The organism is Pandoraea soli, from assembly GCF_902459595.1.
In the GTDB taxonomy this organism is placed as follows: domain Bacteria; phylum Pseudomonadota; class Gammaproteobacteria; order Burkholderiales; family Burkholderiaceae; genus Pandoraea; species Pandoraea cepalis.
In genome coordinates, this window is record NZ_CABPSG010000006.1 from 172,457 (window position 1) to 230,127 (window position 57,671).

At 61.3% G+C, this 57,671-nt stretch carries 39 protein-coding genes and 3 pseudogenes (2 of these 42 running past the window's edge); 13 read left to right on the top strand and 29 right to left on the bottom strand.

Annotation, left to right across the window (positions count from 1 at the left end; all coding sequences use genetic code 11):
- The 9 genes from pelG to PSO31014_RS12870 form a co-directional block, all read right to left on the bottom strand.
- On the bottom strand, positions 1-749 hold the 5' portion of the coding sequence (gene pelG / locus PSO31014_RS12830; protein WP_150551973.1) for an exopolysaccharide Pel transporter PelG. It extends 631 nt beyond the left edge of the window; only the first 749 of its 1,380 coding nucleotides appear in the window; it begins with the start codon at positions 747-749; the stop codon falls past the left edge of the window.
- Entirely contained in the window at positions 749-2,296 is a 1,548-nt protein-coding gene (gene pelF / locus PSO31014_RS12835; protein ID WP_150551974.1) for a GT4 family glycosyltransferase PelF, read from the bottom strand. The genes pelG and pelF overlap by 1 nt, the downstream gene beginning before the upstream one ends.
- The gene (locus tag PSO31014_RS12840) at positions 2,296-3,297 is read right to left on the bottom strand and encodes a tetratricopeptide repeat protein (protein WP_150551975.1); all 1,002 of its coding nucleotides are present in this window, start codon (positions 3,295-3,297) and stop codon (positions 2,296-2,298) included. The genes pelF and PSO31014_RS12840 overlap by 1 nt, the downstream gene beginning before the upstream one ends.
- Complete coding sequence (locus tag PSO31014_RS12845; RefSeq protein WP_150551976.1) at positions 3,290-4,702, bottom strand: PelD GGDEF domain-containing protein; 1,413 nt, start codon at positions 4,700-4,702, stop codon at positions 3,290-3,292. Before PSO31014_RS12845 ends, PSO31014_RS12840 begins: the two co-directional genes overlap by 8 nt.
- Before the next feature lie 11 nt (positions 4,703-4,713).
- A complete protein-coding gene (locus tag PSO31014_RS12850; protein ID WP_150551977.1) occupies positions 4,714-5,259 on the bottom strand; it encodes a penicillin-binding protein activator LpoB in 546 nt (181 codons plus the stop codon).
- A 30-nt stretch (positions 5,260-5,289) separates the two neighbouring features.
- A complete protein-coding gene (locus PSO31014_RS12855; RefSeq protein WP_150551978.1) occupies positions 5,290-9,453 on the bottom strand; it encodes a tetratricopeptide repeat protein in 4,164 nt (1,387 codons plus the stop codon).
- On the bottom strand, positions 9,446-12,262 hold the full coding sequence (locus tag PSO31014_RS12860; protein WP_150551979.1) for a bifunctional glycoside hydrolase/polysaccharide deacetylase family protein: 2,817 nt from the start codon (positions 12,260-12,262) through the stop codon (positions 9,446-9,448). The genes PSO31014_RS12855 and PSO31014_RS12860 overlap by 8 nt, the downstream gene beginning before the upstream one ends.
- Positions 12,263-12,862: 600 nt before the next feature.
- A complete protein-coding gene (locus PSO31014_RS12865; protein WP_150551980.1) occupies positions 12,863-13,111 on the bottom strand; it encodes a hypothetical protein in 249 nt (82 codons plus the stop codon).
- A 259-nt stretch (positions 13,112-13,370) separates the two neighbouring features.
- Positions 13,371-14,645, bottom strand: a complete 1,275-nt coding sequence (locus PSO31014_RS12870; protein WP_150551981.1) for an MFS transporter — start codon at positions 14,643-14,645, stop codon at positions 13,371-13,373.
- Between the two features lie 115 nt (positions 14,646-14,760).
- Here PSO31014_RS12870 and PSO31014_RS12875 point away from each other — a divergent pair, with 115 nt between their 5' ends.
- From PSO31014_RS12875 to PSO31014_RS12890, 4 genes are all read left to right on the top strand, one after another.
- Complete coding sequence (locus tag PSO31014_RS12875) at positions 14,761-15,708, top strand: LysR family transcriptional regulator (RefSeq protein WP_150551982.1); 948 nt, start codon at positions 14,761-14,763, stop codon at positions 15,706-15,708.
- 164 nt (positions 15,709-15,872) lie between these two features.
- A complete protein-coding gene (locus PSO31014_RS12880) occupies positions 15,873-16,289 on the top strand; it encodes a DUF2946 domain-containing protein (RefSeq protein ID WP_150551983.1) in 417 nt (138 codons plus the stop codon).
- Between the two features lie 82 nt (positions 16,290-16,371).
- Positions 16,372-18,672, top strand: coding sequence for a TonB-dependent receptor (locus PSO31014_RS12885; protein WP_150551984.1), 2,301 nt, complete (start codon positions 16,372-16,374; stop codon positions 18,670-18,672).
- 26 nt (positions 18,673-18,698) lie between these two features.
- On the top strand, positions 18,699-20,255 hold the full coding sequence (locus tag PSO31014_RS12890) for a PepSY-associated TM helix domain-containing protein (protein WP_246176618.1): 1,557 nt from the start codon (positions 18,699-18,701) through the stop codon (positions 20,253-20,255).
- Positions 20,256-20,451: 196 nt separating this feature from the next.
- Here the strand turns inward: PSO31014_RS12890 and PSO31014_RS12895 are convergent, their stop codons facing one another.
- Entirely contained in the window at positions 20,452-20,901 is a 450-nt protein-coding gene (locus PSO31014_RS12895) for a DoxX family protein (RefSeq protein ID WP_174976494.1), read from the bottom strand.
- Positions 20,902-20,945: 44 nt separating this feature from the next.
- Positions 20,946-21,767, bottom strand: coding sequence for an alpha/beta fold hydrolase (locus tag PSO31014_RS12900; RefSeq protein ID WP_150551985.1), 822 nt, complete (start codon positions 21,765-21,767; stop codon positions 20,946-20,948).
- 91 nt (positions 21,768-21,858) lie between these two features.
- Here PSO31014_RS12900 and PSO31014_RS22835 point away from each other — a divergent pair, with 91 nt between their 5' ends.
- Together PSO31014_RS22835 and PSO31014_RS12905 are read left to right on the top strand one after the other, a co-directional pair.
- Positions 21,859-21,981, top strand: a complete 123-nt coding sequence (locus tag PSO31014_RS22835) for a hypothetical protein (RefSeq protein WP_281349093.1) — start codon at positions 21,859-21,861, stop codon at positions 21,979-21,981.
- Between the two features lie 238 nt (positions 21,982-22,219).
- Positions 22,220-22,771, top strand: coding sequence for an antibiotic biosynthesis monooxygenase (locus PSO31014_RS12905; protein WP_150551986.1), 552 nt, complete (start codon positions 22,220-22,222; stop codon positions 22,769-22,771).
- 30 nt (positions 22,772-22,801) lie between these two features.
- Here the strand turns inward: PSO31014_RS12905 and PSO31014_RS22670 are convergent, their stop codons facing one another.
- The 4 genes and pseudogenes from PSO31014_RS22670 to PSO31014_RS12925 form a co-directional block, all read right to left on the bottom strand.
- Entirely contained in the window at positions 22,802-23,227 is a 426-nt protein-coding gene (locus tag PSO31014_RS22670; protein ID WP_246176631.1) for an integrase core domain-containing protein, read from the bottom strand.
- Positions 23,228-23,611: 384 nt separating this feature from the next.
- A pseudogene (locus tag PSO31014_RS12915) lies at positions 23,612-23,925 on the bottom strand (DUF1153 domain-containing protein).
- Positions 23,926-24,025: 100 nt separating this feature from the next.
- Positions 24,026-25,285 carry an MFS transporter gene (locus PSO31014_RS12920; RefSeq protein ID WP_150551987.1) on the bottom strand — a complete coding sequence of 420 codons (1,260 nt, stop codon included), beginning with the start codon at positions 25,283-25,285 and terminating at the stop codon, positions 24,026-24,028.
- A gap of 6 nt (positions 25,286-25,291) precedes the next feature.
- Positions 25,292-26,389, bottom strand: a complete 1,098-nt coding sequence (locus PSO31014_RS12925; RefSeq protein ID WP_150551988.1) for a porin — start codon at positions 26,387-26,389, stop codon at positions 25,292-25,294.
- A 269-nt stretch (positions 26,390-26,658) separates the two neighbouring features.
- Here PSO31014_RS12925 and PSO31014_RS12930 point away from each other — a divergent pair, with 269 nt between their 5' ends.
- Both PSO31014_RS12930 and PSO31014_RS12935 read left to right on the top strand, forming a co-directional pair.
- Positions 26,659-28,113: a carboxylesterase/lipase family protein gene (locus PSO31014_RS12930; protein WP_174976495.1), complete on the top strand. Its 1,455-nt coding sequence runs from the start codon at positions 26,659-26,661 to the stop codon at positions 28,111-28,113.
- A 157-nt stretch (positions 28,114-28,270) separates the two neighbouring features.
- Positions 28,271-29,206 (top strand): LysR family transcriptional regulator, encoded by a 936-nt coding sequence (locus PSO31014_RS12935; RefSeq protein ID WP_174976496.1) that lies wholly within the window; start codon positions 28,271-28,273, stop codon positions 29,204-29,206.
- A 121-nt stretch (positions 29,207-29,327) separates the two neighbouring features.
- Here the strand turns inward: PSO31014_RS12935 and PSO31014_RS12940 are convergent, their stop codons facing one another.
- The 10 genes and pseudogenes from PSO31014_RS12940 to PSO31014_RS12985 form a co-directional block, all read right to left on the bottom strand.
- The gene (locus PSO31014_RS12940) at positions 29,328-30,038 is read right to left on the bottom strand and encodes a transporter substrate-binding domain-containing protein (RefSeq protein ID WP_150551991.1); all 711 of its coding nucleotides are present in this window, start codon (positions 30,036-30,038) and stop codon (positions 29,328-29,330) included.
- 102 nt (positions 30,039-30,140) lie between these two features.
- Positions 30,141-30,777: pseudogene (locus PSO31014_RS22680) on the bottom strand (fumarylacetoacetate hydrolase family protein).
- Positions 30,778-31,047: 270 nt separating this feature from the next.
- The gene (locus PSO31014_RS12950; protein ID WP_150551992.1) at positions 31,048-32,364 is read right to left on the bottom strand and encodes an MFS transporter; all 1,317 of its coding nucleotides are present in this window, start codon (positions 32,362-32,364) and stop codon (positions 31,048-31,050) included.
- Between the two features lie 66 nt (positions 32,365-32,430).
- On the bottom strand, positions 32,431-33,912 hold the full coding sequence (locus PSO31014_RS12955) for an aldehyde dehydrogenase family protein (RefSeq protein WP_150551993.1): 1,482 nt from the start codon (positions 33,910-33,912) through the stop codon (positions 32,431-32,433).
- Positions 33,913-33,994: 82 nt separating this feature from the next.
- Positions 33,995-34,798: an aspartate dehydrogenase gene (locus tag PSO31014_RS12960; RefSeq protein ID WP_150551994.1), complete on the bottom strand. Its 804-nt coding sequence runs from the start codon at positions 34,796-34,798 to the stop codon at positions 33,995-33,997.
- 132 nt (positions 34,799-34,930) lie between these two features.
- The gene (locus tag PSO31014_RS12965) at positions 34,931-35,845 is read right to left on the bottom strand and encodes a LysR family transcriptional regulator (RefSeq protein WP_150551995.1); all 915 of its coding nucleotides are present in this window, start codon (positions 35,843-35,845) and stop codon (positions 34,931-34,933) included.
- Complete coding sequence (locus PSO31014_RS12970; RefSeq protein WP_174976497.1) at positions 35,838-37,061, bottom strand: trans-sulfuration enzyme family protein; 1,224 nt, start codon at positions 37,059-37,061, stop codon at positions 35,838-35,840. The genes PSO31014_RS12965 and PSO31014_RS12970 overlap by 8 nt, the downstream gene beginning before the upstream one ends.
- Positions 37,062-37,085: 24 nt before the next feature.
- Positions 37,086-38,498, bottom strand: coding sequence for an aldehyde dehydrogenase family protein (locus PSO31014_RS12975; RefSeq protein WP_150551996.1), 1,413 nt, complete (start codon positions 38,496-38,498; stop codon positions 37,086-37,088).
- Between the two features lie 92 nt (positions 38,499-38,590).
- Positions 38,591-39,469: a PhzF family phenazine biosynthesis protein gene (locus tag PSO31014_RS12980; RefSeq protein ID WP_150551997.1), complete on the bottom strand. Its 879-nt coding sequence runs from the start codon at positions 39,467-39,469 to the stop codon at positions 38,591-38,593.
- A gap of 110 nt (positions 39,470-39,579) precedes the next feature.
- Positions 39,580-40,779 (bottom strand): pyridoxal phosphate-dependent aminotransferase, encoded by a 1,200-nt coding sequence (locus PSO31014_RS12985; protein WP_150551998.1) that lies wholly within the window; start codon positions 40,777-40,779, stop codon positions 39,580-39,582.
- A 248-nt stretch (positions 40,780-41,027) separates the two neighbouring features.
- On the opposite strand from PSO31014_RS12985, the gene PSO31014_RS12990 reads away from it, so the two are divergent.
- On the top strand, positions 41,028-42,461 hold the full coding sequence (locus tag PSO31014_RS12990; RefSeq protein WP_150551999.1) for an aminotransferase-like domain-containing protein: 1,434 nt from the start codon (positions 41,028-41,030) through the stop codon (positions 42,459-42,461).
- Between the two features lie 49 nt (positions 42,462-42,510).
- The gene (locus PSO31014_RS12995) at positions 42,511-43,320 is read left to right on the top strand and encodes an MBL fold metallo-hydrolase (RefSeq protein ID WP_150552000.1); all 810 of its coding nucleotides are present in this window, start codon (positions 42,511-42,513) and stop codon (positions 43,318-43,320) included.
- 129 nt (positions 43,321-43,449) lie between these two features.
- Here the strand turns inward: PSO31014_RS12995 and PSO31014_RS13000 are convergent.
- Positions 43,450-44,107, bottom strand: a pseudogene (locus PSO31014_RS13000) (IS256 family transposase); the annotation flags it as partial.
- A gap of 346 nt (positions 44,108-44,453) precedes the next feature.
- Here PSO31014_RS13000 and PSO31014_RS13005 point away from each other — a divergent pair.
- Positions 44,454-45,479 carry a serine hydrolase gene (locus PSO31014_RS13005; protein WP_150552001.1) on the top strand — a complete coding sequence of 342 codons (1,026 nt, stop codon included), beginning with the start codon at positions 44,454-44,456 and terminating at the stop codon, positions 45,477-45,479.
- A gap of 61 nt (positions 45,480-45,540) precedes the next feature.
- Here PSO31014_RS13005 and PSO31014_RS13010 read toward each other — a convergent pair whose 3' ends face one another.
- Positions 45,541-51,663, bottom strand: a complete 6,123-nt coding sequence (locus tag PSO31014_RS13010) for an autotransporter outer membrane beta-barrel domain-containing protein (RefSeq protein ID WP_150552002.1) — start codon at positions 51,661-51,663, stop codon at positions 45,541-45,543.
- A gap of 319 nt (positions 51,664-51,982) precedes the next feature.
- On the opposite strand from PSO31014_RS13010, the gene PSO31014_RS13015 reads away from it, so the two are divergent.
- Together PSO31014_RS13015 and PSO31014_RS13020 are read left to right on the top strand one after the other, a co-directional pair.
- Complete coding sequence (locus PSO31014_RS13015; protein ID WP_150552003.1) at positions 51,983-52,705, top strand: response regulator transcription factor; 723 nt, start codon at positions 51,983-51,985, stop codon at positions 52,703-52,705.
- Positions 52,706-52,803: 98 nt separating this feature from the next.
- Positions 52,804-54,666 carry a sensor histidine kinase gene (locus PSO31014_RS13020; RefSeq protein WP_174976498.1) on the top strand — a complete coding sequence of 621 codons (1,863 nt, stop codon included), beginning with the start codon at positions 52,804-52,806 and terminating at the stop codon, positions 54,664-54,666.
- A gap of 152 nt (positions 54,667-54,818) precedes the next feature.
- Here PSO31014_RS13020 and PSO31014_RS13025 read toward each other — a convergent pair whose 3' ends face one another.
- Positions 54,819-55,580: a lysozyme inhibitor LprI family protein gene (locus PSO31014_RS13025; RefSeq protein ID WP_150552005.1), complete on the bottom strand. Its 762-nt coding sequence runs from the start codon at positions 55,578-55,580 to the stop codon at positions 54,819-54,821.
- Positions 55,581-55,825: 245 nt separating this feature from the next.
- Positions 55,826-57,671 carry the end of a DUF3320 domain-containing protein gene (locus PSO31014_RS13030; RefSeq protein ID WP_150552006.1) on the bottom strand. Its footprint extends 4,745 nt past the window's final position, so only the last 1,846 of its 6,591 coding nucleotides appear in the window; its start codon lies beyond the right edge, outside the window; the stop codon is at positions 55,826-55,828.

Consider the following 57,671-nt stretch of genomic DNA (forward strand, 5'->3'; position numbering starts at 1 on the left):
ATCAGCTTGTCGAGCCAGATGCCCAGATTGAACAGCAAACCCACGAACATCAGCGACGGATACGAGAAGCGACGCGCGAAGACCTGCCAGAGCAGATATTCGTCCGTGCGGTAATTGCGGTGAATCAGGCAGACCATGCCGAGCAGCAGGATCAGGTGACCGATGACGAAGCCGCCGAGCAGCCCTTCGAGCCCGTAGCGGTTGAGCAGCACCGCACTCACCACCGTCACCGTGTAACCAACGAAGAAGATCGCCAGCACCGCACGGTATTGCTTCACACTCGTGAGAAACAGCACGCCGATCCAGATATTGCTCACGATCACGAAGCCCGTGAGCATCAACAGCCGATAGCCGGTCGACTGACCGCGGAACACGGTCAGCGCGAGGATAAGACCGATGATGCCCGTACCGACCGTCGTCACCAGCGCGACCGCGTTGTAGTTCGGCAGCACCAGATCGGGACGCCGCTCGAACAGCCGGTCGCTCAGAAAGCGTGTGAACGAGAGTTGCAGTACGCCCGTGACGATGAGGCTGAACGCGATCAGGTAGGTGACCGACACCTGGAACTGCACGATGAGGCCCGGCGGTTGCACGACCGCGAGGCTCATCAGGCCGATGAGCAGAATACCGAGAATCGAGAGAATCAGCGGGCCCGCGCTGATGACCCCGGCATAGCCATAGGCCGCCAGCGTGCTGGTCAGCGTGTCGCGCCGGAGAATCTTGCGAAGTTCAAAGCCAATACCGGCCATCAGTGGTCTCCCGCAACCACCCCGGCGGCGGGACGCGCCAGCAGTGTCTCGTACAAACTGCGATAGGCGTCCTGCATCTGGGTGATCGTGTAATAGCGTTCGACACGCGCGATCGCCGCGCGCTGGGCCGCATGCCAGGTGGTGGGCTCGAGCACGTCGAGCAGTGCCTGGGCGAATTGTTCCGGGTTGGCGATCTGCACGACCTTGCCGGCAGGCCCGAGGGCGCGATCCTCATCGCCCAGGCCTTCGACCAGTTGGCGGCACGAGCCGACGTCGGTCGTCACCACGGGCACTCCGGCCGCGTATGCCTCCAGCACCACCAGCGGCAACGCTTCCGAAATCGACGACAGCGCCATGACGCCGATCTGCGGAAGGATGTCGGACACCTTCTGAAAGCCCATGAACCGCAGGCTGTCCTCCATGCCCAGGCTCGCCGCGATGTCACGACACTCCTGAGCGTAGGCCGGATCTTCTTCTTCGGGGCCGACCACCCACCCCTGCAGCCCCGGCATGTGTCGGCTGGCGATGAAGATCGCCCGAATGAACGTCTTGATGTCCTTGATGGGCACCACCCGGCCGATCAGCGCCACCACCGGCGGGATGTCGGCCGGACGCTGCTCGCGCAGCGGGGCAAACTGCGCCACCGAGATGCCATTGGGCGTGTTGCGGGTCTTGTGCTCGGGCGCGCCATCGGCGATCTGGCGCAGACGATTGCCCTCGAAGAGCGCGGTAATCTCGTCGGCTGCCTCGTAGCACACGCGCCCCATCGCTTCGAAGAAGCGCACCCACAGGTTCTGGAAATAGCCGACCTGCGAGATGTCGCGCTCGAACAGCCCTCGATTGTCGCGAATCCACTGACTCTGCAGCAGATCGATCTTGCGCTCCTTGGTGTAGATGCCATGCTCCGAAACCAGCAGCGGACGCTGGTGCTTGAAACGCAGCAACGCCCCCAGGAAGCCTGCGTATCCCGTGGAAACGGTGTGGTACACCTTGGCCGGGATCAACTGGTCGCAAATGCGCGCGAGTTGCCACAGCGGCTTGTGCATGATCCGGATCGTCCAGAAATAGTCCGTGAACGACGGATCCAGGCAGTACTTCTTGTAGCGATCGGTGATCATGTCCCACGAGCGCCGGCTGTGCAGGAAATTGGCCTCGCTGATCGCGCCGTCTTCGGCGAGCATTGGAATCACGTCGTGAATCAGCTTGCCGATGCCTTGCAGGTCGTCGCGCCGGCGCAGCATGTCATGCATCTTCTCCATCTTCTCGAACGCCTGCGCGTCGCCCTCGGCGGCACGCATCGGCGCGGGCGCCTCGAATTCGTACAGATAATGCGCCTCGAAATGCACGATGTTGTCGTGCAGCGGATAGACCATGTCGCCATAGTCTTCGCGACGGCTGCCGATGAACACGACGGCAAACGTCAGGTCCGGGAATGCGCGGATCATTTGATCCACCCACGACGACACGCCGCCCCGCACATACGGGAAGGTGCCTTCGAGCAGCAAAGCGATGTCGGCGGAGTCAGCGCGACGTTCGTTGGTACGCATTAGCGGGTCCAGAAACGCATGACGGGCTGCAGCATCGGGGTGGCCGTGCCATTCCCGAGGCCGGCGAGCATCTGCCCGACCCGTGCGTATTGATGTTTGAGGAACGCGACTTCGGCAAGCCAGGGCACGAGTCGGTCTGCAGGAAATTGATGGAACTCGGCACGCTGCAGACACTGTTCAGCTTGCTCCGGATCGTGACGCATCAGCGCGCAACGGCCCAGCAGGTACCACATGACCGCATCGCTCTCGCGATGGGCGATCGCCTCGCGGGCAAATCGCTCCACACGCTCCATCGTGAATCGGTACACCTCGCCGCGCACGAGGTTCTGATAAATCAGTTCCCAGTACAACTCGGCGAGCCGATGGCTCGCGTCGGCACGATCATCGTCGTTCTCCGCACGATCGCGCTGGGTGCGCGCGTCGAAAATACGCTGCATGATCTGCTTTTCCACGCCGTCGATAATTCCGTAGGCGAGCAACCGGATCTCTTCCACCGGATCGGCCAGCAGATCCCGCATGATCTCGCCGGTGGCCCGCGACGGCAGGGCCTGCACCGACACCAGTGCGGCCACGCGGTCTTCGCTGGTGCCTTGTGTGTTGCGCAAACGCGCACGCAGGCGCGCACCGGCGCCGTGCGTGACGCGCGAGACCAGGTAGGTCACGAACTCGGGGCGGTCGACCGCTCCGGAGCGGGCGAGTTCTTTCGGTGCGGGGAACAGCACGCTGATCGCCATCACGCCGAGGAACAGCAGCAAACCGCCGACCGGCATGAACAAGCTGATCGCCAGACTGTGCCAGAACGCCCCGGTACGCCCGTGGTAGTGCTCCGGCAGTACCGAACGAACGAATGTCGCGGTGAGCACTGCCGTGAGCAACTGCCATCCAAAGAAGACCACGAGCGGGTCGATCCGCCAGGCCGGTTCGAAAAGCGTGTGCACCGCCTGGGCCTGCGCGAGCAGGGCCAGGATACCGAGCGCGATCGCCAGCAGTTTTTTAAGCATGATCGCGGCAGCGCTCCAGCAATTTGCTCAGCCCCTCGCCCGGGGCGCGCTCGTCCACGCTGGCCGAGTGCACTGCCACGTGACCCGTTTGGAAATCCAGCCCGTATTGCTGACGCAGCGCGCTCTCAATCCGGATGAGGTACCCGTCGATGCCATTCTCATCGGTAATCGGCATCAGGGCGATGGCGATCTGCTGACGAGGGCCTGACTGAATCCACAAGGCGTCGAGCGCCCGGCGCGAACGCACCGTCTGCTCGAACAGCGAATCGCCGCTCGCGCCGCGCGGGAAAACAAGCGCCACGAGCGAAGACTGGATGCCGCTCTGGCGCTTCATGCGAGCCAGGCGCCCCAACTCCAGCGCGAAGTCGTAGGGCACGCTTGGCACCTCGTCGCGCACGCTCGCCACCACGCCCTGCTGTGCCACGCCGTCGGCGTAATAGGCCAGCAGCACCAGCAGCAATTGCAGGTTGTCGTGATTGAGCGCGAGGAACGACATACGGCGCACGATCAGCATGCCGTTGATGTTGCCATCCGTGTCGGTGAGCGGTGCGCACACGATATACGCACTCCCCTCGCCGACCGTCACGTCGTCGCGCACATGCGAGAGCGTGCCTTCGCGCAGGCACGTCTGCACGAGCGGATCGCTCTCCACCGGCGTGAATGCCTCGCCCACGCACGCCACCGCCGTGGGCACCAGCCGCCCGAGGTGCACGGGGAAGACCGACGCCACTTCGATCTGGCACGTCAGCGCGGCAAATTCGAGCATCGGCTGCGCGTTGGGCAACGTTTGCGCCGCTGCGCCCTCCTCGCCGGACGTCGTCAGTTCGCGCAATCGCGTGATGGCATCGCGCATGGTGCTCGGCTTGGTGAGCAAATCGCGCTCGAGCCGTTCGTGCGAGACACGCAACAGGTAGTGATTGTTCGTGATGGCGACGAGGCGATCGTTCAGATACGTGTTGATGCCCCGAGCTCGCGTCGCGCGGTTGCCCCAGATGTCGCAGAAGTGCCCGCCAACGACGATCATCGTGAAGCCACCGACGAAGAACATCGCCGGGAACGGCTCGCCATGCAGGCCATACAAGCCGTACCAGACGGTGGCAAGCACGAGACCCGCCACCACGCCGAGCAGCGCGCCATAGCGCAGCGCCATGACCAGGGCGACGAGCCACATCCATGGAAAGCCCAGCCCGATGAGCAGCGGATCGCCGGGGCGCAGCAACCAGGCAATCGCCACAGCGAGCGCCATGCCGGTGATCACCTCGAAGACCGCTACCGGGCGTGCCACGGCCGGCGCGATCAGGCGGCCATAGGTGCTCACGTTGCCGAACGGCTCCGAGCGTCGCACCTGTTCCGGGCCGACGGGCTTCGCGTCGATGGCAGCGTCCTGTTGAGTCGCGGTTTTCACGATGCCGCCCGTTACCGTTGCGCCAGCGGTGCCAGCAGGTTTCGAATCAACGTCTGACCGACGCCGGCCAGGCTCGAACGGCTCCAGCCGCTGCGGCTGCCGGTCGCGCTCCAGACGATGCTGCCATTCGAGACGTCGATGACATCGAACGTCACGCCGGCCACCGGTTCACCATCGACACCGACCTTGTAGCGCCATTCGGTCACAGCGCCCGAGAGCGCATACTTCGCCCCGGTCTTGCGTGCCCATTCCAGCGCGCGCATACGCGCTTGCGGGTTGCTGCCGCCGACGAGCGAATCGCCGCCATCCGGATCGCCGACATAGCGATGCAGATCGGTAAAGCCGTTCTGGACCAGAATGCTTTGGGCAATGCTCTCGGCGCGCTGGCCGGCATCCGGCGTTTCCGTCGTATTGGCGATCGGCAGAATCGCCCAGGCGGCCGTCTTGGGCAGATTCGGGGCGTCGCCGACATTCATCGTCGAACAGCCCGCCACCAGCGCGGTCAGGACGGCAGCGCCGGCCAGGCGGCGCCACAGCTTACTCACGATTGTCTTCATGGTCTTGCTCTCCCTTGCGGATGCGAAATTTCAGTAGAACAGCCGGTACGCGATGCCGACCTGCGTTGTGGCAACACCGGTGCCGTTGGTGATGTCGTGCGAGTAATACACGCGAGCGTGATCGTTGCCGAGCACCGACCCCGCCATGCCCAAGTTGACCTGCGGCCCCCAACCTTGCTGACTGTCGTGGATGTAGCCCACGTCGAGATACGGCCGCCAGGCACGCCGGTAAGCATTTTGGTAGTCCTGCCCAAAGCCTGCCATGACACCGTATTGGGTCGTCGTGATCGGCATGAACTCCGAAGCCACCGGCGCGGTGCCGGCCGGCAACAGCACGGCGAGCGACGGAATGGTGGCCGTGCCTGGCGTGTAAATGCCGCGCTCGGCCACGAGCCTGACGTTCAGGTCCGGGTAGTCGATGCGCAGCTTGTACCCGACCTCGCCGCCGAAGCGCCAGCCACGTCCGAGATACGTGCGGTCCTGCGCATGAAAACGGTCGTACTCGGCGTTCGCCTGACCGTACCAGCGACCATCGCCGGCCCACAGCATCTGCACACTGCCGAAGTCGCGCGTTCCAGCGACCTGAGTGTTCGGCGCAATGTTGGTGAACTGGTTATAGCCCGCCTGGAACGTCGTCGTCAGTGGCGTATTGCGGTTGAATGCGGCCGACGCAAGTCCGGTGAAGAAGCTGTTCAACTCGCTGCGATGCCCGACTGTGAGCGCCAGATCCCGCTCCACGGTGCGATCGCGTACCGTGAAGTTGAAGATCCGGTCATGCGCCGGCACCCAGGCAAGCTGCGACGTGTCGATGGTTCGCTGATTGCGCTGGATCGCCTCGACCGTCACACCGATGCGACTGGTGAGGTTGAGACTGCCGATCAGCGAACTCTCCAGATAGCTCAGCGGCGCCTGGCGCGAATAGAAGAGATCGAAGCCCGCATTCGATCGATCGCGCAGGATCGTGTCGGTGAATGTCGTGTGCACGGCGTCGTTGTTCGGTGCGCCGTCAGCCGCACGCCACGCGAGCGTCTCGGCCTGGGTCGAGCGTCCGAGCCGTTCGTTCGCATCGACCTCGCTTTCGATCGGCATGCGACCTTGCCGGCGGTCGAGCAGTTGCGCCATCTTGTCGCGGTCGTTGTTCTCGAGCGCGAGGGCAATCTCCGCATCGGCGGGGCGCAGCAGACGATTCGCATATTCGCGCGCCAGCCAGGCACGGGCCAGATCGAAGTGTTCGCCGGACAGCGCCCACGCCAGTCCGACGTCGCGCGTGGTCGCGCTGAGCACCGCCTGACGCGAAATCGACGCGGGTTCGCGCGTCGCCGGCGAGTCGGTCGCGTCGCCCGCAGGTTTGAGCGGCGCCAGCTCGGCCGATTCGCCCAGCAGCGAGTCGCCGACCTTGGCGCTGTCGGCCGAACGGCGGTCATCGCGCAGCAGATTTGCCAACAGCTGGCGCGACGTGTCGCCATTCGAGAACACTTGCGCGAGCGTGACACGCGCGGCTTGCGCTTCGAGCACGCCGTCGTTATCCGACGTTTGCGCCGCAAGGCGTTGCACCACCGCGCCCGGCCGCCGGCGCGGGGCGATGCGCAGTTGTCCGGTCTGGGCACGCGTTTGCAGATCGCGCCAGGCACCGCGACGAATGCGCCACGCGGTATGGGCATCGCCGGCCGCCTCTTCGGCGTCGGCGAGCGAGAGCATCCACAGCGGGTCGTCGTCCGAGAGCGACGCCTGTTGGCGCAAGTACGTCAACGCCTCACGCGCATTGCCCAGGCGTAGCAGACCGGCACCGTACGCCCCCCAGTATTCAGCGTTTCCAGCCACGAGCGGACGATAGTCATGCAGCGCCATGCCGAGCGCGTCGTCGCTGCCATAGTCGACCAGCGCCCACAGGTAGGCAACCCGCACTTCGTCACCCGCGTTGTCCAGGCGGGATGCCGCGCGCAGATCGGCCAGCGCCGCGTCCCAACGCTGAATCTGCTGATAGTAGGTCGCACGGGTGGAGAGCAGTTCGCTCGACTTGGCGAAGCGATCGCGCTGCTCGGCGTCGAGACCGTCGAGCAGGGCCTGCACCCGATCATAGGCGCGGGCCGTCGTGTAGAAGTAGATCGCCGACTGGAGCGCAAGATCCGAATCGTTCTGCCGGAATTCCGCTTCGGCCGTACGGCCGGCATCGAGCGGATACCCCTGATAGAAGTAGGTCATCGCATTGAGGTCGAGCGCCTCGGCCTTGCCCGTGCGCAACAGGCGCGGATACGCGTAGTTGGCGTCTTCGTCGCTTTGCGCCAGGCGTGCCACTTCGGCGTACGTGCGCCAGTAGCGCGCGTCGTCCGGCAGCGTTCCGGCGCTGTCGCGCACCTTGCGCAGCTCGGCCAGCGCCGGCTTCACCTGGCCCTTTTGATACATCAGGCTGGCAATGCGCAGCGCATAGTTCGGCGACGGACCGAACTCCTTTTGCAGGGTCTCGAACGTCGCCAGCGCCTCGGCGTCCTGCCCAGCGCGCTGGGCGACGTCGCCCTCGCGCTCCAGCAGCGCGCGGCGCTGATTGCCCGCCGCATGACGCTTGAGATACGCGAGCGCCTCGTCGGGGTGGCCGAGACGTTCGTAGGTATTGACGATATCGTCCTTGAGCTTGAGATCGCTCGGCTGGCGCTCGGCTTCGAAGATCTGTGCCGCGAGATAGGCCTGATCGTCATTGAGCTGCGGCGCGAGCTGGTAGACGTTCTGCCATGCTTCGGCGTTGCCCGTGGCGTCGGCGTACTTGCGCCAGTATGTGAGCGCGACCGAGGGATGCCCGTTCCATTGCGCGACCTGTGCGAGACGGCGAGTCCAGACGAGCGGATCGAGCTTGCGTTGCAGGGCCTGCTGTGCGAGCTTCTCGGCGTCGTCGAGCTGACGCGCTTCGACAAACGCCTTGAAGGCCACGTCGTAATCGTTCGCCGTCACGCTGTTGGCATTGGCACCGCTCTCGGCCGACTTCGCGGCGGCCGTACCGGCTTCCCAATCGAATTTCCCAGGGGCGTCCGGCTTGGACGTCTTGTCCGCGTTCGCCGCCTTCGTCGCTTTCGTGGATGCGTCCGATGCGGCATCCGCCGCACTCGCGCCGCGGGCCAAGCCCACATCGGCGACGCGAACGATGCGATACGCGTCCATGCGCTCGCGTACGCGCACGCCTTCCGGGCCATCGAGATAGCGCAGATGCGCACGACCGGCGCCGTCGAGCCCGCGGCCGTCGGCGGTCACCCCCGGCAACCAGCCGGCGAGTTGCACATGCGCCCCACGCGACGGCGGCACCAGACTCGACAGTTGCGTGAGTGCCCGTGCGTATTTCGTCATCAGGTCCGGGCGGCCCGCCTGACGAGCGACATCGAGCAGATATCGCAGGGTTGCCGGATCGTTGGCCAGTTCACCCACGCGCTTCTCGCCTTCCGCGCACGCGCGCGAAATCTGGTTCGCCGACACGAGCACGCGGATGCCCGCGAGGAACAGGCGCCGGCGATCGTCGCGCGTGGTTGCCGCGTCTTGCGCGGCGAAATAGGCATTGGCGGCATCGTCATACGCGGCGTGAGCGAAGGCGGCGTCCGCCAGCTTCTCCTGCCATAGCGCGGCGTTCTTGGCATCTGCGGCCGCCAGCAGCCGGTAGTCGCGCAGCATCAAATTCTGGGCGCCCGCCAGCCGGGCCTTTTCCGCCAGCATGCGCAGCGTCGGCACGTCCCACTGGTACTGCGACGTCGCATCCAGCAGTTCCACATATTGCGCCATGCGCTCGGCGCGACGCGGATCGTCTGCCGGCACGTCATATGCGCGCTGCTCGGTGGCCGCCAGCGCAAGCAGAATGCCGCGACGGCGGTCTGGCTCGTCGGACATGCCGCGCAGCGTCTTCGCGACACCCATCGCGTCGTCCCAACGGCCCAGCCCCAGATATTGTTGGCCGAGTAGATCGAGATAACGGGGCGCGCCGGGTTCAATGCGCAGCCACGCTTCGAGATAGGCCACCGACAGTTCGCTCGGCGGTTGCGCGGCGAGCGCGCGCGTCTGGTCGTCGTCGCTCGGGTGAGCCGCGGCAAGCGCGAGCACGATGCCTGCGCCGATCGCGACCGTCAGCCACGGCGCGCTCAGCCGTTCGCGCTTGTCGAACGGTTTTCCGGTCACTGCGTCGGCAATCCTGTCGGGATCGGGGCGAGCGGCGTCAGTCACAGTCGACCCCCACGGTATGCATGACGACCGGCTTCTCGGCAACGCCGGAGACCTCGGCGCGCAGGCGACCCGTGCCATCGGCACGCCCCTTGGCCACACCGTCGACGCTGATGCGGCAACCGGCGGCATTGGCCACGCTCACGAACGGCTTGTAGTAGCCGCCAAAGCGGAACGACAGGTTGCGCCCGGTGCGCTGGAAGTCGCGGATGAACCCGGCGGCTTCGTCGATGTGCGGCGTGCGCTCGGCGCCCTTCGGGGCGATCGAGAACTCGGCGGTGTCGCCCCCCATGTGGATGTACAGCCCGCCCGGCCCCGGCAGATAACCCGCAACGTCATCGGACGTCCCCATGACGGGCACACCCGCGCCCGGCCAGCGCATTTCGCGCAGATCGGCGCCGCTGCGCACACGCCAACGCGTGGAGCCCCCGTCGGCGGCTACCTCGCGGGCAACGGCCACGCGACGCCAGTCCAGCACGCGGCGGATGTACTCGGTGGTGAAGATCGGGAACACGGGCTGTTTGAGCACTGCGTTATAGACTTCCTTGAGCGCATTGAGCGATGCGACCTTCGTGCCCGAGTACATGTGGTAGTAGAGGTTCACTGCCTTGAAGCGAATGGGCTTGTCGGTCATGCCGAACGTTTCGAGCACGCGCGTGTAGCCGTAGTAGGGCCCGAGCCAGTCGTTCGTGTAGACGTTTTCGTCCATCACGGCGGCATACACCTGGAACTCGGTCGGCAGGCTGCCCTTCTCTACGCCGTATGGTGCGATGTTGGTCCAGCTGTTGTTCGTCTTCGTGATGATCGTGTCGCCGCCGTTGATCGAGAGCACGCCCGCGGCCCATGCCTTGCGAATCGCAATCGCGGGGGCCTGCGCATCGCCCGGCCATTGCAGCACCACGACCTTCTTGCCCGGGGGCGCAAGACGCCCGTTGATATAGTCGATCGACCCCTGGATCTCACGATCGAGGTTGAACTTGTAGTTGGGGATGTCGAGCGAGAAGGCGTCGTCTCCGCCCCACTCCTTGTTCGCCTTGCCAGTGATACGCTCGCCGGTGGTCTGGTTGATCTGCTCCAGGTTGAACGGGTGCGAGAAGGTGTGCGTGCCGATCTCGACGTTCGGCAGTGCGAACATCTTGCGAGCAATCTCTTCGAGACGCGGCGAAATCTTCGGATACAGCCCCTTCGCGCCGACCTCGCCCTCGATCACCGACAGCGTCGTGGGCAGAGGATACTTCGTGTAGATCTGTTCATACAGCGCCATCGAGCCGTAGTCGACACCCGGGAATTCCGCGCGCGAGGCAAAGCCATCGCCGTCGACGTGCACGAACATCAGGCGGCGGCCGTTCTCGGTGGTCACGTCGGGCACCGGTATCTGCGGCAGCGCCAGCGCCTGGCGCAGGAAGTCGATCGGCTGGATCGCCCAGCGCTCCTGTCCGATGCCGGCAAGCGACGTCACCCCATAGGGGCTGAGCGTATAGCCGCCCCACGGCAACATGCCGGCCATGTCGTAAGTGTAGGTCCCCGCCTGCAGACGCAGCAGCGGCTGGCCGGTCGGCCCCACGCGCACGCCGAGGGCGTCGCGCACGTCGGCCGTCGGCATGATCTCGAAGCCCATCATCGGCGCCTTGCTCACGACGCTCGGCACCACCGAGCCGGGCACGGTGCCCGCCACACGCTCGAGGCCCAGCACCTGAGCCGTCTGTTGATCGATCGGGAAACCGAACTGTCCGATCACCGCCACGCGCATGCCGTCATGAATTCGGGCCAGCAGCCAGCGTCGCCACGCGCCGGCATTGTTCACATTGCGATCGATGGATACGACAATGCCCGCATAGCGGTCGCTGCGCACGTTGGCCGGCATCGGGCCCTTGTTCACGTTGACGTATTGCACGTCGTAACCGAGGTAGTTCAGCGGCATCGAGATATCGCGCGCGCCGGTCGTCAGGTCGATCGGTTCGCCGTCGCCCGGCGCCTGCACCATCAACACCTTACGCGGCATCACTTCGATGCGGCCAACGCCGACCGTCTGCACATCCGGATCGGTGACGAACGCACGCACGCCTATCTGATTGAGCGTGCGCGCCGTGTCGCGACGGCAGGCCACATCCGCGCTCGCGCAGTAGTCCATGGCAAACGTCGGCAGATGCGATTGCTCGCGCAACGCTTTGAGCTGGTCGAGCGCGGACTGTCGCGCGTCGGCCGGTGTGTCGACGAAAATCATCGCCCGGGCGTCGTATCGATGCAACAACCCGTCGGCAAGTACACCGGCAAGCGCCGGCGCCAGAGACGGCGCAAGGCCCAAATGGTTTCGCAGTACGAGACGCGCGTCGGCATAACGGGCGCGCACAGCGTTCACACGCGCGGCCATGCGCGCGTCGCTCTCGGCATCGGCCGCGAGCGGGGCACCGTCGTCGATCAGGAAATTACGATAGCCCTGCGCCCAGAGCGGGGCAACGCGCGCGTCGACGAACGCCTCTGGCGATTGCGCGGTGTCGCGAGCATCCAGACGGGCGAACCAGGTGGTATGCGGGGTGAGCGATGCGTCGGGCAGCGAAGTTTGTGTCGGGTCGATGACGACCCAGTCGAAGGACTGCAGCGCGTCGACCGGGAGGTCGCGACCGTAATAGAGCGCGATGTCGGGCACGGCGGACGACAACGGCGCCATGGCCGCCGGGGCGGGCATTGTCGGCGCTACCGATGGCGCTGCGGCCAGGGCCATGCCGGCCGGGATCATCGTCGTGAGCATGACGAACGACCGCAGCGAACCGGTGACCATGCCGCGCGTGCGGCGCAACCAACGGCCGAACACCTCACGACTTCCCCGATTCCCCAAAACGCCGCGGAAATTCCGTGTCTCCGCCGCGAATGCTTGTCCCTTCGATGCCATTAGCGTGTGTGCAATCAATGATTTGCGCTCGACCGTATCACGCGTCTCACGCACTGATCAATCTTCGGAGTCTCCCCGCCCGACGGCAAAACCGTCGGACAGGAAAGTTCGTGGTGGTACGTTGGCCGCAGTTCCCCCCCCGGGGCGGTGACCGATGTCGCACGTACGCGTCAATAGCGCAATCTGCGACGGGATGATGTCTGACACATGCGCTCAAGCACGATGCCTGGGATTCGAGCCTGGACGATCGCGCGGCTTGAATTGAGCGACGGATTTCCAGATGACCCGAATCGTCCTTCCCGCGAAGGACTGTGCGCATGCCGATTGTGGCATTTGGGCTGCCCAGCGCCGCAAAATTCGATGTCATCTCATCGCAGCTACAAACTTTAAAGGGCAACCGTCCCATCAGCGTCCCCCAGACAGTTATGGGAGGGTTGACGAAATCGAACGCATGGGCATCGCGTTCATCCGCAACCGCTGCCATCGTCGATCAGCCATATTGGGCGAGGGTTTGCCGCGCGCTCACGTGGGAGCCGGCACCGCGCCCGGCCTCACCCGCCGCGTCCACCATGCTGAAGATCCGGCGGGTCGGACCGTCGGACCGTCGGACGAGGCGGCCAACTCCCGCGCCACGCGCCAGAACGTTTCCAGAAACGCCAGCGCCGCGCCTTGCAGCGGTTCATAGCCACGTGTGACGAGACAAGTTGCACTTTCGTCGGTAATGGCTTCGAAATCAAGCACGACGAAACGGTCGCGCATGTCCGGCGACATAGTTCAGAAGCCGGTAGGACGGCCCTGCTCGAGGCGGGGAGTCGCCGATGGTGACGACGTTGCATCATCGGCTGGCCTGGCATGGGTGTCAACCAGAGGTTGACGCGAAAATTTGGCGTTGCCTCCCGGGCCGCCATCGATGTGGCTGACGGCGGTGCCTGACACTGCGCGACTTCTCGTCGTGGCGTCGGTGCTGACGACGCCGGCGGTGTTCAGAATGCCCGGTGGACGCCTCTCCGCGCACAACCATCGTCACACATCAGTGATGACCCGCCGCACGGTCCACGCAGCCGAGGACGAACAACGCGCCCGTGAATCCCAGCGCGACGACGCACACGCCCTGCCATCCGTCCCACGCCCACGCGGCCCCCGAGAGCACCGCGCCAAACGCGCCGCCGACGAAGAATATCCCGACGAAGAGTGCGTTCAACCGGCCGCGCGCCGACGGATTGATAAGGTTGATGGCGCGCCGTCCGAGCGTCTGGTCCGTAATGACGCCAGCGTCGAGTGTTGCGGCGCCGGCAACCAGGAGCACGAGCGCCAGGCCCGGGTGCATCGCTGGCGAGAACCCGCCCCATCCGGCGCCCGCAACGCCAAGCATCAGCACAGCGGCAATCATCGCGAGATGGGCGACGACCTGCGTCGTGCGACCCTGCCCGCGATCCCCCATATATCCGGCGAGCGGTGTCACGATGGCGCCCGTGGCGCCAGCCAGTGCGAAGACCGCAATGCCCTGCATTCCAAGCGAAAACGGCGGTTGCGCGAGCAGGAGTGCGATAGCCGTCCAGAACGCGCTGAATGCGCCGAGCGCGAGCGCCGCCTGCATGGCGCGCCGTTGCAGCACCGGCTCTGTGCGCAAAAGCGTCCAGAGCGAGCGAAGCAATGCCGGATACCGTGCCCCGGCCTGTGGTTTGCGATTCGGTAACCGGGCGTAAAGCACGATCGCAAGCAACGCGTTGGCCAACGCCGCAACGCCGTAGAACGTGCGCCAGCCCCACGCGCCGGCGATCAGACTGGCGAGCGGACGCGACAGCAGAATGCCCAGCATCAAGCCGCTCATCACGTTTCCGACGGCCCGCCCTCGACGGCTCTCAGGGGCCATCGACGCAGCCATCGGCACGAGCATCTGGATCACGCTGGACGTCGCGCCCGCCAGGAACACCGACACGAGGAACACGCCCCCCGAATGCGCGAACGAGGCGAGCGCAAGAAACGCGGCGCAGCAGGCGAGCGTCCGAAAGATGAGCCTGCGATTTTCGACCAGATCGCACAGCGGCACGAGCAGTAGCAAACCCGCCGCGTAGCCGAGCTGCGGCAGCATTGCGATCAGACCGGCAAGCTCCGTGGGCAGCTTCAGCGCGCGACCGACAGGCCCGGTCAGCGGTTGCGCTGCCGACAGATTCACGACGACGATGCCGACCGCGGCGGCGAAGAATACTGTCAACGGCGTGGTCAACGTGGCAGGCGTCGCTGGCGATGGTGGCATGGGCGCGACGACCGTGTCGCGCGAACAGGGGGTAGCCGGCTGAGTCATGTTTCGATTCCGATGAATGACTGAAGGTCACAGGGGGTGACGGTTCGGCTGATTGTAGGAACAGGTTAGTTATGCCACAATTGAATTATGTTTATATTCATTATGCGAGTTTGTTTTGAACACACATGACTTGCAGGCTTTCGTCGCCGTGGTCGAAAGCGAATCGATGGCACAGGCGTCGGAGAAGCTCTTCCTCACGCAACCTGGTCTTACACGACGCGTCCAGAATCTGGAGAAGCTTCTGGGCATCGAGTTGCTTGACCGGCAAAGCAAGCCGCTAAAACCGACGCCTGCCGGACGCGAGGTGTACGGATTGGCCCGCACGGTGTTGCGCGCGGTCGACGACTTGAAAGCCGTTGCCTCGCCCGATACGGAGCCGTCGGGCGAATTCCGTATCGGCGTGCCGCCATTTCTCTCCGAGCTTGCCCTGGAACAGCCCATCGACTTTCTGCGCAACACGTTCCCGAAGCTGACGCTTCGCGTGACGGCGGCATGGTCGCCGGGACTGTTGCAAAGTCTCGATCAGACAAAGGTGGATGCCGCCGTCGTGCTTCTGCCGGAGAGCGTGGCGTTGCCCGAAGGTGTCACGTCGACGCTTCTCTCGCGCAAGCCCATGGTGGTCGTCGCGCCCAGCGCCTTCGGGCTGGCCGACAAGCCGGCGACGCTCGCCGATCTTGCGAATCATCCGTGGGTACTGAATCAGGACGGCTGCGGCATGCGCTCGGGGCTTGCCAGGGCGATGGCGATGGCCGGATTGCCGTTCAACGTCGCGGTGGAAGCGTTTGGCTCGGAGTTGCAGTTGTCGCTGGTTGCGCGCGGCCTCGGCGTAGGACTGGCCACCCCCGAAGTCCTTGCACGCAGTGCGCATGCCAAGGCGCTGCAAGTCCTCGACGTGCCTGAGTTCCGAAGCGGGCTGAACGTCTGGCTCGTGCACGGCGCGTTGCCGAGCCGGCTTGCTCGCCCAGTCGCGTTGATGCGCGACGCGTTGGCGGAGAGGCTGGCAGAGGATGAAGTCCGGCTGGCGCCCTCCACGCCCACACGCAAGCGACGCAAGGCATCATGAAATTCGTCGTCGCCACTTTCGGTGTCGATGGCGGACAAACGGCGAAGCGGCGTTTGATATATCGGAGGCCCCCCCAATTAGCGAATGCGACGCATTCGTGATACGATCCGGGCGAATTCCAGATTCGGCCATCCCGGCGGACCGAAAATCGGCCTTTCACAACGATGCTCACTCGCTCACGCAAACGTTTCAGCGCATGGCTTGGCTTGACCGCCATGTGCCTGGCGCTTTGCGTGCCGATCGTGAGCCAGTGGTTGGCCGCGCATCGCACGAGCGTTTCGCAGATCGACGCAACCTTCTGTACCGCAGACGGATTGACACCGTCGGCCGTGCCAACCATCGCGCACGACGATTCGCACGCGGACATGCGTCACGCACCGGCCGCCGATCATGGCGGGCACGGTGACGCCTGCGGCTATTGCTCGTTACTTGCGAACCATCCGCCGCTGGTCATGCCGCCGCACGCCAGTGCGGTGTCGTTTGTCTGGATCGCCCGGGCCGGTCCGACGTCGAGCGTCGCACCGCAACCCCGTCCACTCGCCTACATTCCGCCCGCCCGGGCCCCGCCGCACCGTTCCTGATCGACGCCTTTTCGTGCCCGGCAAGCCATTGCAATGCATTGGCCTGCCGGTCGTCATTCGCTCATCGCAGTCAGGAAAATCCATGCTCTCTCCCTTTGCGCGCAAGACGCCGCTGGCGCTCGCGCTAGCCGCCATGTTGCCGGCCGTCGCGTACGCCGACGACACCAATCAACCGTCCGCCGTCGAACTCGCCCCGACATCCGTCGCCGTTTCCGCCGAGCGCACGCCCAAGCACATACTCGATCCGAACTTGCCCGCCGCGAGCGCCACGGTCACCGCCGACCAGTTGCAGTACCAGAACGTCGAGACGACGGAAGACGCCTTGCGATATGTCCCCGGCATGGGCGTTCGACGCCGTTTCATCGGCGATCTGAATTCCACCATCGCCGTGCGTGGGACGAGCAACTCGCAAACGGCTCGCGGCCTTGTCTACGCGGACGGCCTGCTGTTGAGCAACTTCCTTGGCAACACCTGGACGTTCGCGCCGCGTTGGTCGATGGTATTTCCGGAGGAAATCGATCAAGTCGATGTCATTTACGGGCCGTTCTCCGCGCTCTATCCGGGCAATGCCATTGGCGCAACAGTGCTCATCACGACCCGCATGCCGGAGACGTTCGTGACCGACGCGAAGGTTCAGGGTTTCACCCAGCACTTTGACCTGTTCGGGGTGAACCGAAGCTTCAACGGCAGCAACGTGAGTGCGAGCGTTGGCGACAAGTTCGGCAACCTGTCGCTGCTGGTGGGCGTGGACCACATGGAGAACACGGGACAACCGCTCCAGTTCTACACGGCGTCGCAATCGACCACACCTGCCACATCAAGCGCCAAGGTCGTGAGTGGCGCGTATTCCTATCGCGACCAGAACGGCGTGCCGGGTGTGGTGATGGGAGTGAACGGAGAAGGCATCGAGCGTGTGACGCAAGACCAGCTCAAGCTCAAGGCCACCTACGATTTCACCCCGACGCTGCAAGGCGGCTTCAGCTTTGGCTACTGGCATCAGAACTACAACAGTCAGACGAGCACGTTCCTGCGCGACGCGAACGGCAATCCGGTGTATTCAGGGACGGTCAACATCAATGGCTACCAATATGTCATTCCGGCATCAGCGTTTGCGCCAAGTCAGGGCGTGAGCGAGAACCTGCTTTACGGCCTGTCTCTCAAGACGCGCAACAAGACCGGATGGAATTGGGAGGGCATCGCGTCGTACTTCGACATCTCTCAAAGCGAGGCGCGCACGGCCGGCACCGGAGCGCCCGGCAACGGACCGGGGACGGTCACGTATGGCGACGGTACCGGCTGGAAGTCGATTGACCTGCGCAGCACCTATACGCCCGCCCAGGTCGGGCCGGGCGCGCATTGGCTGGCGTTCGGTTATCACTTCGACACGTATTTCCTCGATAACCGCACGTTCAACACGTCGGCATGGGTCAACGGAAACGATACGTCGCTAGCCAACGCGTTCGGCGGCAACACGCTCACGCAAGCGCTTTACGCGCAGGACACGTGGCAATTCCTGCCGCGTTGGAAACTCACGACCGGCCTGCGTTACGAAGATTGGCGCGCCTATTCGGGGGCCCGTACGCTGGGTGGCGTGACCGTGCCGTATGCAGGATCGTCCGACGCTCATTTCTCGCCCAAGCTTTCGCTGGCGTTCGCTGCCACGCAGGATCTGACGCTGCGGGCTTCGATTGCACGTGCCTATCGCTTCCCGACCGTCTCCGAGCTCTTCCAGGGCTCGATCACCGGCACCAACATCGTCAACAACAACCCGGGACTGCGCCCAGAAGACGATCTCGCGAAGGAGTTGAGCGCCGAGTGGCAACTGGAGGTCGGCAAGGTGCGCGTTTCGCTGTTCCAGGACGACGTGAAAAACACCATCTTCAGTCAGACAAATACGACCGTGTTCCCCAACGTCACGAACTTCCAGAACATCGACAAGGTTCGCTCGCGCGGTATCGATACGGCTTTCGACGGTCAGGACGTCCTCTTTCAAGGCCTCGACATTGCCGCCGGTCTGACGTACACACAGTCGAAGATCATGGCCAATACGAACAATCCAGCGTCAGTTGGCAAGTACTTCTATCGGATTCCGCTGTGGCGCGCGAATCTGGTGGCGACCTACCGCTTCAATGCGAAGACGGCAGTGACCGGCGCGATTCGTTACTCGGGCCGTCAGTACAACACGCTGACCAATACCGACAACAATCCGAACACGTTTGGCGGCACAAGCACCTACACCGTCGTCGATGCGAAGTTCACCTACAAGCCGACTGCGCGCACGCAAATCGGTATCGGCGTGGATAACCTGTTCGACACGCGCTACTTCGTCTATCACCCATACGCCGGCCGCACCTTCTTCATCGAAGGCAAGTTCGCCATCTGAATCGCAGGCCAAGGAGATCACGAATCATGGGGATACTTTTCACGCCGATGCGCGACGTGCCGCCCAATCAGGCCGCCGGCCGCTATCGCACGCTGTGGCGCTGGCACTTCTATGCCGGGCTGTTCGTCATGCCCTGGCTCATGGTGTTGGCCGTCACGGGAACGATCTACGTCTTTCAACCACAGATTGAACCGTGGCTGTATCACGACCGTATGGTCGTTGCCGCGACGCAGGCGCCTCGCCTGACCGAGCAAACGCTCATGAAACGTGCTGCGGCGTCGCTGCCGCGAGGCGCCACGATCAGTTCGGTCGAGGTGAATCGCGATCCGGCACGAAGCGCGGAATTCATCTTCCGCCTACCCGGCGGCGAGCGCGAGAGTGTGTACGTCAACCCGTATTCTGGCGAGGTGCTGGGCACGCTCAGCGTCGAGCATCGGCTGATGAAGCAGGTGCGCCAGTTGCATCGCGCGATGATGCTCGGCAAACCGGGGGAGCTGCTCATGGAGCTGGCCGGGTGCTGGACACTGGTCATGCTTGCGACCGGCGTGGCGCTGTGGTGGCCGCGCGGCAACGCGACATGGGCGGGGGCGCTCAAACCGCGGCTTCAGTTGCGTGGCCGGCCTCTGCTGCGCAATCTGCACGGCGTCGCGGGCCTTTGGCTCGCGGCGGGCGGCCTGGCATTTGTGCTCACCGGGCTGCCTTGGTCGGGCTCGTGGGGCAAGCAGTTCAAGGCCATCGCGACGCAAGCGGGCATGGGCTATCCTGCCGGCGCGTGGGGCGACGCGCCAGTACGCTCGCGCATACCGACAAAGATGGATGATTTACCGATCGCTCAAATACCGTGGGCCGTGGGCGACACGACGGTGCCCAATTCGAAGATGCCAGCGCACGAGATGAGCGCCATGCACGGCGATCACGGCGATCCAGAGCGGGCCGGAATGAAAGGCATGGGCGCCTCGTCGCAAGCCGGCGGCACAAGCGCCGCCGAACATGCCGCGCACGGTGGCAGTGGCGGCACGAAGGGGCTAACGATCGCTCAACTTGACGCTCAGGGTGCGCTGCCCATCGACCGCGTGATGGAAATTGCGGCGAGCAAGGGCGTGAGCACCGGATACAGCCTGATCGTTCCCTCGCGCGCCGATGGCGTCTACACCGTTTCTTACTTCCCACCCGATCCGCGCGACGAACGCACGCTGCACATCGACCAGTACAGCGGCACGGTGCTGCGCGACATCGATTACGACGCCTATGGCGGCGTCGCGCAGGCGATCTCGTATGGCACGTCGCTGCACATGGGCCGATACTTCGGCGCCGCAAATCAATGGCTATGCGCGCTGATTTCGATGGGGCTCTTCGGCATGGCAGCCACAGGCGCCGCGATGTGGTGGATACGCCGCCCGTCTCGCTCGCTGGGCGCACCCGCGCGAGTGCCGATGCGCGTTCCCATGCGTGGCTGGATCGTGTCCCTGGTCGCGTTGGGCGTCGTGTTTCCGCTGATGGGCGCGACGATGCTCGCGGTCTGGGCGCTTGACCGGATGTGGGTCAGGCGGGCAACGAAGCCGCTGCAGCAGACGGCACAATGAATGTCGTTGATGGGGCCCCGCTCGGCAGGGGGCCCTCCCGCGCACGTGGGTCTGCACCTGCGCATTGGGATACGGCGATAGCCTCGGGCGAGCACCAGAAAGGCCGCGGCCTAGGGGAAGTACATACCGGAATGGCCATACATGCCTCCTCCCGACGAGACGCCTCACGTCAAGTGAGACGAGAGAGAGCGCGTCATCACGAGCTTCGGCAAACCTTTGCGCGCAAGTCATACCAGGCGACGGCGACGAATCCGCCCACCAGTCCGAGATGCTCGAAAAAGCCGTTGGCAAGCATCAGCCGCGCCTCGGGAGGCGCGGCCCAGAACCGGTTGGCGAGACACGACGCCGCCAGCGTAAATCCGGCCAACGCCAACGCCCCCAACCACCGCCACCGGCCCGTCAGGATCAACAGTGACGCGCCGATTTCAAGCACGATAACGGCCAGTGCCATCGGCGCGGCCGGCGACAACCCGAAGTGCCGCATCTCGGCGATGGCACCCGGGAAATCGATTGCCTTGTCGATGCCACCTTGCAGGTAAGCGCTACACAATAGCAACAGCGCGAGCCAGTAGATCCAGCTCGGTAGCGAACGCGTCTTGCGAGCAACCTCAGATGAAACATCCGGCGACGGCGGGAGGGGAGCCATAGAGCACCTCGGTTAACACACGCTGATCAAAACGCCCAGCAAGCTCACTGGTTGATGAAGGCCAGCAGGTCGGCGTTGACCTGATCGGCGTTGATCACGCACATGCCGTGGGAAGCCTCCTTGTACACCTTGAGCTTGGCGTTGGGGGCGATCTTGACCGACAGCTCGGCGGCATGTCCGATCGGGACAATCTGGTCGTCGTCGCCGTGCAGGATCAGCGTCGGGATCGTCATTTTCTTCAGATCTTGCGTGTAGTCGACTTCCGAGAATTCCTTGACGCACAGATACTGGCCCAGAATGCTGCCGGTCATGCCCTGCGCCCAGAACGCGTCGACGGTGCCTTGCGACACCTTGGCATCCGGACGGTTGAAACCGAAAAACGGCACCGCCAGGTCCTTGTAGAACTGCGAGCGATTGTCTGCCACGCTCTTGCGGATGTTGTCGAACACCTCAAGCGGCAAGCCGTTCGGATACGCGGCCGACTTGGCCATGATCGGCGGCACCGCGCCAATCAATACCGCGCGCGCGACACGCCGGGTGCCGTGGCGGCCGAGGTAGTGCGCGACTTCGCCACCGCCGGTCGAGTGACCGACCAGCGTAGCGCCCTGAATGTCGAGCGCGTCCAGCAGCGACGCCAAGTCGTCTGCGTAGGTATCCATATCGTTGCCATGCGCCGACTGTGTGGAACGCCCATGTCCCCGACGGTCGTGCGCGATGACACGACAGCCGTGCTGTACCAGGAAAAGCATCTGCGCGTCCCAGGCGTCGGCATTGAGCGGCCAGCCGTGCGAAAAGACCACGGGCTTGCCGCTGCCCCAGTCTTTGTAGAAGATTTGCGTGCCGTCTTGGGTGGTGATCGTATTCATCGTCTGCGCTCCGAGGAAGGAATGGCGGAATAGCGAGGGCAACTTCGGGTTGAAACCGGCGTGGGCTGCATTTGCACCGCGGGCCGCCACCGTGACGGCCTCACCAAGTGTGTCGGCACCGCTCGCCGGCCATCTGCGACGCGAGGTGCCGACGATGCTGAAGGGCGCCTGGTGTGTGCTTCAACGCCTGACGGCCGATCACAAGGAAGACTAATGGCTCTGCGCCGGCGCCGCCATCGTCACTTGGTATTAACCGCCCGGGCTGCCCGCCTCGGACGATTCGCTAGAATGCGCTTCCCCCCGATTGGGCGTCAATCAGCCATTCACGGCCCGCGATGTGCACGTCTATCGCACGCGCGCCGGGCGCGGCACACCTTTGTGCTATTGGTGAGCGCGCTGGACTGTGATTTGATGATGGCGTTCTCCACATCACGCCCTGCGCGTTGCCCATCATGACCCGCGAGCCCAGCGACATCGTCACGAGCATCATTACCCACGAGATCATTCCCGAAGCGACGCATCGCTACGAGCAATGGCTCGCCGACATCCGAAAGACTTGCGAGCGCTTCGAGGGCTATCTTTCCACCGATGTGATCCGGCCGCTCGGCAAGCAGCACACCTATGTGGTGATCATTCGTTTCGACGGCTTCGACAACCTCACGCGCTGGATGGAGTCTGCCGAACGCCGCGATTTCCTGAAGCGTATGCAGCCCTTTTTGCCGAAGGGCGATCGCTACCAGATCCGCACGGGACTGGAATTCTGGTTCGAGCCTCCTGCGCACAAGCCTGCCACGCCATGGAAGCAGTGGCTGGTGACGTGGTCTGCGATCTTTCCCTTGTCGGTCCTGGTGCCTTGGCTACTCGGGCCGGTATTCGCCCTGTGGCCCTTCCCCGGCGAGTCGATCGTCGCCCGGATGGCCGGTTCCGCGGTTATCGTGTTGCTGATGGTCTACGTGGTGATGCCGCGTTACACGAAGGCGGTCGCCGGCTGGTTGTTTCGCTGAGGTGTAATGACCCAGCGGAGCCTGCTCAGGTCAGACGGCTAAAGCAAAAGCCTCTGCCGGGGTCATCATCTTCAGTGCTTGGTGCGGCCGTCGATGGTTGTAGAACTGAATCCAGTCGCCGATGACACGGCTGGCGTGTTGCAGCGTCTCAAAGCGATGGCGGTGCGCACATTGCTCCTTGAGCGTCCGGATGACGCGCTCGACCATGCCGTTCTGCTGTGGACAATGCGGGGTGATGAATTCCTGGCGCGCGCCATAGCTGCGCGCCAGCGCGGTGTAACTGCGACTGGTAAAGACCAATCCGTTGTGGCTGCGTAACAGGAATGGCGCTGGCACTCGGCCCAACGTACTGAGGCGAGCAATCAGTGCTTGTTCCAGCGCACTGCCAGCCGCCGTCGCACGGCCGCTGCGAGACAGGTGCCAGCCGAGCAATTCCCGCGTGTGGCAGTCGATCACCAGCGCCAACGTCGCCCAGCCATCTCTGCCGGCCCAAATGCGGCAAGGACCACCGTTCGTTCGGCGCTGTCGCCACCGAGGGCAGCGCCTGTGTGCGGGGCCGCAAGCCGATTGGGCGCTTCTTGACCTGCCAGCCGTTCAATTGAAAGACCCGCTGTACCGTGTTCTTGTTGAACCCGTGCAGGTAAGCCACCGTCCGATAACCAAATGACGGGGACTCCTCGATCAATGCCTTGATGGGTTCGGCAAAGCGCAGTTGTACTTTGGCGGGTGCTTTCACGGATCGATAATACGCAGTGCGGCGCGGCACACCGAACCATAGGCACAGCTTGGCGATCGAGACGGTGATGCCGTCGGCTTGAAGTCCCTGGCGGATCGTCTCGATCACTTCTCGTCCTCGCCCAGGAGGGACTGCAATTTTTTCTGGCGCGCAGCTCCAGCATCGCCTCGCCGTATGCCTCTTGCAGGTCTTTGAGTTGCCGCTCGTATTGCTCCCGAACGTCCAGCGGGTTTGCTCCCAGCGTATTTTCCATGCCCCGCTTGCCGTCTTCGACCCACGATTCGACTTCCGAGGGGGCGAGGTCAAACGACCGGCTCGCCTCAGATACCGTCGTTTTGCCTTGAATATTGTCGAGCACCAACGCGCTCTTGCGCTTGGCCGTCCACCGCTTGATTTCGTCTTCCATCTTCATGCTCATGTGTTTGTCCTCGAAGGTTAACACCTGAGCAGGTTTTCAGTGGGTCATTACAAAAGTTCACTGTTCTCGTTGAGCCATTTATGGCCGCCATGCGTGCGTACTACGTCACGGTTCGCGTCCGTCTCCGAAGCACAACCAGCAATCCAGCAAGCGCAACTGCAGGAACTACGCACCACAACAGTATTTCCTGAGGTTGCAATCCGGATGCGAGGAGCATACCGACGGCCCCGGGGCCGAAGATTGAGCCCAGTCGGCCGGCTGCGGCCGCGAAGCCGACTCCTGTCGTGCGCATAGTCAACGGATATGTGCGAACCGCCAAAACTGCCTGGCCGATACAAATCGTCCCCGTTGCCGCACCAATAAGAGCGGTGAGGGACAACACAATCCCCCCCTCGGAAAGATGTGTACCGCCTATAATCGCGAAAGAAAGGATGCCAATGGCCAAGAGCGCCATCAAAACGGTCTCTACACCGACGCGTTTGACTGAGAGGATCAGCAGTAAGCTCCCCAATCCACCACCGGCTGAAACGGCCATGGTTCCGAGTGCCGCACGGGCTGGGCTGAATCCAAAAGAGGTCAAAAAGGTGGGCATCCAGAATAGCAGTGCGTACGCTACGAAGAATCCTAGGCACGACACCGACCAGATCAGCACAGTTGTGGTGCGATATGGCGAATGAAGCAGTAACACGACAGGTGAGACATCAGATTCGGTTTGATCTATGGCTGTGGACCGCCTACGAGAAAGTGATTCCAGCGATACGTCGTCCGACATCGTTCGGAACACGGCTGGCAAAAGAAGCACGGGAAGAATACCCCCGGCAATGAATACGGAATGCCAGTCAAACTTCCCAATGAGAATAGCCGCCACGCCACCGCCGACGGCTGCCCCGACCGACATACCCGTTGTTACCGCCGCAGTCACAGTAGACCGATGTGAGTCGCTCACTGCCATGGAAATGCCAGCAATAATCGCGGGCACTATCAGTCCGAGAAAAAATGCCGTGAAGAACCGGAACCCTGCCATTTCCCAGACTGAGCCAGCCAGTACGCTTGCCAGGGAGAGAATGGCGAAGCAGATCATCGCCGTTGCGACGACCTTTTGCCGGCCGAATCGGGACACAGCGGCGCCGCTCGCAAGATACCCGGCTACAGCACCGATGCTTGTCATGACGAAAGTGGGCGCCAATGCGGAAGAAGGCACCTGCCACTTCACGGCAAGTGTTGGCGCCACGTAGGAGATCGCGGCCGTATCAAAGCCATCAACCGCCATCACCAGAAAGGCCGTGAACGCGAGCGACCACGTGCCGCGAGCCCGCCGAGTCTCCCCGGCGCTCGAGGTTGAAGAGGAAACGTCAGTCATAGCTGGCTAGAAAGCATGTTGAATGTTGAGGGCAACTGACGTCTGCACCGCCGAACTGGATGCACTCGGGAGGGTCGAGTTGATGCGAGCGAATGCGTTTTGGCCGGACGCCCGTTGCCACGCGAGCGACGCATAAACAGACGTGCGCTTGGAGAAGCGATATGTAAGCGTGCCGCTGACTTGATTTGCGTGGGCGTTGCTCAGTTGCGCGTTGCTGCCCATGTACGTATATGTGCCTGCAAGAGTCCAGAAGGCCGAGAAGTCGTAGCTGATGGTGGCGTCAAGGCTATCAATCTGCGCGCCCGTTGCAGTGTTGCGAGAGACGGTCCCCAGCAAGGCCAATTGCGTGTCCCCGAACTTATAGCGCCCGCCGATACCAAAATTGCGAATTCCGGCATTCCCCTGTGCGATGGATGGCATCTTGGCCATCGTGTACGCAGCACCAATGCCACCATCCGCAAACTGGTAGTTGACGGTGAAACTTGATCCGCTGGAGTTCCCGAAGTGGCCAGGAACACCTCCGAAGCTGTACATCGCCCCGAACGTCAGGCCGTTGAAAGACGCACTCTTGAACTTGACGGCATTATTCAGAGCCTCCCCGTTTAATCGGTCAAAGTCGTATGAATTACCGACTGCATAAGGCACCCCAAACGATGAGAATGGGCCCATGTGAGCCCCCCAGATACCTTGGTAAGACGTCCCCGCATACCCTTGAACCGTTAGCGTGTCGAACATGAAGTCCCGTTGCTGCCCCAACGTCAACGTTCCGAACTGATTGGACAGACCCACAAACGACTCGCGGGAGAACAAGGCACCAGGCGCGCCCAATATAGAACCGTTGTTCATCCCGAAAATGCTACTCAGCGAGAACAGTGCCTTGTAACCGTCGCCCAAGTCCTCCTGGCCATTGATCCAAATCGTATTCGGCCGCAAAACACCTGCCAGCAACAAGTACATACTCGAGTGGCCTCCGACATTGTTCGTGTACGCCACTCCGTCGCCAATGATCCCGGAGATGCTAACACTGCTCTGAGCGAACACTGGCGGGGCAAAACACAGGTACACCAAGACTGCTGCATAACGAAACTGGACTCTTCGTGGCATAGGACCTCTGTTATTTATCTCTAGTGATGTCTCCAATCGACGACGCCATGGTGAAACGTCGATTTCTGTAAAAAAAGCGAAATAAGCTGAGCCCTTGCTTGAAAAAATTTCATACCCATTACCTCTGGGGATTGACGCTTTCTCAATAGGGGGCACACATCATTTCCATAGGCTGCACGCTCGATATCATCGACCATACCGCTAAGGATTGGGCATGAATTGCTCAAGCTTTCAGATGCGCAAATTTGACGACTTAAACGAGGATGGGGATGAACACAGTGTCGACGCATTGCGAACAAGGCGAGCTGGCCGGCCGAATTGCCGACGGCGTCATATCGTTTCTGGACGTACCCTATGCTCGTGATGGCGGGCGATTCGCCGATGCGCTTCCGCCCCAAGGGTGGAGCGGCATTCGCGACGCCACACGCCCCGGTCCGGTTTTCCCTCAGTTGCCCAGTAGGCTCGACTTTGTCATGGGGCCGACGGCGCGAAACGTCGAGATGTCTGAGGATGCCTTTCGTTTGAACGTCTACACGCCCTCGTTAGAGGGTCGCCTTCCCGTCATTTTCTGGATTCACGGCGGGGGGTTTCTCACTGGGGGCGCACTTCGCTGCTACAGCGGGAATCAGCTCGCAAGGTCCGGCCGTGCCGTCGTGGTCACGTTCAATTACCGCCTTGGGGTTTTCGGAAACCTATACCTTCCGGGTACATCCAGAGGGAATCAGTCCGTACGTGACATCGTTGCTGCGCTACATTGGGTCAAGCGAAACATTGAGCGATTTGGCGGGGATCCGGATTCCATCGTCCTCGCTGGACAGTCAGCGGGGGCATGGTATAGCCAGCTCCTTATGAGCATGACGGAAACATCCGGGCTTGTGCGCTCAGCTGTCTTGCTAAGTTGGCCGGGCCTGCCACCTCAGACTCCGGAAGTTGCGCACAGTGTCGCTCGAGAGTTCTGTGCCATCGGCAGCTTCGATGGACCGCCCGGTGACTTGCGAAATGCATCGGTACCGTCGCTACTGGAGACGCAAGCAAAACTACTCGGCTCTCGGGCAGCATTCGGGGCAATACCCGTTGGTTTCATGCCCGTTTCGGATGAGCACGTTCCAAGCGCTCCCATGAAACGGGCGGCTCAATTTGCGCCCAAGCCCGTGATGATTAGCTGGACTCGCGATGAAACCGGGAGCTTCTTTGGATCGAATCCGTTGCTGGTCGATGCAACAAGAGACGCCGTACTTGCTCGCTTTCGCCAAGAGTTTGGCACCGAAGGTGATAGTCAGTACGCCCGATCGTCGAATCGTCGCCTGGGAAGCACGCCTTACTCATCCTTGGTCGAGTTAACCTCCTACGGAATTTTCAAAGGTCCGGCACTTGAAGCCGCGTCTCTCTTAGCAGATGCGGGAAGTGCCACCTACACATTCGAATTTGGCGTTCCTTCACACCAACCTCACGTGGGCGCCGGGCACTGCTTCGAGCTTCCCTTCGTCTTCGGCAACTTCCCGGATTGGCCCGAAGCACCCATGCTGCATGGCATCAATCAACGGTTCGCGGATCAGTTGTCTGAGCTAACGCAGGCCTATCTCCTCAATTTTGTCGAGACAGGTAATCCAAACGGCGACAACTTGCCAGAGTGGAAAGCGTTCCGCCGCGGTGAGCAGGCGTCACTCCATCTCAGTGAAACCGTAACCTGCTATCCCGCCACCCAGGAATTCGCGACTCCTTAAGATCGCGATCGAAGCGGGCCGCTAGTCCGATAATCCCCCAATGCCATTGATGGGCCCAATTGGATACACTCCAATGGGCACCTCCCTGGCTTTTTATCGTTGTCGAAGTGCGAGAGGAGGCGATTGTCATTGCATTTTGAATTGAGAATGAATGACCATGAGTTCACTGCATCTGCGACTGAAGCTCAGACACATCTCGGTGGTCGTTGAAATCGCAAGACTTGGGACACTTCAGAAGGCCGCGGAATCTCTAAGCGTCAGCCAATCGGCCGTCTCAAAGGCCTTGACCGAAATCGAGGCAATTGTCGGCACCGCCTTGTTCGATCGGACGCCCAGCGGTATGCGCCCAAACCTTTATGGCGAGACGTTGGTCCGCCATGGATACTTGATTACAAGTGACGTCCAGCGGGCTGAAGCAGATTTGGAAGCATTGCTCAGCGGGGATGTCGGAAACCTCTCCGTAGGGATTTTCTCGCCACTGACGTGGTGGAAAGCGTTATCGGATTGCGTTGGAGACTTTCGGATACGTTCACCGCGAGTGCGATTAACGCTGACGGAAGCGCCAATGGAGGATTTGCTGTCCGCGCTGGACCAGGATCTCGTAGATATTGTCATCGGACGGTTGGCGAGCGGGTACGGAAGCGACCAGTACAAGCTCGAAGTACTGCGTGACGATGCGCCGCTGTTTCTCGCACGGCAGGGTCATCCGCTGACGCAGCAACCCGTGGCACTTGCTGACCTCCTTGGTTTTCCGTGGGTGCTTCCATCGCAACCGAATATCGTCAGGCAGCAGCTTGAGTTTGCCGTGCAGAGCATGGGACTGACCTTTGGCTCAGATGTGCTCTCGGCACAAGTTTCGCCCTTAGTTTTTCGCCTCGCCAGTCAAAGCAACACGCTTGTTCTTTCGTCTCAGTGCGCAGCGGAGGAATTATGCGCGCTCTATGCCCTGCAACCTGTTCAATGTGAATTGCCGCTGCATATGGGACCGTTGATGGCTATCTCTCGCCGAGACAAACTCGATCCGCTCGCCACAACAGGCTTTCTCGGGAACCTAAAGCGATTTGCAAACGGTCTAACGCCGACGAATCCATAACCCAAGCGCCTCAAAAAAAATGGCCCACGACTGTGGGCCAAACGCTCAGTGGAGACCAAGCGCGTTCGATTGTTGCACTGCTCGCTAACTAGTTAGTGCTAGATCAGCGTGTAGCTTCGATTCAGACGACACCGTCGATTTCTGTCTTTGTGATGCCGTATTTGGCCATACGTGCACGGTGATCCTCGGAACCGAGGTATTTCCGTAGCTGGTCGTTCACCGCGTTGATCAAAGTGTGGTTATTCTTATTGAAAGAAAACGCGCCGACGGGCACCGAGCCATTCGAACTCACCTCATTACCAACGGCTTCCAGTTCCCGATTCGTTGCGACGATCTCGCGATTGCCCACGGCAGTCGCCGAATAGGCGTCAATCTTCCCCGCGAGAAGTGCCGTTATGGCTTCATGTTGGCTCTGGAATTTGACAATCCGCTTGGCGGTAACGCCGGCATTCAGCGCCGTATCCTTCTGCACGGTGCCGGAGACGATTCCAAGAATCGCATCACTGCGTGCGGCAATGGATTCATAGCTCGTGACTGCCTTGGGATTGCCGCGACGAACAACAAACCCGTCAGCCAGCGCCCATACAGGTACGCTGAACGTCACGATCTCTTCACGCTCCTTGGAAATAAAGATCGGAACGTTCATGTCCCAGCGTCCGTCTCTAACGCCCGGAAGCAGCTCTCCAAAGGTTGTCAGTACGTACTCAATCTCCGACACGCCAATCGCGCGCAGGGTGACTTCCGCCAATTCGATATCGGAACCTACCGGCGCATTGTTCGGCCCAGTCCGATAGAACGGCGGCTCTTCGATGTATGCAACTCTGACTTTCATAGGTATCTAATGTCCTGATTAGGTAGTGGACCATCAGCCCAATCGACCTTGGCATAAGGCGATAGCGCTGATGGAATGGGGCAAATCCTGGTGGTTCAACGACTAGTCTGCGATGCGTTGCACCCGACAGCGTTGCACACCTAGTCCGTCGATTCCGCACTCAACAATGTCCCCAGGCGTCAGGTAGTCCGGAGTCGCCTTGTTGAAGGCAACACCGGCGAGCGTCCCCGTCAAAATAAGATCGCCAGGCACTAGCGTCATGAACTCACTCAAGTAAGCCACAATCTCTCGTACTGAGAAGTTAAGCTTGCCCGTGCGACTATCTTGTCTCATGTCGGTGTTCTTTTTGAGCCAGATCCGGGGTGTCCGGAAACTGGTCTGATGTCACCAGCCAAGGTCCGACGGGGGCAAACGAGTCCGCACTCTTGCCTTTGCTCCATTGCCCTCCCCGCTCGAATTGCCACCCCCTGTCGGTCAAATCGTCTGCAACGACGAATCCAGCGATCACGTCCCTAGCATCACGTTCAGGAACATTTCTGACGAAGCCTCCGATTACGACGCCAAGTTCCACTTCCCAATCGACCGCGTCGGGCGTCTTGGGGATCACTATCGGATCAAACGGTCCGCTCAGCGCCGTAGGAGATTTGAAAAGCACAAGCGGTTCGTAAGGCAGCTCGAATCCAGTTTCCTCCGTGTGGTCCACGTAGTTCAAACCGACGCAGACAATCTTGCCCTGCATGGCGATGGGACTTCCAATGCGGGCGTGCGCGTCTACCAGTGGGAAACGCGATATGTCTGTCTCGGCAAACTTTTGGAGGAACACGGAACCTCGAGCGTTCCGGTGCCCCAATCGGGAACCACACTGCTTACGTCTCGAATGAGCCCCTCGTCATCAAGCACACCGGGCCTTTCATGACCGATGGAACCGAATCGAACCAGTTTCAACGTGATACCTCACTAATGCTAGCGACGGCACGCACTCGTTCGTCTTCTGAGATTAGAAGACGGCTCATCGATTAACGACTCGCTTTGGCATAACAAGTGCGAGCAAACCGCCAAAAAAGACGCAGACTCCGAACGCAATCACACCCGCGCTCATGCTGTGGGTAAGGTCCTTCAGCCATCCGAGCAGATAGGTGCTGGCGAACCCGCCGAGATTGGCGATGGAGCACGCGAAAGCAATACCCGCCGCTGCTGCCGTCCCACGAAGGAACGTCGACGGCAGTGCCCACACCACGGGCATCGCAGCCGCGGCTCCCGCATTCGCCATTGACAGCAAGACAACGATAGCGATCGGACTTCCGGAGAAAAATGCACTTCCAATCAGTCCAACGGTTGAGCACAACAAGGGCACAGCCACGTGCCAGCGTCGTTCGCGAAATTTATCCGAACTCATCCCCGTGACGAGAACCGCGATGACCGCCAAACCGTTCGGAATAGCCATCAGAATACCGATCTCTACCGTGCTTGCCACACCTGCTTCGCGCAGCATCGTCGGCATCCAGAACGCGATTGAATAGAAGCAAAGAAGAATGCAAAGATCTAGATAACCGACCGCCCACACCTTCGGGTCGCGGAATGCCTGGCCAAGCTGATGCCCCTTCTGCTCCTTACGATCGCCGCCGATATCGTGTTGGAGCCGCTTCATTTCCTCCGCAGTGAGAAACCGCGCGTCGGCGTAGTTCTTTGGCAGAAATACGTACACCAGGATGCCCAGAACAACCGAAGGAATCGCTTCAAGAAGGAACAGCCATTGCCAACCGTGAAGTCCGTGAACACCGTTGAAATACGAAAGAATCCAGCCCGACAACGGTGCGCCAAGAAGGCTCGACATCGGCAATCCGACCATGAAGAGCGCGATGATTCGACCACGTCTCGCGTCCGGGAACCAATAGGTCAGATACAGCAGCGCACCAGGGAGGAATCCGGCCTCCGCGACACCCAAAAGGAATCGCACCAGATAGAACTGGGTCGGCGTTGTTACAAACATGGTGAGACCCGACAGGATCCCCCATGTGACCATGATTCTGGCGATCCAGAATCTGGCACCGACCTTTTCAAGCAACAAGTTGCTGGGCACTTCAAACAATATGTAGCCGACAAAAAAAAGTCCGGCACCCAGCCCATAGACGGTGTCGCTGAGGCCGAGCGCACCCGCCATTTGCAACTTCGCAATGCCCACATTCACTCGATCGAGGTAGGCGGCGAAAAAACAAAGACAAAGAAACGGCGCGAAACGCAGCGTCAACTTGCGATATAGACTACGCTCGGAAGCGCTATCGTGAATCGGTTGGTCCGTCGTGGAATCGAGAAATGACGTCGACATGTCGTGTCCTTGAGGAAAGCGTAGCGGGGCACGTCTCGCACGGGTCGCGAGACGTGCGACCTGACATCACGAGTAGTTGATCACGAGCAGTTTGATTTCCGACATCTCGTCCATCGCATACCGGGTTCCCTCTCGGCCAGTACCCGATTCCTTCCAGCCACCGAATGGCATGTTGTCAATTCGGAAGATGGGAACGTCATTGACCATCAAGCCGCCAACATCCCATGTCTCAAGCGCAAGAAACGCGCGCTGGAGGTCCTTGGTGAACAGACCGCCCTGCAGTCCATACCGCGAGTCGTTTGCGCGTTGAAGCGCCTCATCGAAAGTGCGATAGCTATTGAGCGTCAACACTGGGCCAAAGATCTCTTCGTCCTCAACCTTCATCCCGGAGCGCGTATCGGTGAGGACTGTGGGTTGCACCACGGCGCCGACTCGAGGACCACCCGCCAGAAGACGCGCACCTTCGGCGACGGCTTCATCCGTCCAGCTCTGAATGCGAATGGCGGACTTCTCGTCGATGACCGGCCCGACGTCAATCCCCTCCTGCATCGGATCCCCGACTCGACAGGCACGCACTTTCGCCAAAAGCTTCTCTTCGAACTTGTCTCGGACCGACTCGTGGACGAGAATTCGTTGAACACCGATACAGTACTGGCCGCCAAAAACGACACCACCTCGAACGCAACGCGTAGCCGCTAGATCGAGGTCTGAGTCCTCGGCCACAATAACTGCACCGTTGCCACCTAATTCAAGCGCGACCTTCTTTTGGCCCGCGATCGACTTGATGTGCCAACCCACCTTGGCACTACCGGTGAATGTCACCATCGCAAAGCGCGGGTCTCGTACCATCGATTCGGCAAGCGGAATGCTGCAATGAGACACTTCGAGCGCGCCCTCGGGAAGCCCGGCGTCACGGAAGACCTGTTGAAGCAGCAAACTTGTGAGGGGGGTCTGGGGCGCGGGTTTGAGCACAACCGCGTTACCCACCGCGATGGCCGGAGCAATCTTGTGAAGCACCAGATTGAGCGGAAAATTGAACGGAGAGATGGCAAGCACCAGGCCAATTGGAAAACGGCGAGCAATGCCGACCCGACGGCGCATGCCGGCCAGCTTTTCCTGTTGAAGCTCCGAGAGCGCCGCGGGCCGACCACTCGAATCTGTCGTCTGATACTCGAAGACCCCGGCATCCGAATCAAGCGGAACCTCTTCACCATGACTTCTCCGCGCCTCTGCTGCCGCGTTGCGCAGATTGAACACGCCACGCGAAACCTCGCCTTTCGCGTCATACAGCGGCTTGCCCGCTTCCGCTGCAATAGTTTTCACGAACTCGTCGCGACGGGCTTCGATCAGGTCTGCCGCGCGCAGCAAAATATCCGCACGGACGAAGCGCGGCATGTTTCGCATGATCTGAAATGCTGCCTGAGCGCGGAGAATGGAATGTTCGACGTCATGCGCATCGGCAATCGGCATATGGCCAACGACAGCGCCGTCGTACGGGCTGCGAATCACATCAGTGTTATTCGCTTTAGCGCCAAGATTGATTGTCATTTACCTGTCCTTGAAACAATGTCTTTTGATTAGATTTTCGAACCGCTTCTCTCATGAGAGAAACCGCGTTTCGGATGTTCCGTTACGCGACGACAAGCGTCCACTCCAAGTTGGCGATCGCGCGAACCAGGCTATAAGGCGCGAGCATCGAGGTCTTCGGGTTGCTGGGAAGTGTTTTGCCGGTCACCGACACGTCGAGATTTCCGAACACCCCGTCTGCCTTGATCCTGTGGGTGTTGCCGATAGCAGCGGGGTCTGCATGGAGTACCACTTTGGTTCTGTCAAAACCAACCCCCGCCAAGGCGATGGCAGCGGCCACATTGGCGTTCTGCGGAAACAGCCGAGCGGCATCTCTTGCATTTCCCTCATAGACGACTGTCAACTTCTCAATCGCATCAAGGGTCACCAACGTCTCGGCATGCGTTCCACGCCACGCTTCCGGCGACTTGTGCGCTTCATACCTCACTTCGCTGAGCCCGGCCATTTTTGCGGCCCCAAGCGCGTCAAGACCACCCAGAGCACCCGAGGGAATTCGCAATCGCGCATTGCCCTCGGTTGCAGCGCTCGTCAATTGAGACTCCAAAGACTGGTCTGCCATTGCGCCGACGGAGGCAATCAGCATGTCTCGTCCCGACGCCAGAACTGAAGGGCCAAACTCCCTCAGTGCGCCGTGACCGGCACACTCGACAACCAGATCAATGTCCTCAGCTAAAATCCGGTCAATTCGATCAACAAGAGCAACGCCTGGGACGAGCGCTTGCCGCGCGGTTACAAGACGTTCTGTCCGTTGATAGACCGCGCGAATTTGAACATCGGGCACATGCTTCGCTATGAGTTCACATAGCAGCGTGCCAATGGCACCACAACCTATCAATCCAACGTTCATCGTTTCCCTCTCTCGATCCGCGGCAATCTCACTTGCCGCCGCGTCATATCCGCATTTAATGCGAATCAATTTTCACGAGGAAGGTGTTCGAAGTTACGATGGCGATCACTAAATCAGAACACCGTGACACATTTATCTGCTCTGCATGCGCAGACGCGTCAGCAATAGCTGCAGAAAGCTCTGCGCCGCAGCGGATAGCTCTGCCGAACGCGAGGTAACGACGTCAATCGTCGCGGACTTGGCATCGCTGCCCTCAAGGGGAATCGCGCGCAGCAACCCGTTCGTCATTTCATTCACCAAAGTCAGCGGCGGCATGAAACTAATAACGTCGGACTGTCGAACCAGGTTCTTGATTGCCTGAAGCGAATTAGCCTCCACTGAAACGCCAAGCGCTGTCCCGGCACGCGCCGCTATCTTCTCTATCAAATACCGAATACCGTAGGTGCGCGTCGGTAACGCTACACGCTCGGCCACAAGTTCCTCCATCGAAATGGATGCTCGCGAAGCAAGCGGGTGCTCCGGACGGCAAATGACTTGTAGTGGTTGCACCGAGCGCCCATGCAAAGTGATGTCGTCCCGGTTCAAAACGTTGAACGCCATTCCTATGTCGGCACGGTGATTCGTCAATTCGTCAACAATCTGCGCGGTGCCGCAGATATCGAGATGCACAACAATGCCTGGATGCTCGCTCGCGAACTCGGTAATCAGGTCGGGCATGAATGTCTGTACAGCCGCTTCCACCAATGCGACACGCACGGTCCCATGCCGTAACGCGCTCAGATCATCGACGGCCGCTTGGAGCTGCTCGAGATTCCGACTGTTGATCCTTACGTAGTCGAGAAGTAACTGCCCCGCCTCAGTCAGTGTTGCCCCTCTGGACGAACGGTCAAATAGGACAGCGCCCAGCTCGGCTTCAAGGTTGCTGATCTGCTTACTGATGGCGCTTGGAGCGACAAAAAACACCTCGGAGGCTTGGCGTAACGATCCGGTCCTCGCCACTTCAGCGAAATATTTGAGCGATTGGGGCTGTATCACAACGTCACGCAAGCGCGGCGTCTAGCGCTGCATTGATGTCGGCAACAATGTCCTTCGGGTCCTCTAACCCGATGGAGAGCCGCAGATGACCAAACTTTCGGAAATTTTCCGGATATCGTTCCGATCCGCCTCTCCCTTCGGCACCCACGTGCACGATCAAGGTCTCGTCGTGCCCAAGGGACACAGCTGAGGTGATGATTCGCAGATTGGAAACGAATCGATTCTGCAGATCCGGGCCTCCATTTAGCGCAAACGCCATGACACCGCCGAACCCTAAGCCGGAGAATTGTTCGGCAGCGAGTTCGTGCTGCGGGTGTGTCGATAGACCGGGGTAGGCGACGAAAGCGACTCTGGAATCCTTGGACAGCGTTTCAGCGACAACCCTAGCCGTCGAGAAATGCCGGGCAAGGCGCAATGGGAGCGTGACTGAACCTCGTGTGATTAACCACGCGTTGAACGGTGAGATAGAACCACCGACGTCGACAAGTGCATCCGCCTTGAGACGGTGAATCAGATCAGCTCGCGCGATGACAGCGCCGCCCATCGAGTCGCCGTGTCCGTTGATGTACTTTGTCAGGGAATGCACAACAAAGTCTGCGCCGTGCTCAAGCCCCCGAAACATCGGCGGCGGACTAAACGTCGCATCGATGGACAGCATCGCGCCCGACTCGTGCGCGATATCGGCAAGCGCACGCACGTTGGCTACTTTGGTTGTTGGATTCGCGATCGTTTCCGCGTGTATAAACTTGGTCGTCGGGCGAACTGCGGCACGTACGGCATCCAGGTCACTGATGTCGACAAATGTTGCCTCAATGCCATATCGGGTTGGCAATAGCTCGCTGAAATGGCGCCAAACGGCCTCATACGTGACATCACTAACAATGACGTGGTCACCGCTTTTTAGAAACGTAAAGAATATGGCGTACAGCGCCGCCACGCCGGTGCTGAAGACGACTGCATCTTCTCCTCGCTCCATGCCAGCAAGCTTTCGCTCAAGACAGCGTTGGTTGTGTCCCAGATTTCGGTTGTAGAAGAGCAGCCGCGAATCGGACCAATCCAGCGACGACGGATCATCGGGCAACGCATACGAGTTGGCCATCACGATAGGCGTGCGAATCGCGCCGGTGGTCGCATCGACAACGTTCCCACCATGCACGGCCTGGGTGTCAAAGGAGAGTGTTTCCGGCTTCGCTTTGTCCGGGCGAGGTTGGATGTCTTTAGCGGTCATTTGCCACAGCTCCTGATGATCGACTCACGGCAATTGTTTGATGCACACAACCTTAGGCTGCGTCATCTCTTCGTAGGCGAAACGCACACCCTCTCGGCCCAGGCTTCCATACTTAAAGCCACCAAAGGGCATAGCATCGAATCGGTAATCCGATGAGTCGTTGATCATTACTCCGCCGGCGTCCAGCCGCTTGGCCGCATCAAGCGCAGCGCGCAAGTCGTTGGTAAATATGCCGGCGTGCAAGCTATATTCCGGGCTGTTTGCCAGTCGGAGCGCTTCATCCAGTGTTTCGACCCGCTGGAGGACGACCACCGGACTGAAAACCTCGTGCCGCCAGATTTCGCAATCGAAGCTAACGTGCTCCAAGACGGTGGGTACGTACAAAGCGCCTCTCCGACGGTTTCCACATAGAAGGGTTGCGCCCTGTTCAATCGCTGCATCTACGGTTTGTTGAGTCCGCGCTGCTGCGTTTTCCGAGATCATCGGGCCGACATCGGTCTCCGGTAGCAGAGGGTCTCCAACTTTTAGCGCCAGCGTCTTGCTCACGAACTGGCTTTTGAATACGTCGTAAATAGGTGCGTGGACAAGGATGCGCTGTGTGCCGACGCAGTTCTGGCCGGCCGCCCAGAACGCACCTGAAACGCAAGAGTCGACAGCGTTTGCAAGATCACAATCTTCGAGAACGATGACCGGTGCGTTGCCACCTAAGTCCATAGCCAGTCGCTTTAGTCCGGCGGATCTCGCGATTCTCTCCCCGGTGGCAAAGCCGCCAGTGAACGAAACCATTCGCACCTCACGAGAGGATACGAGGGCCTCGCCTAGCTCGGCCCCCCCCGTAGCGACCGACACCATGCAAGAAGGCAAGCCTGCGGCAACAAGGCAATCGACGAGCTTCAAGGCCGAAAGCGGTGTGAGCTCTGATGGCTTAAGCAGTACGGCATTTCCCCCGGCGATTGCTGGGCCAAGCTTATGCGCAACCAGATTCAACGGATCGTTGTAGGGCGTCACGGCCACAATGATCCCAAGGGGCTCTCTCGTGAACCAACCTTGTCGATCCTCGGAGCCCGAGTAGGCATCAAACGGCACGATCTCACCTGCATTACGACGCGCTTCGTCTGCCGAGAGTTTCAACGTGTTTACGCACCGGAGCACTTCCTTGCGAGCCTGCCTTAACGTCTTTCCCGCCTCCGCGACAATTAACGCGGCGAACGCGTCCTCATCTCTCTCGACAAGCGCGGCGCAATCGTCAAGCACGCGAGCACGGGCGTAACGCGAAAGTGCTCGGCCAACGCGTGCCCCTTCGCGAGCTGTCTCCAGAAGCGACGGAACCTCTGTGGGCGAAAAATTTCGGACGGTGCCGACCTCGGTTCCATCGAAGGGGCTCTTCACAGAAATTCGGCGGAATGGTAAAGCAGTGTGCGGCACGGAATTGCTCATCTCAAGTACCACTCCCAAAGTTCCCAATCGAAAACGTATCGTCGAACTGATACGAAATCGAGACGAGTCACTCCTGCGGTTGTATCGAGTTGCTAGAAGTGCAACGCGCCTTCGACGCAAGTGACGCACGATCCCCCGACCTGCACCTTCCCAGTGGCGTCGACGTTGACCAATATTCGCCCCGCTCTGCCAATCTTTTGTCCTTGCGCCGCTACGTAATGCTGCCCTGACGCAGACAACAGGCCGCGAGCCCATTGGAACGCGGCGACGCTACCATTGCCGCTTCCGCAAACCGGATCCTCTTCGACGCCACAAGAAGGAGCAAACGTTCGAACCTCAATAGCGGCAACGTCATGGCTAGCATGCTCGCCAAACACAGTCACGCCGGTAACACCAAGCCGTCGCTCGAAGGCCGCCAGTCGCGCAAAATCAGGGCGAAGATCCAACACGGCGGACGCCCCGCTAAGTTTGGCGATAACCCAAATAGCGCCAACGTTCACAATGGCCGGCGCGACTCCGACCTCGAGTTCGCAATTCAAAATGCTGGCCAGCGTCTCGACGTCCTCGGAGCGCAAAGCGGAGATCTCCGCAGCGGGCAGATCAAACGCGAGCTGGCGATGTGAACCGCTTTGCTTGACATTGATACTGACGAGTCCGATGCCACACTCCTGAACCAGACTCCCATCACTTCTTGGCGATGCGAGGCCGGCCTCGATGATTGCGTGAGCTGTGCCAAGCGTCGGGTGACCTGCAAACGAAAGCTCGCTCCTCGGCGTGAAGATGCGCACTCGATAGTCAGCCTGCCTAGTCGTCGGAGGTAGTACGAAGGTAGTCTCCGACAGGTTCGTCCAACCGGCGATCGTCTGCATTTCTCCAGTATCGAGCCCTTCTGCATCAAGCACCACTGCAACTGGATTGCCCTGGAAAGGCTGTGCAGTGAAGACGTCAACAACTTCGTAAGCGCGCTTCATATTGGCTCCGCTTTGAGACACGCTGGGATTTTGGAGAAGCAGAAATCGAGGTCTCCGTCCCCCTGTTGCGATTCAATCTGCACAACTGACGCGTGACGCCTCTGCCTCGCCTAAGAAAGGCTGGCATCCATTGCCATCGAGAGCGCAGTCAGGGCCGGGCCCAGTCGCTCCGGCGGGAGATAACCGAAGCCTAGGCGAAACGACCGATTCTCTTCGCCAAACCAACTGCCCGATGCCAATTGCAAATCGTGGCCTGGCAAGACGTCCCAGAATTTTTCAACCGCCCTATCATCGAAAACGTCGGCACGAAGCCGGACGCAACATAGCGCTCCCGCGTTCGGACGGACCCACTCAACCCGCGTTGCCTCGGACTCGCACCAGCCTGCGAGTTTCGTGAGTGCTCCCGCGAGAAGGCGTCGTCTCGACTCGAGAACGCCGCTTCGCTTTTGAATCAGTACTGTCGCGAGCGCCTCATCAAGCACGGAGCCTGAGATGACGGTGTTCATTTTCGCGATGGTAATGCGAGCGCGAAGATCAGGATCGGCGATGGTAAGCCAACCAGTCCGCAGGCCAGGGGCGCCCAGTGCTTTGGAAACCGAGGCTCCGGTTACAACGCGCAGGTCGAGCGATGCAACGCTTTCCATCGGAAGCTTGTCCCCGTACGTTGCTTCGCGATAGGTCTCATCGACAAAGAGAACCGCTTGCGGCGCCGCTCTCTTCATCAGTGCAAGCAGGTCCTCGATTTCTTCACGCGAGGTTTGCACACCGCTGGGATTTTGTGGTGAAGCCAAGCTCACCAGCTTGGTTTTCGTCGAGAGCTTCGCCTCAATCGCTGACAGATTCAGTCGAAAGCCGTTCTCGAACGACAGCTTCACTTCCTGAACATGTACACCGGCGCCCGTCAGGCAATCTCGGCTCGGAGGGAAGCACGGGGTCAACAAGACGGCTTCGTCACCTGGCCGGCACACCTCAAACGCCAGCAGAAAGAGCCCAAGCGCGGTGCCCTGCGTCGTCACAACGTACTCTGCCGGCACACCACATACCTCGCTGATCGCTTCTCGAAGGGCAACCGCGCCGGCCGACTTTCCATAGCCGAGCTTTAGACTGCGAATGCTGTCGAGGTCGGCCAAGTCGAGAATCTCGCCGACCGTAAGGTCTTGCGACGTGCTTTCGGCGAGATTAAGTGGCCGATTCACATCAAGAAGCGAAATGATGTCGTTGTACGGAAAACGACCTCGCCATTCACCTTTGGTGCGGTCGCCGGTCGCCGGCAATTTCGTTGGGTCTTCGGTCGCAGAAAAGGTTGTCATCGCTCGTCGCTCCTATCCGGTCCAACGCTCTTCAATCGAGCGCTGATTGCTCGGCCATTGTCATCGCCCAAAGGGCGAATGCCCCCCACTCAGAGAGTGGGCCGAAATCGATCTGAATAAGATCATCGTAGCGCGTCGAATACGACTGCAACAGTCACAATTTCAGCTAATTTGACCAGCACAATTGTGACTTGCATGAGGGGGATGACGGGGCAATAATTCGAGTACACCTGACTCGTGTGCTCACCATGGATATACCCGCGCAGCACCGCTACCTCCAGTTAGCCGACCTCATTGTCAGCATGATCGACAATGGGGCCCTTTCGTCCGGCAAGAGGCTGCCGTCTGTGCGCTCGTTCAGTGAACAGCACAGTGTTAGCGTATTTACAACGCTGCGAGCCTACCGATTGCTCGAAGATCGGGGCATTTTGATGTCCCGTCCGCAGTCAGGGTTTTACGTTGCCGCAGGCCGTCGCAATCTGCTCGCGCTTCCATCGGCATCACGTCTACGAACCAAAGTTTCAACGGTCTCCATCAGCGGGGCAGTCGCGGCGCTCCTTGAGCATGCGTCCAATGCCTCACTCGTACCACTCGGGTGTACGGTGCCAGCAGCGGGCTTGCTTCAGTCGAAGCGGCTTGATATGACGCTCGCCCGCGCCGCCCGACAACACGGTGACCGATATAACATCTATTGCCCGCCCCAAGGCGACGCCGTGCTCCGACAGGAAATCGCAAAGCGGGCAATGCGCATCGGCCAAGCGCTTTCTCCGGACGACGTGATAGTTACAGCCGGATGCACCGAAGCGCTTATGTTGGCGCTCACGGCGATTGCGAAGCCAGGCGACACCATCGCTGTCGAGTCACCTACCTATTTTGGTTTGCTGCATACCCTTGAGATGCTCGGCATGAAGGTGATCGAGCTCCCGACAAATCCGTCGACTGGTATCGAGGTTGATGTCCTCTCGCGACTGCTGGACTCACAGAAGATCACAGCATGCGTTTTGTCATCGAGTTTCAGCAATCCGCTTGGCTCTGCCATGCCGGAAGCTCGGAAGGTTGAGGCGCTCGCCCTGCTCAATCGACACGAGGTCCCGCTAATCGAAGACGACGTCTATGGCGACATTCACTTTGGACGAGAACGGCCAAAGCCATTCGCCGCGCTCGAAGGCGGAGAAAACACTATCTACTGCAGTTCTTTCTCCAAGTGTTTGGCGCCGGGATATCGCGTTGGATGGATTACGGCGGGCCCCTATGCGCAAAAGGTATTGGAGCGAAAACTCGCGTTTAGTCTGTGTGGTCCAGTACTCCCTCAAGTCGCGTTGGCTGAGTTTTTGGCGTCGGGAGCATATGACACTCATTTGCGTCGTATTCGGCATGCCTTTGAGGAGAACCTCCAACGCATGACACGCGCAATCGAGGATAGCTTCCCAACGGCTACCAAGGTTAGCCGTCCCGCCGGTGGTTTCGTTCTTTGGCTGGAGCTCCCGCGACCGTTTGACTCTCGTGAGTTGTTCGACGAGGCCATCGAACATGGCATCTGCTTCGCACCCGGTGACGTGTTTTCGGCCAATAGATACTTCCGGAATTGCTTGCGTCTGAGTGCAGCGTCTGACTGGAACGATCGTGTCGCCGACGGAGTAAGGCGTTTGGGCCGACTGGCCAGTACTCAACTTGCGCGATAAGACGGGTACCGGGAATTACTGAGCTGTTGTTTCAAACACACGAAAGCCGATGAAAATCAAATCTCAGGGAAAGAACTACGCATCATTCGACTTCGGTGAACTGCAAGTCATTGCGCTTCGCGACGGATATGTGGATATGCCCCCGACTCGCCTGCGGACTGCCTCAGGCTCCCTTCTGAGAACGTCTCCGGTTGGCTTGGAACTCGTCAACGGACAGTTACGCTTGTCGGTCAATGCATTTTTGATTATCGACAACGACGTCTCCGTTTTGGTGGACACTGGCGCGTCGAACACGTGGCTCGACACAATGGGCACGCTTCTTGACGGCCTGCTGGAGGCGGGGGTGGATCGAAGCTCAGTTTCGTACGTAGCGTTGACCCACAGCCATTCGGACCACGTGAACGGACTGATCGCACCGGACGGCTCGGAAGCATTCCCGAAGCTCAGGCAGGTGTTCGTCGCCAAGGAGGAGGCATCTGTCTTCAATGGACGGCTCGCGCCACTGCGCGGCCGCGTTCGCGTGGTTGAAGATGGCACGCGTATCACGGATAGGATTTCGGCAATCCGCGCGGTCGGCCACACTCCCGGCCATACGGCTTACGAGGCAACGAGCAGCGCGGGCCGGTTGCTGGCTTGGGGCGACCTCATTCATGTGCCCTCTGTCCAGTTCTTCCATCCGGACATCGCGTGGGAGTACGACGACGACCAAACCAAGGCAATCGCATCACGGAAAACGCTGCTCCAGCGTCAGGCGAAATCAGATTTTTATGTGGCTGGCGCCCACCTGGACTTCCCTGGCATTGGGCGTGTCACCGCACACGATGGAGCATTCGCTTTTCATTCGGCCTCAGAGTCCTGAGAGCAGAAAAGGGGCGATTCATCTCGCCCCCTCTCCCATCGAACGTCTGCCTGGGGGCAGTCTTACGTTGCAACTTGGACGATGGCCTCGGGGGGTGTCAGAATTTGCGTGTTCAAGGCGAGTTGAGAGTCACACGGACGGTCGAACGAATCGATCCTCGTAAAGGATAGCGAATTGGTTCATTGCTGTCTTCCAGTCCTTGGCCGCTCGCCCCCAATCGGCCGTGATGTTGCGCAGCGCAAGCCAGATGAGTTTGGCTGCCGCATCATCGCTCGGGCAGTGGCCGCGGGTCTTGATGATCTTGCGCAGTTGCGAGTTGATGTTCTCAATGGCGTTGGTCGTATAGATCACTTTGCGCACTTCCGTTGGAAACGCAAAGAACAGAATCACACGATCCCAGGCATTACGCCAGGCCGCACTGACCGGCGGAAATTTCTGGCCCCATGGTCCAGCGGCGAAGCTATCGAGTTCGGCCTGTGCGGCTTCGGCACTCAGTGCCGTATAGATCGGCCGGATCGCGGCAGCGAGCGATTTTCGGTCTTTCCAGCGCGCATAATCGAGGCTATTGCGGATCAGGTGAACGATGCAGGTTTGCAGCGTTTTTTGCCGGAAACACCGCAGCCAGCGCCTCGGGCATGCTCTTGAGGTCATCGGTCAACGCAATCAGAATGTCGTTCACGCCGCGCGTTTTCAGATCGTTAAACACCTTCATCCAGAACTTGGCGTCCTCGGTGTTTTCGATCCACGGGCCCAGGATGTCGCGCGTGCCGTCGGGCGGGATGGGTAATCCCCCCCTAGACCGACGTCATTTCGACATGGCGGCAAATCCGTGCATGAGGCACTGACCTGCCCCGACACGCTAGGACCCGTCGAAACTCGGGAGATCGGCCGTCAACAGAGAAAAAGCGAGGCGCCGATACGCGCTGATGGGGCTCGGCGACGGTCGCGTCGTGCCGTAACCCGCCGAAAAATTCCTTTTCCCGGTCTCAAGTCGAACTGAACGTGCCATCTGCCTACCCAAAACGAGGGATCGCGACGGCGCCGCCCGCGTGTTAACGTTGCGCCGGCCTCGCCGCAGCGGCAAGCAGCGCTCGGCACGCTGCTCACCGTCCCTTGTCCAGGAGCCTTTTGCGATGACCGATTTTCGTCCCACCCGCCGAAAAGCGCTGAAACTCACGGCGGCGTCACTTGCTGCACCGGCGTTGCTGTCGCCCGCAACCAGCGCCATCGCTGCCGGGCGCGCCGATCTCGACGCCGCCATCAACCGCTTTGTCGCCCTCGCGCCGAAAACGACCAGTTGCCTCGTTGCCGTAACCCCACCCCAAGGGCCGGGCTGGCGTGCCGGCTACGCGCCGGAGCAACGCCTGTTCGTCGGCAGTGCCGTCAAAACGTATATCCTCGGCCAGTTCCTGCTCGACGTTGAGTCCGGCCGCAATCAACTCTCCGGCACCCAACTCTGCACCGTTAGTGACGCCGTGCGCACGCCGGGCAGCCCAGTGCTCATCGGCCTGAATGGACAGACGCTGTTCCGAACCGCACTCGAGTCGATGATTTCGCACAGCGACAACATCAGCACCGACATCACGCTAGCCGCTGTCGGGCCGGCGCGCGTGCGCGAACTGGTCGGGCGAATGGGACTGAACACGGTTCGCATCCCCGATTCCACGCGCGTCCTCTTTTCCTATCTGGCGGGCGCGCCGTCGGGTGTCGATCTCGGCTGGGACGGCATGCAAAAGCTGGAGCACAACGAGAAGGTCTATTACGACAATCATCTTCTCTCACCCCGCACCGATGTCATCAACGACAAGCAATCGATGACCAGTTCGGCCAACGATCTCGTGAATTGGTATCAGCAGGTGCTGGCAGGAAAAGTCTTCACGAAGCCGACGTCGATCGTCGAGTTCAAGCGAATCTCCGCGATGGCCGACGCGGTGTGGATGACGGTGCCCCAAGGGCTGCTCGCCTATGGCAAGGGCGGCAGTCTCGACTGGGGGACGTTCCACGCCCTGTGCTTCGCCGGGCAGATGCTCGTGGGCAAAACGCCGGTGACGTTCAGCTTTACGTCAAACTGGCTGGACGGCAAGACCAGCGGCGAGCGCACCGAAGCATTCATCTCGGCAGTCAGCGACGTCCTCAAGGCCGCCGCCAACGCCGTTTGAGTCATCCGTGACATCGGTCCCGAACCGTCGTTCGGGACCGCGACGTATCCCTCCTTCGGACTCAGAAGTGCTTCGCCAGCCGCAACGCCGCGCTTTGTACCGTCTGTGACGATGCGGTGCGCAGGTTGTATTCCGCCCGAACCTCGAGCCCTTTCGACGACAGCAGTTCAACCCCGAGCGCAAAGTTGCCGTAGACACGCGGCTGCGACGACGTGATGCGAAACGCCGCACTCGGGAACTGGACGAACGACGCCTCGGCACTCACATCCCCCTTCGACGCAAAGCTCATCCCTGCCGACAGATAGGGGCGCACGGTCGTGCCACGATAGTCGAGACGTGCGCCCACCTCGACGGCGGGACTCAACACCGCCGTTGTGCGCCCCTCGCTTTGCATCGCAAGATCGAACACGCCGGCGCCACTTTCACGGTAAGCCGAATTCCTGTCGTAGACGACGTCCAGATCGGTGTAGGGCTTCACATACCCTGCGGCGTAGTTCAATTGATAGGACAGCCGGGTTCGTGCGCCGACAAAAAAGGCGTCCGGCTGACTCGTGGCTCGCGCGGACGCCCCCGGATATTCGATCGTTCGATTCTGCGTGCCGCTCTCGTAACCGCCCAGCACGGCGAGCGCGATCTGCCACGGCCCCATCTGACGCTTCAACGTCAGCCCGCCCCGGAAGCCATCGCTCGATATGTCCAGCGAACGATCCGCCGAGCGGGCATGCGTCACCACGTAACTCGCCGAACCGCCGACAAACCAGTCAGGCGCAAACTCCTTCTGAGCCCCGAACTGATAGGTCACCTGCTGACTGCGGAAGCCCGCATCATCCGCTGTTTGGAAACGATCGGCGCGGGTGCCGATCACGCGCGCCCAGACGCAACTGCCCTCGCCCATGCGCGTGCCGTCGGTGACGAACTGCGGGCAGCTCATCAAGCGATTCAGGAAGTCGTAGTTCTCATGCCCTCGCGAACCTGCGCGCATGAGTGACGCCGCCCCGGAAAGCACGTCCAGCGTCTTGCGGTAAGACGCCGCATCGCCTGCACTCACGAACGGCTGGAACAAGGGGCCCGCCGCGACCATGCCCGCGTCCCAATGGGTCTGAAGTAGGTCGGCAAACGACGCCTGATTCGCATTGAGCGACACGCCCGGCGGCCGGAAGTTTGCATCCACCGAAATCAGCGGATCCCGCGAGCCGCCATAGTGATCCTTCATCTGATAGTTGAAAACGAGCGCCGTACTCTTCGCGACGGCCGTCTCACCGGTCGGTGCGTTGTTGAAGTGCCCGATGCCAAGCCAGATGTTCTTGACCGGATTGCGAAGGATCGGCACGACGCTGCCGCCGAACGTCAATGCCCCCGTAACCGTCAGGAAGTCGCTGTTGTGATTCGTGAAATCGAGGTCGGGCGCGTAGACGCCGGTGCCCGTCTGCGAGAAGCTGCCAATGATTTTCGACGCCTGGAACACGCCCGGCCCCCCGGGGCTGATCGTGCCGTAGTTTTGCGTCAGCCCGGCCGAGAGCGACTGCGCCGTACGTAGCTCGCCGCCCGCGCGGTTCTCAACCGTGCTGTCGGTCGTCAGTTCCACATTGCCCTGCATCAGGCCGCTGTTGACGACACTCGCGCGACTCAGCGATGCGACAGCCGTTGCCGCCGATACCGTACCGGCATTCTCGACGGTCACGCCATCGGTATTGATGGCGAGAATGCCGATTCCCGAAGTTGCATTGGCCATCACGCTCGCGCCGCTGCCGATCGTCACGCCGATCGGCTTGCCCTGCATCGAACCGCCGCCCGCGTTGCCCATGCTGATCGCCGCAATCGCTGGGGAGTCCGCGCCCATGGCGGCAACCACGCTGCCCGGTTGAAGCGTCACGTCGATTGCGCCGCCCGTGTTGCCGTTCGCGCTCCCAGGCTGTTTCAGCCATACGCCGCCATCGCTGAACACGGCCCCGCCGCCAAGACTCATCGCAAGAATGGCCGGGGCATGCCCGCCGTCAGTGACCACACGGCCGCTCGTATTCACCTGCACCGCGCCCCCCGCCCCCACGGCGCCGGAGACGTTGGCCTGCCGCACCATGTCGAGACCGTAGGTCACTGCGGCGGCATCGCCTGTGATACCGCCTCCACCGCCCACGGACTGCGCCAGCACGCCTGCCGCCCCGTCGCCATGCGTTCGAACGCTACCATCGACGACCACGTCCACCGTGCCGCCATCGTTGGCGCCAGCGCGTGTGACGACATTGTTGACCGACGCTAGCGTGACGCGTCCCGGCGCGGTGGTCACGCCTGCAATGCCGCCTCCCCCGCCGACGCTTTGGGCAACGATGCCGTGCGCGTCCTGACCCAGCGTTTGCACCGCGACGTTACGCGCGACGCTCACGTCGACGTCCGCGCCGTTGCCAAACGTGTCGCCTTGCGCCCCGAGCGTCAGGCTGGTGACCGGCAACGCCGACGGATTGCCGCCCTGAACCAGCGCGACATACCCGCCACCACCGCCGATACTTTGCGCCAGCACGCCGAACGACAGCGCCCCTCGTGTCGACACGACCGCCTGCTCGACCGCAGGGTTCGTCAGATCGACACTGACGCTACCGGCGTTGGCTTGCAGACTGCTGCCGCCCGCAGGCGACGCACCGAGCTTGATGACCGCGCCCCCGAGCAAGGACGCAACCGACGCGTCGACGGTCATGCCGGCGGCGCCGCCGCCCCCGGCAACGGACTGCGCGAAAATGCCGTGCGAGAGCACGCCGCTCGTATCGATACTGCCTGAACCCACGACCGAGACGGGCGCACCGTTCATGCTCGACGGCGGCAGTTCGCCGCTCAGCGTGCTGCCCAACGTGATGACCGGGGCGGCGACCTGCTGCCCTGCAGCGAGATGCGTGCTCGCATTCCCCGTCAGGCCCACCGCTGCGGCACCGCCGCCGCCCGTGATGCTTTGCGCGACGACACCGCTTGCGTCGTTCCCCTGGGTCGCGATGACGCCACCACTCTTGACGTTCACGCGAGAAAACTGTCCCGCATTGCCCGCCAGATTGCCGGTGTATGTTCCCCCAAGCGCGAGCGACACCGCCGGCGATGTCGATCCGGCAGCGGCCCCGAGGCTGCTCGCGCCGAAGGTGTAATCCGTCGCGGCCGCCTGCCCTCCGCCGCCGGAGATGCTTTGCGCAAGGATGCCCGGCGAACTGTCGCCGGTGGTTTGAATGCGACTGGCAGCATCGCTGGCGTCGACATTGACCGTCCCGCTGCTTCCCCCGCTGCCGCCCTGCCCGCCAACGCTGACATTGACGCTGTGTTGCGCACTGGCGAGATTCGAGCCGAGCAGGTCGATGAGGCGAGTGACCTCATCGATGATGCCTGGCGCGTCCTTCGGTGCCCAATTCGAGAGGAAAAGCTCGAGGTTCTGCGAAGTCGCCGCCCCCGCTCCGCCACCGCCGCCCACGCTCTGCGCGACGATACCCGGCGCACCGAAGCCCGTCGTGGACAGCGTTCCGGTGTTGAGTACATTCGCTTGCCAGGCGTCGCCGCCGGAGCCACCCGATCCGCCAACGGCCACATGCGTCCCGACATTGGGTGAGACGTTGAAGTAGGTGCCGATCTTGCCAGCCATCACGCCAAGCAAGCTATCGACGCTCGAAAGCAGGCTCGACACGCTGGTCGATGCCGCCGTGCCGCCCTGACCGCCGCCACCGCCGATACTCTGCGCGACGATCGCCGCCGCGCCGGCGCCCGACGTCGTCACCGGGCCGTGGTTGTTGATGGCGGCCACGTTGCCAGCCCCGCCCTCACCGCCCGTGCCACCGACGCGAACATCCACGCCAACAGTGAGTGAACCGAACGCCACGTTCATCGAATTGCCGGAGGTCGTCAGCCAATTGCCGATCGACTGCAACAGCCCCTGAACCGATCCGGGTGCGCCGAGCGTTGCGCCGAACGACTTCGCGGTTTCCTGTTGCACCATACCGCCCACGCCACCGCCGCCACCGATGCTTTGCGCGACGATGCCATACGAGTGATCGCCAGCCGTGAGCACGCTGCCGTCGACGTTATTGTTGACCAGCGCGACTGCACCATCGCCCCCGCTGCCACCGGCACCGCCGATCGTCGCGCCCACGCTGATGTTGAAGCGACGGTTCGGCGTGGCGATCGATTGCGCCCGTAACGCGGCGGCAGCACTTCCCCCGGCACCGCCGCCCCCGCCGATGCTCTGGGCCAATATGCCGATGCTCTTGTCACCCAGCGTCCAGATACCGCCGCTGTTGTCGACCTGGGCCAACCCGCCGCCGCCGCCGTCGCCGCCGCTACCCCCGATGGAGACGTGCGGACTGAGCGTGGCGGAAGGCACCTCCGGGCCGAGATCCGGCGCGATAGTGAGCGTGGCCGAACTGGCGAGTCCGCCATAGCCGCCGCCACCGCCGATGCTTTGCACGACGACGCCATCGCTTGCGACGGCCTGCGTCGTGACGCTGCTCCCGTCGTCCAGCGTGGCATGCGCCACGCCACCCGCGCCACCGCCCCCGGCGCTGCCGCCATGACTGACGGCCACGCCCAGTCCAACACCGACGGTCATGGCGCTGGACGACCCGCCAGCGCCACCACCGCCCCCCACGCTTTGCAGCAGAACGCCGCTCGAGCCTGCGCCAGCGGTCGAGATCGCTCCGCCCAGATCCATGAGGGCATCGCCGCCGTTTCCGCCGGCACCGCCGTGCCCGCCGGTGGCAATGCCAACGATGATGCCGGTCGTATCGGCGTCGCCGCCGTGCCCCCCGCCGCCACCGATGCTCTGCACCTGCACACCGGCGCTCTGATCGCCCGTGGTGAAAATCGAGCCGTTACTGCTGAGCGTCGTGTTGCCACCGAGTCCGCCGTTGCCGCCGGACCCACCGCCGATGTTCATGATCCCCTGACTCAGTTCGGCCGCCCCCGCGCCGCCCCCCACCGCGTGCGCCAGAATACCGACGGCGTCGTTACCCGACGTCATGATCGTGCCGTCGTTCTTGATATCGACGGCCAGATTTCCTGTGTTGCCACCTGCACCGCCGTTCCCGCCATGTCCCGACCAGGGACTGGATTCGCCACCGTTTCCGCCGGCGCCCCCGACGACCGAAACCCGCATCCCCATCGCACCGACGCCGCGCGTCGCGATGCTGCCGGTGTTGGTGAGCGTGACGGACCCCGGCGTTCCGCCATCGCCGCCCTGAAAACCGTTACCGGTGACACCGCCGCCGCCATCGCCGCCGTCACCCCCGAGGCTGTAGGCGGCAATGCCCGGTGCGTTAGCCCCGTCGGTCGAAATCGCCGCGCCGTTCGTGATTGTGATGTTGCCGGCGTTACCGCCGTTCGAGCCTTTGACGTCCGTGCTGTCGCTCATGCGTTTCGGGCCGTTGCCGCCGACGGAACGCGCCAGCAGGCCGACTTCGCCATCGCCACGGGCGGTCACGGTGCCGTCCGCCGTCGACACGGTGACATTGCCCGCATTCCCGCCCCATCCGGAGAGCACATAGCCGCCCTCCCAGTCGTCGATTCCCAATCCCCCCTGACCGCCCAGCGATTCAGCCCGAATGGCCGCGCCCCCACTTCCGCCGCTGGCGCTGGCGGTGACGGTGGCCCCGCCACGCACGACCACGCTGGCATCCCCGGCGTTTCCCCCGACCCCGCCGTTCACGCCGGGCCCCCAGGGAATCGCGCTGGTCTGCCCGTTCCCGCCGATCGATTGCGCCGACAGCCCGAAACCCACAGCGCTTACCGAGCCGCCATCGAGCGTCAGGCGTGCGAAATTGCCGTTCCCGCCGTTGCCGTTGCCTTCGCCGCGATTGCCCCACAGACCGCCGTCTCCGCCCTTGGAGAGGACGGAGGCGCCAAAACCGTTGCTGATGACGGTGCTTTGCGCGAGCACGAAATCGACGATGCGTCCAAAGCCGCCGCTGCCGCCCCAGTGATCGCGGCCACTGACGTCGTCGCCGTTACCGCCGTTGCCGCCGCTCACGTCGACGGCGACGCCGGTCGCCCCATGCGTCGAGAGAATGTTCAGGCCCGAGAGTGTGCGTTCGACGTCGATCTGACCGGGTGCGCCGTCGAAACCGTTGGCGTTGTGACAGCACCCGCCTGTGGCGCCGCGATAGTCGAGAAACAGCGGACCGGACGTCTGCGCAACGGCCGGCCCGGCGAGCATGAGTCCTGCCACGCCGCATATGGCCTTGAGGCGACGTGGCGTCGCCCTTGCGCAAAACCGTTCTCCCACGCTGCCCCCCCCAATCCGAAAGCGTATGCCCGACTCCCGGATTTGCACGCCGTGTCACGTCGATGTCGTGCGCATTTTGGCGATCCTTGCGCAGCGCGAACCCGTTTGTGCGAAACGTAGCATTCGATGTGTGACGTCTGGCATCCCCCGAATTGAGTAAATTCAGGCTCTGCCTACCCTGTTTGGGGGATGGGCGCTACGATAGCGGTGCGCTAATTTGCATGACATTGTTTCCCCTCCTAATTGTCCGGACCCCCAAGCCATGCCTGCCAGCCCGCCAGTCGATGCCGAACCGGTGCTCCCCGGACCGCTATTGCTCGTGGAAGACGACCCGGCGACGCAAACACGCATGTGCGGCATTCTGAAATCGCTGGGCTACCGCAATGAGATGGTCTGCGTGGCCGGAAGCCTCGCGCAGGCGCGTGCGCATCTGGCAAGCACGCCGTGCGCGCTGATACTGGTCGATGTGGGCCTGCCGGACGGCAACGGCGTCGATCTGATCGGCGAGTTGCACGAAAGCGATCCCGCCCTTCCGATTCTGGTAATCTCCGCGTGGAGTACGGAGCAGATCATTGTGCGTGCGCTAAGGGCAGGCGCGACCGGATATCTGCTCAAGGAGCGTGACGACGAGGAAATTGCGCTCTCGATACGCAGCGCACTGCGCGGGGGTGCGCCGATCGATCCTTTTGTTGCCAGGCATATTCTTAGCCTAGTCGGCGTCAGCCGAGCGACGCCACACGCACCGGCGGCGACGCCAGTCACCGGTCAGTCGCCGACGGCCGAGGCCGTGCCGGCATTGAGCCCGCGAGAAATCGAGATTCTCGGGCTCGTCGCCAAAGGCATGACGAACCGCGAGATTGCAGCCCTGCTCAATATCTCCAGTCTCACGGTCGCATGCCACATCAAGAACATCTACAAGAAGCTCGCCGTCAACTCGCGCACACAGGCCGTGTTCGAAGCTCGTACCTTCGGCTTGTTACCCTGACCCGCCGCATCGCCACGATGCATTCGGCTCGGGGCAGGTCTCTGTCTCTGCGCTGTCTTATCTCGTTTGCCTGTCTTATCGGTCTGGTCCCCGGCATCTTGGACGCCCAGGGACAGACACGCCCGCCCGAGAACACCGCGCCAACGTTCGATCGCATCGAAGCCGTGCGCGCCACGAGCGATGGCGTCGCGAGCATGAACCCCGACGCCGCCAACTGGACTACGGTGCACGCCCCAGACGTCGGCTGGACCGACGTCACGCTGCCCGACGTCTGGACACGCCGCTGGCCGGGCTACAACGGCGTGGTCTGGTATCGGCTTACGTGGCGGGAACCGGAGCACCCACAGCCACGTGGCGTGCTGCTGGAATATCTGAATATGGCCGGCGCGGTGTACTTGAACGATGTCCTGATCTCGCGCGACAACTCGCTTGTCGAGCCACTGACGCGAGCGTGGAACACGCCGAGGTACCAAATCCTGGACACGCCGGCGTTACGTCCCGGCGTCAACACGATACTCGTACGCGTCTCGGGCCTGGCGGCGTACAGCCCTGGGCTTGGCCCAGTCGTGCTGGGCAGCCCCGACGTCGTGCACGCGCGCTACGAGCGGGAGCAATGGATACGGCGCGACCTGCAACTCTTCAGTCTCGCGATCACCCTGACCCTCGGCATACTCGTGTCGATGCTTTGGTTGTATCGACGCGACGAATCGGCCTACGGCTGGTTCAGCATGATGTCGCTCACCTGGTGGCTCTATGCGGTCAATCAGGTGGTCACCCGGCCGTGGCCATTTGCCACGAACGACGCGTGGGAGATCTTCGTCTCCATCGCATTTCTCGCTTACTGCGGCAGCTTCACGATGTACGTGTTGCGCTTTTGCGGCCGACGCATGCCGCGCCTCGAAGCGTTGTTATGGACAACGTTCGGCGCCGGAGCACTCTGGCTGATCGTCATGCCACACGATCGCATCGAGACGTCGCGCGCGATCTGGGCCATCGTGCCCGGCGTGACCTATCTGGCGAGTTGCATGCTGCTTTTCGTCCTCACGTGGCTTGAGCGCAGGCTGGAACAACGTATCGTCTCCATGTGCGCGTTGACCTTCGTCGTCGCCGGCACCCATGATTTTCTGGTGTATTTTGGCGTGCTCACGTCGAACGTCTATTACACGACGCAAACGTCTCAGGTGCTCATGATCGGCATGGCCATCGTGCTTGCGAGGCGCTTTGCCGAAAACGCACGGAGAATCGCTCAGTTCAACGACGAACTGCGCGTGGGTATCGATAATGCGCGCGAGGAACTGGCGCATACGCTCAATCGTCAGCACGAACTTGAAGTCGTCAACGCGCGCCTCGCCGAGCGGCTGAATCTCGCACACGACTTGCACGATGGACTGGGCGGCGCATTGGTGTCGAGCATCGCGGCCATCGAACATGCGCCGCACACGTTGCCGCCGGCGCGCTTTCTTGCGTTGCTCAAGGAAATGCGCGACGAACTGCGTTTCGTCATCGACACGGCGGCCACGCATCAGCAAGGTGAGTTGGCGCTCGCCGAGCAGATTGCCCCATTGCGGCATCGGATTTCGGTGCTCTTCGAGACGCAGAACATCGAGTGCATCTGGCGGCTCGACGGCATCTCGACGTGCGTGCTGAGCGCCGCACAATCGCTGGAGTTGCTGCGCATTCTTCAGGAAACGCTGACCAACGTGCTCAAGCACGCGCAGGCGACCCGTATCATTGTCGAACTGCGGCACGACGGCAATCGGGTCACTTTGCGCGTTGAAGACAACGGTGTCGGTTTCGATATGCAGGGCATGCGAATCAATACCGACGCCCCGCAGGGCGGGCACCTTCACGGCACCGGTCTTAACAGCATGCACCGGCGCGCCCAACGATTGGGGGGCTCACTCTCGCTAGTGAGGGAGAACAGTGCGACGGTCGTGATGGTGCAATTCGACCTCAGCTGACGCCCGGCTTGTCACGACCCACGACCAGCTCCGACCACGGTTTCGGTATGGAGACGAACGTGCCAACTGACCACGCGCAAGATTGTTTGAATCGCACCGGGAATCGTGGAGGCCGGTTGGTTTGAGTTAACGCAGGCATGTCACTGGGTTGATTACGGCTTCTCCGTCGCCGGGCCGGCGGAGGTGAACGGTACAGACCCGATGGACCCGTTGAACTGACCAATTCTTTCGCCGTATCTGCGTCGCAAACAATTCAGTTCTTTTCCACACGAGCGGCGAGACGCCAGCCAATCCAGTTGTGATTGCCTGAGTGAGTGAGGATCTTGGGTCGATGCTTGGGCATCGCGATAAAGCTGCCCAAGCTCCACGTCCATTGCCGCCAGTCCAGGGTCGGAACAGACCGTCACCTCATCATCGGAGGCGGCGCGCGTGCAATCGAAGCTCGTGGTAAATGTCTGTGTCGACGTGATGGCGCTTTGCCGATCCAAAAGCGCTTGCGGCGGCTCGCCTGGCGAGGCAACTGACGAGGTGACGATTCGCTCGTCAGAAAGCGGTTCTGTCCTGGTTGACTGGAATCGCGCTGTGTCGGTCCCCTGTGTAGCAGCCTCGACAATCGGTGATGCCGCGTCACTGCTGCCCGCTTGTTCAGACACATTGGTAGTTGGCGCGGCTCCCTCTTTTGGCGCGGCGTCACGAGCTCCGGTCAAGCTGTTCACAGCCAAGCCTACAATTACGATCCCGACACCCCAGAGCATCCTCCGCCTGGCCTGAGGGAAATTTCTGGTGTCCGGCTCGTTGTTCTTGTATCCAGTTCTGTATCGACGATCGACCTTTCGCGTGTCGGCAAATCCAGATACGCCAACGAATAGGGTGAGCACACCGACCACGATCAAGATAATGCCCAACGAGTTCATTTCGAATCCCCGAATAGCGCGTTTTCTTCGCCGCGCCTGATATTGTTTTCATTATTTGTGTAGAACCGCCATCGGAAGGTCGTTACGGCCGCCCAATGGCAAACAATGTAAACCAGTCAACTAAGAACGAGTAGAGCTGCGGATCCCACGCCAGTTGATGTCTAACCTAGCGCCCCCATAACCACAGGCATGTCCAAAGCTTGCGGGACATACCGCCTTGCTCCTCGGCAGATCCCGCAAGAGCCTCATTCGGCCCGCCATGCTTCGACGAGACGCTCTCGACTTGCCGCACGCAAACGCAATAGACCAAGTTCGCGACTCATTGCGTTCAACGCCGAATCCTCGTCATGGCCTTCGGCGCGAAAACGAGCTGCTAACACCCTCAGCTCGGCAAGCGAGACTTCATCCACTTGGCGTGCTGCTCCTGGGCCGGGAATTCTGAATTTCAGCGTCGACCTATCCGCCAACGCTTTCGGCCAGACAAACAACCCGCCACTCTCCAACTCGGTTTCAAAGTGCTTTGAAGCCAGATCCACCACGCGACCGAGAATTCTCCCCCCAGTCTTCGCCCATCCATGCGCTCTGGCGATCCGCCGCCCCAACACCTCGACTCGTACCGGCCCTTCCCCGTCAACTACCGAGGTGATCATGCCAAGCAGCCGCTCGTCGTAGCTACTCGCGAAGAACAGTTCCGGATCCGGAGCATGTTCAGTCATTGCCAAATCCACTTCGACGAATATGCCACCTGACGGGCTCTGAGCCGTAGCGCCGGAATTGGCATACATAACAATCGGTTCCACCTCGACCGGATCATCTGTAAAAGCCGCGGGCCGCGTCTGTGCATCGTTCTGCTGCTGGGAAACCGATGGTAGGACGTCGCCCGCTTTTGCTGCTGCAATCGCGGCGTCAGCGATCGCAGCCACACTTTCCGACGCCGCATTTTCCTCAACACGCTTTGCCTCAAGCAAGTGGAGCAGCCGCGCATCCACCTTATCCAGTGTTCCGTGTCTGTCGACCCACCAATCCGTCGACCAGATTCTCACGATGTCCCAACCCAACCCATTGAGGACCTGCTCGCGTAACTTGTCACGATCACGCGCAGTCGCTGACCGGTGATACGTTGCGCCATCACACTCAACCCCGGCCAGGTAACGCCCCGGGGAATCCGGGTCGACCACACCGAGATCGATGCGGAAGGCGGAGACGCCAACCTGCGGATGGACTTGCCATCCTCGTTCGGCAAGTGCTGCGCACACAGCCTTCTCGAAAGGACTGTCAAAGTCGCCGACGCTGCCTGCGACGACTTCGCCCAGCGCTCGTGCGCCTCGCTCCGCAAACTCAAGGAAATGCTTCAGATCCCGTACCCCCAACGCCTGCGTACGCGAAAGATCCATCTTCTCGGGTTTGAAGCTACCGAAGACGCGCAGCTCATGCCTCGCGCGTGTAATCGCAACGTTCAAGCGACGCTCGCCACCTTGCTGGTTCATCGGGCCGAAATTCATCGGCATCACACCATCGAGGCCCGGACCGTAGGTGATTGAGAAGTACATGACATCCCGCTCGTCACCCTGAACGCTCTCAAGGTTCTTAACGAACACGGGCTCTAACGCGGTATCAGCAAAATGACTTTCTATGGATGGGTCCTGCCGACGTGCTTCGTCCAACAAATCCTCGATCAGGCGCTGTTGTTCGGAGTTGAAGGTCACCACACCCGCGGTTAAGCCGTCCTCTCGGAATTCCTTCGACTTGAGACGTGCGACGAGGTCGGCAACCAAGGCCTTCGCCTCCGGCTTGTTAGTGCGCGAGCCCCCTCTCTCGTATTGACCCAGCGCGACATGCGTAAAGCTGACCGCACGATCGTTCGTCACAGGGCTGGGGAACGTCACAAGATCGCCGTCGTAGTAACGATAGTTCGAGAAGGCGATCAGGCTTTCATGGCGACTGCGGTAGTGCCAAGACAGTTTCATTGTGGGCAGATTGGCGCCGATGCATTCCTCCAAAATGCTCTCCAGCTCTACTTCAACGTCCGTGTCATCGATGTCGGATTCGGCTCGCTCGAAAAAACTGGTCGGTGGCAACTGTTTCGGGTCC

Coding starts and splice junctions, on each gene's coding strand:
- pelF (WP_150551974.1), bottom strand. CDS start 2,296: ATGCGTACCAACGAACGTCGCGCTGACTCCGCCGACATCGCTTTGCTG.
- PSO31014_RS12840 (WP_150551975.1), bottom strand. CDS start 3,297: ATGCTTAAAAAACTGCTGGCGATCGCGCTCGGTATCCTGGCCCTGCTC.
- PSO31014_RS12850 (WP_150551977.1), bottom strand. CDS start 5,259: ATGAAGACAATCGTGAGTAAGCTGTGGCGCCGCCTGGCCGGCGCTGCC.
- PSO31014_RS12865 (WP_150551980.1), bottom strand. CDS start 13,111: ATGTCGCCGGACATGCGCGACCGTTTCGTCGTGCTTGATTTCGAAGCC.
- PSO31014_RS12870 (WP_150551981.1), bottom strand. CDS start 14,645: ATGACTCAGCCGGCTACCCCCTGTTCGCGCGACACGGTCGTCGCGCCC.
- PSO31014_RS12880 (WP_150551983.1), top strand. CDS start 15,873: ATGCTCACTCGCTCACGCAAACGTTTCAGCGCATGGCTTGGCTTGACC.
- PSO31014_RS12885 (WP_150551984.1), top strand. CDS start 16,372: ATGCTCTCTCCCTTTGCGCGCAAGACGCCGCTGGCGCTCGCGCTAGCC.
- PSO31014_RS12890 (WP_246176618.1), top strand. CDS start 18,699: ATGGGGATACTTTTCACGCCGATGCGCGACGTGCCGCCCAATCAGGCC.
- PSO31014_RS12895 (WP_174976494.1), bottom strand. CDS start 20,901: ATGGCTCCCCTCCCGCCGTCGCCGGATGTTTCATCTGAGGTTGCTCGC.
- PSO31014_RS12900 (WP_150551985.1), bottom strand. CDS start 21,767: ATGAATACGATCACCACCCAAGACGGCACGCAAATCTTCTACAAAGAC.
- PSO31014_RS12905 (WP_150551986.1), top strand. CDS start 22,220: ATGACCCGCGAGCCCAGCGACATCGTCACGAGCATCATTACCCACGAG.
- PSO31014_RS12920 (WP_150551987.1), bottom strand. CDS start 25,285: ATGACTGACGTTTCCTCTTCAACCTCGAGCGCCGGGGAGACTCGGCGG.
- PSO31014_RS12925 (WP_150551988.1), bottom strand. CDS start 26,389: ATGCCACGAAGAGTCCAGTTTCGTTATGCAGCAGTCTTGGTGTACCTG.
- PSO31014_RS12930 (WP_174976495.1), top strand. CDS start 26,659: ATGAACACAGTGTCGACGCATTGCGAACAAGGCGAGCTGGCCGGCCGA.
- PSO31014_RS12935 (WP_174976496.1), top strand. CDS start 28,271: ATGAGTTCACTGCATCTGCGACTGAAGCTCAGACACATCTCGGTGGTC.
- PSO31014_RS12940 (WP_150551991.1), bottom strand. CDS start 30,038: ATGAAAGTCAGAGTTGCATACATCGAAGAGCCGCCGTTCTATCGGACT.
- PSO31014_RS12950 (WP_150551992.1), bottom strand. CDS start 32,364: ATGTCGACGTCATTTCTCGATTCCACGACGGACCAACCGATTCACGAT.
- PSO31014_RS12955 (WP_150551993.1), bottom strand. CDS start 33,912: ATGACAATCAATCTTGGCGCTAAAGCGAATAACACTGATGTGATTCGC.
- PSO31014_RS12960 (WP_150551994.1), bottom strand. CDS start 34,798: ATGAACGTTGGATTGATAGGTTGTGGTGCCATTGGCACGCTGCTATGT.
- PSO31014_RS12970 (WP_174976497.1), bottom strand. CDS start 37,061: ATGACCGCTAAAGACATCCAACCTCGCCCGGACAAAGCGAAGCCGGAA.
- PSO31014_RS12975 (WP_150551996.1), bottom strand. CDS start 38,498: ATGAGCAATTCCGTGCCGCACACTGCTTTACCATTCCGCCGAATTTCT.
- PSO31014_RS12980 (WP_150551997.1), bottom strand. CDS start 39,469: ATGAAGCGCGCTTACGAAGTTGTTGACGTCTTCACTGCACAGCCTTTC.
- PSO31014_RS12985 (WP_150551998.1), bottom strand. CDS start 40,779: ATGACAACCTTTTCTGCGACCGAAGACCCAACGAAATTGCCGGCGACC.
- PSO31014_RS12990 (WP_150551999.1), top strand. CDS start 41,028: ATGGATATACCCGCGCAGCACCGCTACCTCCAGTTAGCCGACCTCATT.
- PSO31014_RS12995 (WP_150552000.1), top strand. CDS start 42,511: ATGAAAATCAAATCTCAGGGAAAGAACTACGCATCATTCGACTTCGGT.
- PSO31014_RS13005 (WP_150552001.1), top strand. CDS start 44,454: ATGACCGATTTTCGTCCCACCCGCCGAAAAGCGCTGAAACTCACGGCG.
- PSO31014_RS13015 (WP_150552003.1), top strand. CDS start 51,983: ATGCCTGCCAGCCCGCCAGTCGATGCCGAACCGGTGCTCCCCGGACCG.
- PSO31014_RS13025 (WP_150552005.1), bottom strand. CDS start 55,580: ATGAACTCGTTGGGCATTATCTTGATCGTGGTCGGTGTGCTCACCCTA.